The organism is Sphingopyxis flava (assembly GCF_900168005.1).
Classification (GTDB): domain Bacteria; phylum Pseudomonadota; class Alphaproteobacteria; order Sphingomonadales; family Sphingomonadaceae; genus Sphingopyxis; species Sphingopyxis flava.
Window position 1 is genome coordinate 1 of record NZ_FUYP01000003.1, and the last position, 56,567, is coordinate 56,567.

Below are 56,567 nucleotides of genomic sequence, written 5' to 3' on the forward strand. Positions count from 1 at the left end.
AATAAGATTTCCCCATGATCCACCTCCGAACCCGGTGAATCACAACTCAGACCTTTTGGGAATCCCCCGATTCCTATTTCTGGCACGATGCTCTAGAACCGGCCGTCTCTGGACCGCGCGCCGCACCCAGGCGCTATACGGTCATCGGCCATGCCCGCCCGCGCCAACGGCAAGTGAATGCGACGATTTGGGCATTGCTCGCGGGCATGCCGGTAACGATTATGCTTTTTGTGGCGGCGGCCTTCCTGCGCGAGCGCCTCTCCAGCGACACCTGCTGCTCAAACCTATATTGCAACCCCGGCCGGGACGCAGCCAGCGTCGGCGGCGCTGCACCCAGCTGAATTGGCAATCACCAACCAACGCTGGGGATGAGGGAGAAGCCACTAAATCGCTGCCTGATGCGGCAATGTGGCATGCGATTTCCCGCTTCGCTCTGATCAGCTATGATCTCGGAGTTGCCGTTACCGAACAAGGACAATTGACAGGCGTATGGACGATTTCACTATTGCCCGTGCAATTCATATCTTCTCGGTTCTGATGTGGATCGGCGGTGTCGCCTTCGTGACGCTGGTGGTCATCCCGTCTATTCGCGCGAACCATCCGTCAGCGGAACGACTGTCGGCGTTCGATCGGATCGAAGGCCGCTTCGCGCCGCAGGCCCGGATTTGGGTGCTGCTTGCCGGCACCAGCGGCTTGTGGATGGTGCATCGCGGGGCGATGTGGGATCGGTTCGCCGATTTCCATTACTGGTGGATGCATGCGATGGTCGGCCTCTGGATGATCTTCATGACCATTCTCTTCCTTGCCGAGCCATTGGTGATCCATCGCCGCATGAAGGCATCGCCCGATCCGGCGGGCGACTTCGCCAGGCTGGATTGGGGTCACCGGCTCCTGTTTCTCCTGGCGACGATAACCGTGCTTGGCGCGGCGGGAGGCAGCCGCGGCCTGTTCTGATTCTATCCCGAAGGATTGTCGACCCTCGCGGCGAAAAGCATCGGTCCATATATGGCGAGGAAGAGCAGGAAAGCGCCTCCCCAGCACAAGGCTGCAGCCTCGATGCCTATGGTATAGTCGACTAGGCCGACTGGCGCAGCAACGCGCAGCAGCGCACCAACAGTGATCAGGATGCAGGCCAGCACAGTCCCGCCGTCCGCCTTCAAGCTGCGTCCGGTATGTCCCAGAGTCGCGCGCGACATTACCGCCAGTATCATCGTCGCCATGGCGCCCGCCGTGAGCGCGTGGACTGCGGCCGAGCGGGAGAGGGGGGCGCCAAGTCCGGCCGCGGCGATCAGGAGCAACCCGACCGGGACCCAAAGATAGCCGATATGGAGGATGATCACGAGCGGATCGCGCACCGTCCGCCAGCCTCGCCATCGCGCCAGGCGGACCAGTTGCAATAGGGCCGCACCCGCAAGGACCCATGCGACCGCGGCGGCCTCGGGGGCAATGGTCCAGCCAAGAAGCGCGAGCGCGGTCACGCCAATCACCGCAAGGTCGAAGCGCGTCGGCTGTCCGGGCAGGCCTTCCTTCATGCCCTGCTTGGTCATCCAGTTGCGCGTGAAGGAGGGAATGATGCGACCGCCTATCAGCGAAATCATCAGCACGACGAGCGCGATTGCCGCGCGCCAGCCAATGTCGCGATCGCGGATGAGGCCGGAGCCTGCCGCATGGTCGAGCCCATTCGCGATACCGAACAGCAGTACCAGGCCGACCACCGGCAAGTTGCGGTTCTTCGTCGCGACGACCTCACGGCCGGCGACTGCTGCGAGTAGGAGATAGAAGCCCAGGTCGATGACTGCAGCAAGCATGGTGCCAATATATGAGGAGTAGAGAACCGCAAACCGCCCCGCCAGCCAGAGTCCCGTCAGTGCGGCGAGCGGCGTCCCGGCAATCGGGAGCCGCCCCGTCCAGTTGGGAATGGCGGTCAGAAGGAAGCCCGCCACGACGGCACCGACAAAGCCGAACAGCATTTCGTGGCGGTGCCATGCAAGCGGATCGAGCGTCGCGGGAAGCGTGACTACTCCGGCAAGCGTGCACAGCCACAAAGTCAGCGCGACCACCGCCCAGAGCGGGCCCAGGAAGAAGAACGGACGGAATGCGCCGCGCAAGAAGGGAGGCGAGGCCGCCATACGCGCGCGCCGCAGCGCGAGCATCCGTTCGCCTCTTGTCGTCTTTGCCTCGTTCATCCCGATCTCATTCCTGTGTTTGCCGGGCCAATCCCGCGATCACAGGATCAGGTAGAGGGTTATGGCAATACAAACGACGACGATCAAAAGCCAGATCCAGGGCCAAGCTTCGCCCTCGCCCTCCTTCGCCGATGCGGTGTCGATCGGCGCGGGCGTGGTCGACTTGGTATCGTAGACGGTCTCGGTGCGGCTCTTGAGGGCCGGGTTGAGCGGTGCGTCCGATTGCGCCTCGCGAGAATCATTCATCTTTGGCTCCTGCCTCCTGGGGGATCGAATGGGCGCGACATCCAACCGCGCTCAGCCGCCAATGGACCATCGCGGCGAGGCAGGTGCTTCCCGGGTCCGAGCTGTCTCGGAGGCTCGAGACCAGGGTCGCCCAGTCCTCCTCGTTCGCAAAGCGCGAGAAATCGGCGACGGCCATGCGCGCATATCCGGCGATTCCGAGACCGACGCTCTTCGCGGCGCAGGCGGTGTCCTGGGCGAGCTGCGGGTCAGCATGCGCGAGCCAGCGCTCCAGTGCTCCTGCGGATCCACGCGCTGCCGCGAGAATGTCGCCGAGCATCACCATCAACCGTTCGCTCCGATTATCACGCCTTCCACGCACCCGCGCCCGGCGAGGGCCGCGACGTAGCGCGCCGACGCCATCGTCCAGCTCCTCGCCTCGAGCATCTCGCCAATCTTCCCGCGCACCACCTCATAGGGAAGGGTGCGGCCGGTGATCCTTCGCTGCAGCCGCAGGACATGCCATCCGAAGCGGGACCGGACCGGTTCGCGGCCCGTCGAGCCATCCGCGAGCTGCTCCAGTGCCGACTGTATCTCCGCCACGAGCTCGCCGCGGCGGACTTGGCCGAGCGCCCCGTCCTGCTGAGCGGAGGCGCAAGCGGAATGCGCGCGCGCGGCCGCCGCGAAGGCTGCAGGATCGTCGCCCACTGCCTCAGCAATGTCCCTTGCCCGCCGCTCGGCTGTGCTCCATCCATCGGCCTGGCCCGTTTCCGGTTCGATCAGGATGTGCGCCGCCTCGAACAGGTCCGGCGTACGAAACCGCCCGCGGTTCGCGTCATAATAGCGGCGGCATTCGGCGTCGTCCGGCCGCTCCGGTTCGATCTGAGTCTCAAGCACAGCGCGAACGAGCGCATCGTCTTCAGGCTCACGGCGTCCCGCATCGTCCTCCTCCGGCTCCGCCTCCAGTCCGAGGCGCCGAGCTTCCTGAAGCAGCAGCTCGCGCACAGCGAGCGCCCGCGCCGCTTCCATCCAGGCGGTTTCCATGTCCGGCGCCGGATGGTGCTGGATTTCGCGGGCGATCGCTTCGGGCGCGATCTCGATGCCGTTGACGCGAACCTCGCTGAAGCTCGGCGGCGGCGGCAGCAGGGGCTCAGGCCCACCGCAGCCGCCGCTGGCGCAGGCGGACGGCATCTCAGGGCGCGGCCGATCGAGATCGAGAACGTCGGGCTTGCGGCTCATGTCGTTTGCCCTTCCTGCGTGTGCTGGCGCATCACCGTGTCGCCGCCGTAGCTCGGCGCCCCGCCGGCAGGGCCATGCGTCGGCGAGAGGAAGCGTTTGCGCAGCGGCATGCGCGAGCGGACGATCTGATAGCCGGGGCGCAACAGGAACCAGATGGGCGCGCTCCAGATATGGACCAGACGCGTAAACGGCGTGATCAGGAACAGCGTGAGCCCGAGAATGATGTGGAGCTTGTAGACGAGCGCCACATCGGCGATTTCCTCCGGTGCACCGGGATTGAGCGTCAGGATGCCGTTGGCCCAATTCATGAAGCGCAGCATTTCGCGGCCGTCCATGTGCTGCATCGTCCAGAACGTCGTCAGGATGCCGAGCGTCAATTGAACCCAGATCAATACGAGGACCAGGATGTCCCCCCAGGAAGAACTGCGCCGGATGCGCGGATCGACCAGACGGCGATGCAGGAGCAGAGTGCAGCCGATGTAGGCGGTGACGCCCGCGAGCCCGCCGACCACGAGCGCAGCGGTCTGCTTGAACGCATGGCCGATCCCCAATCGGTCGATGACCGTGACCGGTGTGAGAAGCCCCACGAAATGGCCGAAGAGCAGGATGAGGATGCCCATGTGGAAGAGGTTGGAGCCCAGCACCATCTGTTTGCGGCGCAGGAACTGGCTCGACTGCGAGCGCCAACTGAACTGGTTTGCATCGAAGCGCAGGATGCTGCCGACCACCAGCACGGTGACGGCGAGGTAGGGATACCAGCCGAAAGCGAGTTGGTTGATGAACCCATTCATTGTCCCGTCTCCCTTTCGACCGGGCGGTTCGAGGCGCGGATCCTGGCGACCACGCCGGTAGGGCCGCCCATTTCATGCGCTGCGGATGCGAGGAAGGTGACCGGCGCTTCTTCCCATTCTTCGTCGATCTTCGCCGGGTTTTCCTCGGGCGTACGCTCCTGAAGTTCGGCGAGCGCCGCTGCGTCGGGACTTGCTCCCGCCAGGGCGAGGAGCGCATGGAAAATGCCAGCATAGGGCGCTTGGCGTTCATCGAGTCGCTCGGCGAGCGCCGCAAAGACATGCGCCGGCTGTCCCAGCATCTCCCGCGCTTCCGACGGCGACAGGCACGATGCGAATTCGAGGAAGACCGGAACGAAGTCGGGCAGCTCGCTGGTGTCGAGCAGGAAGCCGCTCTGCGCATATTGCTGGCCAAGGTCGATCATCGCTTGGCCGCGCTCGCGGCTGTCGCCGTGAACGTGCTCGAAGAGGTGGAGCGAGAGCTTGCGCGAGCGGTCGAACAATTCGCTGTAGGCGGCCTGAAGATCGAGCAGATCCTCGCGATCGAGGCCTAGAAGCAGGGGTTCGAGCTTTTCGAGTACGCGTTCCGGCAGCGCCTGTTCTTCGCGCAGAACGCGGCGCACTTCGCTCGCGTTCTCCTGGAGCTCGGCCGAGGGGTAGCCGAGCAGCGCCGCCAGGGCTTTGAGCGTCATCCTCATGTCGGTGCATCCATATAGCGCTTTTTCGGCGTTCGCTTGGCGCCGCCGAACAGATTGAGCGTAGTCGATCCATTGGTCCCTTCGCGGAATCCGAAACCGGACGAGCCGCGCAGCGCATAGGCGTCCTCCTCGAGCTCGCGGTGCGTCGTCGGGATCACGTATCGGTCCTCATAGGCTGCAAGCGCCATGATCTTGTACATTTCCTCTATTTTTTCGCGCGTGAGGCCGACGCGCTCGGGAATCGACTCGTCGATGCGTCCTTCGATCGACTTGGCGCGCATGTAGGAGCGCATGGCCAGCATGCGTTCGAGCGCTGCCGCAATCGGCTCCTCGGCGCCGGCGGTCAGCAGGTTGGCAAGGTAGCGCAGCGGAATGCGCAGCGACCTGACATCGGGCATTCCGTCCTTTGCCGACATCTTGCCCGCCTCGGCCGCCGACTGGATGGGCGACAAAGGCGGCACGTACCAGACCATCGGCAGCGTGCGGAATTCGGGGTGGAGCGGGAAGGCGACCTTCCACTCGACCGCCATTTTGTAGACAGGTGATCGCGTCGCCGCCTCGAGCCATTGTTCGGGCACACCTTCGCGCCGTGCCGCTTCCTGCACGGCAACATCGTCGGGATCGAGGAACAGGCCGAGCTGTGCGCCGTAGAGGTCCTTCGGATCTTCGACCGAGGCCGCAGCTTCGATCCGGTCGGCGTCATAGAGAAGGACGCCGAGATAGCGGATGCGGCCAACGCAGGTCTCGGAGCAGACGGTGGGCTGCCCTGTCTCGATCCGCGGATAACAGAAGATGCACTTCTCGGATTTGCCGGTCGACCAATTGTAATAGATTTTCTTGTAGGGGCAGCCCGAGACGCACATCCGCCAGCCGCGGCACTTTTCCTGGTCGATCAGCACGATGCCATCCTCGGCGCGCTTGTAGATCGCGCCTGATGGGCACGAGGCGAGACAGGAGGGGTTGAGGCAGTGCTCGCACAACCTCGGTAAGTACATCATGAAGGTTTTCTCGAACTGGCCGTAAATCTCCTTCTCGACGCCCTCGAAATTACAGTCGTGGCTACGTTTGGCGAACTCCCCGCCTAGCATGTCCTCCCAATTGCCGCTCCACTCGATCTTGTCGAGGGCCTCGCCGGTGAGCAGGGAGCGCGGCCGGGCAGTGGGCTGCGCCTGGAGCTCGGGTGCGGCCTGCAGCCATTCATATTCGAAGGTATAGGGTTCGTAGAAATCATCGATCTCCGGCAAGTGCGGATTGGCGAAGATCTTCGAGAGGATGCGCCATTTGGCGCCTTGCCGGGGCTGGATCTTGCCGTTCTTCTTGCGGATCCAGCCGCCCTTCCAACGCTCCTGGTTCTCCCAGTCCTTGGGATAGCCTATGCCCGGCTTGGTCTCGACATTGTTGAACCAGACATATTCGACGCCTTCGCGGTTGGTCCAAACATTCTTGCAGGTGATCGAGCAGGTATGACAGCCAATGCATTTGTCGAGGTTGAGCACCATGGCGATTTGTGCGCGGACTCTCATTCTGCTGCCTCCACTTTCGTGCCGGTTCCCCAATCAGCGGTGCCGCCAGCGACATTGGCGTCATCATCGGCGCGCTTGTCGAACCAGTTCACTTCGCTCATCTTCCTGAGGATCACAAACTCGTCGCGGTTGGCGCCGACGGTTCCATAATAGTTGAAGCCATAGGCCAGCTGGGCATAGCCGCCGATCATGTGCGTCGGCTTCATGTTGATCCGCGTCACCGAATTGTGGACGCCGCCGCGCTGTCCGGTGATTTCGGAGCCGACCGTGTTCACCAGCTTTTCCTGGGCGTGGTACATGATCGCCGAACCCGGCATGATCCGCTGTGATACGATCGCCCGGGCGGTCAGCGCACCGTTGATGTTGAACACCTCTATCCAGTCATTGTCCTCGATACCGGCGGCGCGCGCATCCTCCTCGCTGATCCAGACCGTCGGACCGCCGCGGTTGAGGCTGAGGAGGATCAGATTCTCGGTGTAGGTCGAGTGGATGCCCCATTTCTGGTGCGGCGTAAGGATGTTAAGCAGGATTTCCTTGTTGCCGTTGGGCAGCCTGCCGACCACGTCATGGACCGTCTTGGTGTCGATCGGTGGCCGCCAAGTGACGAAGCCCTCGCCGAACGCGCGCATCCAGTGATGGTCCTGGTAGAGCGACTGGCGGCCGGTCAGCGTGCGCCACGGGATCAATTCATGGACATTGGTGTAGCCGGCATTGTAGCAGACCTTCTCGCTTTCGAGGCCCGACCAGATCGGCGAGGAGATGATCTTGCGCGGCTGTGCGGCAACGTCGCGGAAGCGGATCTTCTCCTCTTCCTTGCCCTCGGCGAGATGTCGATGGTCACGGCCGGTGATTGCGCCGAGCGATTCCCAGGCCTTTAGCGCAACTTCACCGTTTGTCTCAGGTGCGAGCATGAGGATCGTCTCGCAGGCGTCGATGTCCGTATCGATCTTGGGCCGGCCTTTGGTGGGCCCCTCGAGCACGCGACCGTTGAGGTCGCCGAGGAGCCCCACCTCGTGCGTCACATCCCACAAGATACCCTTGGCGCCATTGCCAAGGTTTTCCAGCGCCGGCCCCATCGAGGTGAAGCGCGCGAAGGTCTCCGGATAGTTGCGCTCGACCAACTGAACCGCGGGCATGGTCCTGCCGGGGATCGGATCGCACTCGCCCTTCAGCCAGTCCTTAGGCTCATAGGGCTGGGCCAGCTCTCCGGGCGTGTCGTGCTGGATGGGGCTGAGCACGACGTCGTGCTCGATGCCTAGCACCTCGGGTGCGACGTCGGAGAATTTTTTCGCGATCGAGCGGAAGATGTTCCAGTCGCTCCTGCTCTCCCAAGCCGGGTCTACCGCCGCGGTCAGCGGGTGTATGAAGGGGTGCATGTCCGAGGTGTTGAGGTCGTGCTTTTCGTACCAGGTCGCGGTCGGCAGCACGACGTCGGCGTAGATGCTGGTGGTCGACATGCGAAAGTCGATGTTGACCATGAGGTCGAGCTTGCCCACCGGCGCCTCGTCGCGCCAGACCACATCCTGCGGTCGGTCGATCCGCTCGGCGTCGGTGTCGGTGCCGACCACGCCGTGCAGCGATCCGATCAGGTGCTTGAGGAAATATTCGTGACCCTTGCCGCTCGCGCCCAGCACGTTCGAGCGCCAGAAGAACATGTTGCGCGGCCAGTTCATTGGGTTATCGGGATCGAGGCTCGAAGGCTTGATCTCACCGGATTTCCAGCCATCGGCGACTACGCTCGCTGGGTCGGCCTTGGTCTCGTGGAGATGGCGGCCGAGCTCGATAGGATTGAGCTGGAGCTGCGGTGCGGAGGGCAGCCAGCCCATCCGCTCCGCCTTGGCGTTGAAGTCGAGCAGGCTACCGGACCAGTCGCCTTCGGGCGCGAGCGGCGAGAGGATCTCCGACATCCTCAGCGTCTCGTAGCGCCATTGATCTGTGTGCGCGTAGAAGAAGCTCGTGCCGTTCATCTGGCGGGGCGGGCGTGTCCAGTCGAGCCCGAAGGCAAGCGGGAGCCAACCCGTCTGCGGCCGCAACTTCTCCTGGCCGACATAATGCGACCAGCCGCCGCCCGACTGGCCGATGCAGCCGCACATCACGAGCAGCGCGATGATGCCGCGGTAGCTCATATCCATGTGATACCAGTGATTGAGCCCGGCCCCGAGGATCACCATCGACCGGCCTTTGGTGATCTCGGCGTTGGTGGCGAATTCGCGCGCCACCTGGATGATTGCCTGGCGCGGAACGCCGGTTACCTTCTCTGCCCAGGCAGGGGTGAACGGCACGTCGTCGTCGAAGCTCTGGGCGACATTCTCGCCGCCAAAGCCCCGGTCGACGCCATAGTTGGCGCAGAACAGATCGAACACCGTTGCGACGGCGACGCTGCTTCCGTCTGCGAGCGCTACGCGCTTGACCGGTATATTACGCAGCAGCACCTCGTCATGGCTCGTCGCCACGAAGTCATGGGGAGCGGTCGAGCCGAAATAGGGGAAGGCGACCGCCTCGATCCTATCGTGCGCATCGGCAAGGGTCGTTCGAAGCCGGGTTTGCCTGCCGTTGCGGTCCTTTTCCTCGAGGTTCCACTTGCCCTGCTCGCCCCAGCGGAAGCCGGCGGTACCGAGCGGCGCCACAAGTTCGCCGCTCGCATCGTCGAAGGCGACCGGCTTCCAGTCGCTATTGTTGGTCTCGCCGAGCGCGCCTTCGATGTCGGCAGCCCTTAGCATGCGGTCCGGTACGAGTTTCCCGTCGCGTTCGGCGAGCCGGACAAGAAAGGGGAAATCCGAGTAGCGGCGGGTATAGTCCGCAAAATATTCGGCCTGGCGCTCAATGTGGAATTCCTTGAGCACGACATGACCGAGCGCAAGCGCAAGTGCGGCATCGGTTCCCTGCTTGGGGTGGAGCCACATATCCGAGAATTTCGCCGCCTCGTTGAAGTCGGGCGCAATGACGACGCTCTTGGCGCCGCGGTAGCGCACCTCGGAATAGAAATGCGCATCGGGCGCACGGGTCATGGGGATGTTGGAGCCCCAGACCAGCAGAAAGCCGGCGTTGTACCAATCGGCGCTTTCCGGCACGTCGGTCTGCTCACCCCAGGTCTGCGGGGAGGAGGGCGGCAGGTCGCAATACCAGTCGTAGAAGGAGAGGAGCGTACCGCCGAGCAGCGAGAGGTAGCGGCTGCCGGCAGCATAGGAAATCATCGACATCGCCGGGATCGGCGAGAAACCGGCGATCCGGTCGGGACCATATTCCTTGATCGTATAGGCATTGGCCGCAGCGATAAGTTCGGTGACCTCGTCCCACCCGACGCGCACGAAACCGCCGCGCCCGCGCTTCGATACCCAGTCCCGGCGCTTATCTGCGTCCTGCACGATCGACCTCCACGCCGCGACGGGTGTCATCGTCTTGCGCGCCTCGCGCCAGTGCTTGATCATCCGTGCGCGCACGAGAGGATATTTGATCCGCGTGCCCGAATAGAGATACCAGCTGTAGCTCGCGCCGCGCGGACAGCCGCGCGGCTCGTGGTTGGGAAGGTCCGGGCGAGTGCGCGGATAGTCGGTCTGCTGGGTCTCCCACGTGACGATACCGCCCTTGACGTAGATCTTCCACGAGCAGGAACCGGTACAGTTCACGCCGTGGGTCGAGCGCACGATCTTGTCCGCCGCCCAGCGCTTGCGATAGGCGTCCTCCCACTCGCGCGTCTCGTTCGTGGTGATGCCGTGCCCATCCGAGAACTTGTCCCGCGCCCGGCGGAAATAGGTCAGGCGGTCCAGAAAATGGCTCATGGAAGGGCTCCCCTGTTCATGTCGCGCTTGCCGGCATCTGGCTTGAGGACGCCCTGGCGAGGTTGAGGTTCCGGAAGATGCCGCGTGGACCACTGTAAGCCACCCATGTCAGCGCGACGCAGCTCAGGTAGAAAATCAGGAATCCCCAGAGCGCCATATTGGCGGCGCCGGTCAGCTCGATGGACGAACCATAGGCTTTGGGGATGTAGAAGGCACCATAGGCGGCGATCGCCGAGATGAAGCCGACGACGGCGGCCGACTCCCGTTCGGCGCGTAGGCGGCGCTCCGGCTCGGCAAGGCCGGGTTCGGCCGCGTCGATGGCGTGGCGCATGATGCCCGGCACCATCTGGAAGGTGGAGGCGTTGCCAATGCCGCTCACGAAGAAGAGGAGCAGCACCATTGCGAAGAACCCCGCGAAACTGCGTGCATCCAGGAACCAGATCATGCCAAGGATCGCGGCCGCCTGTACGACGAAGACCCAGAAGCTCACGCGGGCACCGCCCATGCGGTCGGCCAGCCATCCGCTGCCCGCCCGCGACAAGGCGCCGATCAGCGGCCCGAGGAACGCGTAGCGCAGCGCATCGACCTCTGGAAAGACGAGCTTGGCGAGGAGTGGAAAACCCGCCGACATGCCGATGAAAGTTCCGAATGTGCCCGTGTAGAGCCAGCACATCCTCCAGGTGTCGATGCGACCGAAGATCGTCGCCTGATCGGCAAAGGACGATTTGGCGCTAAGGATATCGTTCATGCCGAACCAGGCGGCGAAGGCGCCGACGACGATGAGCGGTACCCAGACGAAGCCCGCATTCTGCATCCACACGCTTGTGCCGTCACCTGCGAGCTGAGATTGTCCGCCGAGCGCGCCGAACAGGCTCATCGTGACCACGACCGGCACGAGGAACTGCATGACGCTGACGCCGAGATTGCCGAGGCCCGAGTTGATCGCGAGCGCGCTGCCCTTCTCGGATTTGGGGAAGAAGAAGCTGATGTTGGCAACCGAAGACGCGAAATTGCCCCCGCCGAAGCCGCAGAGCAGCGCCAGCGCCAGAAAGATCAGATAGGGGGTGTTCGGGTTCTGTACGGCGTAGCCGATGCCGAAGGCCGGAATCAGCAGCGAGGCGGTCGAGATCGTCGTCCAGAGTCGGCCGCCGAAAATGGGCACGAGGAAGGCGTAGAAGATGCGCAGCGTGGCGCCCGACAAGCCGGGAACGGCCGCCAACCAAAAGAGTTGGTCCGTCGTGAATCTGAAACCGATGCCGGGCAGTCGTGCGACGACCACGCTCCACACCATCCACACGGCAAATGAGAGAAGCAGGCAATAGGTAGAAATCCAGAGATTGCGCCGGGCGATGCCGCGGCCCTGGCTTTGCCAGAACGCCTCATCCTCGGGTCGCCAGTCGCGCAGCGGTCCGGCGCGGCGCGGCGGTGGCACAAAGCCGGGTTCACCCAAGCCCTGCATCTCGGGTAGCTCCGGCGTGGTTGCTGCTTTGCCGGCACGCGTCGCTTCGCGTTCCATCTGCTGGATCGCGAGATGCATCCATACCAATGCCGTCCCCACGAGCAGGAACAGGAGCGCAAAACAACTCGTCCAGACGCCGGTCAGGTCATTAAGCACCCCGAAGGCGAGCGGCAGCACGAAACCGCCCAGTCCGCCGATCATGCCGACGAGTCCTCCGACCGCGCCGACATGGTGAGGGTAGTAGACCGGGATGTGCTTGAATACCGCAGCCTTGCCGAGGCTCATGAAGAAACCGAGCACGAAGATCGTCATGAGGAACGGAAGGAGTCCCATCGAGGTTCGAAAGGTGATGGGACCGTGAATGCTTTCGACGATGTAGGTTGTCGGCGGGTAGGACAGGAGGAAGGTGCAGAACACCGAGACGCCGAGGGTCACGTACATGACCGCGCGGGCGCCGTAGCGGTCGGACAGCTTGCCGCCATAGATGCGAAACAGGCTGGCCGGCACCGAATAGAAGGCGGCGAGCATGCCCGCGGTTTTTATATCCAGGCCATAGACCCCGATGAGGTAGCGAGGCAGCCACAGCGCTAGCGCCACAAACGCGCCGAAGACGAAGAAATAGTAGAGCGCAAATCGCCAGACCTGCACGTTGCGAAGAACCTCCAGCTGGCTTGCCATGCCGGCGGCCTTGCGCCCTTCGCGGCGGCGCGCAGCGCTTTCCGGATCCTCGGGGGTCAGAAAGAGGAAAAGCACCGCCATCACGACAAGGCCGGCAGCCCAAATTTGCGCGACCCCCTGCCAACCCATCGCCACCATCACGAAAGGGGCGAGAAACTTGGTTATGGCCGCGCCGACATTTCCGGCACCAAAGATGCCGAGCGCCGTCCCTTGTCGTTCGGGAGGAAAGAATTTGGACACGTAGGTGACGCCCACAGAAAAGGCGCCGCCAGCGATGCCGACTCCCAGTGCTGCGATCAGCAGCTCGACGTAGGTATCGGCATAGGAGGTGAGGACCGTCGCGATCGCGGCAAGGACCATCACCCCTGCGAACACGCGTCGTCCGCCAATCTGATCCGCCCAGACGCCCAGAAATACGCGCGTAAGCGATCCGGTCAGGATCGGTGTGCCTATTAGAAGCCCGAACTCTGTCTCGGATAGACGGAGTTCCTCTTTGACGCCGAGCCCGATGATCGAGAAAATCGTCCAGACCGCAAAGCATACGGTAAAGGCCGCCGTGCTGGCCCATAGCGCACGAGTTCCGCCCTCCGGGGCCTTTACCGCGTCCTCCGACATTGGCGAGGCGTCCCTCCTCCGCTGCCAAACCCTAAGCATGTCAATACGCGATGAACGCATTGGTTGCCAAGACGATGACAGATTTCAGCATAATAAGCAGCTAGAAAAGAAGTTGCCGGGTCCGTTTCGCATTGGCGCGCACCACCGAAATGCTGGCATCTGATCCCGCGAACTCGCAAGAGTCGGGCGGGCCGTGGAGGCTGGGCCCGCAACTGATTCTCGTAGCGCTCGAAGGCCGATGCGAGCGTTTCGATCCCGCGATCGAGCCGGGCCAGGCAGGTGGTGAGTGGCAGTGCCTGTTCGCGCAAGACTTCGATTTCGATCGCTTGGGCGGCCGAGAACAGGTCCATGTCGATGGCGGTGAGACCCGCTTCGAGCCGGTGCGATCGCACGCGGGAGGCGTAACCTATGTCTCCGGTACGGAGGGGCACCCATGTCTCGCCCCGCTCGCATGAAGGAAGCCGCCTGGGAATAGGCTGCCGCTGAAAGGCGTGACAGCTTCGCGACGGGCAGAGGAACAAGTGCGACCATCGCTCGTTGCTTGAGAAGGGGCGGTGCCGCCTCCTGTGTCGCCGCCCCCATCTCAAAAGGAGAAGGAGCCATGACCGACACTCTCGAGACAACCGAAACGCACCGCCTCATCGCCTCCGACAAGGTGGAAGGGACCGCGGTTTACAATCCCGAGGGCGATCGACTCGGGACGATTGCGAATGTGATGATCGACAAAATCTCGGGGAAAAGCGAATATGCCGTCATGGAGTTTGGCGGCCTGTTTGGCCTCGGAAGCGATCATTATCCCCTTCCGTGGGACATGCTGACCTACGATACCGACAAGGGCGGATACGTCGTCAATCTAACCAAGGAGCAATTGACGGAAGCGCCGCGTTACGCGCGCGAGGAGTCGCCCGAATATACCGACGATTATGGCCGGACAATTTACGGATATTACGGCCTTAGCTATCCGATGTTTTGACGATGGAAAGCCGCGAGGAACAAGGGGTAGATATCGTCCACCAGCCGCGCGACGTTCGCGGCGCAGAGATCATTCTTCGTACGCACCGCCGCCGGCTGGTCTTCCTCGGCGGGCTCATCGCATCGGCGCTATTTGGACTGATCGCAGCATGGCTCGCCATTAGCAGTGCCCTCTGACAGGCAAAACGAAAAAAGGCGGCCCTCCTGAAGGAAAGCCGCCTTTTTTCTTTTTAAGCCATGCCCCGAAGGGCTGCGACTTACTTCGTTTCTTCCGCCGGAGCAGCAGCAGCGGCATCAGCCGGAGCAGCAGCGGCATCAGCCGGAGCAGCAGCGGCGTCAGCGCCGGTGGCAGCAGCCTCGGCGCCAGCAGCGGCAGCGTCAGCGCCAGCAGCGGCAGCATCGGCACCAGCTTCAGCGGCCGCGTCAGCAGCCGGAGCTTCGGTGGTGGTGGCTTCTTCAGCAGCCTTCTCACCGCAAGCGGCGAGGGCGAACATGCTGGCAGCAACGGCGATAGCAGCAAACTTCTTCATGATGTGTGGGCTCCCTAAAATGCCTTTCCGCGCTGGGGAAACTTTCCCGTCCCGCGAGCCGCGGGATTTAGCTCTTCCACGTGGATCGTCAACAAAAATAATTGAGATGGTGCCGTGCGGCGGAAACCGGGTGTTTCCGCTCGTGCCTCGCTCTTTATGGCAGCTCGTTATGGCAGCTCGCTGTCACTGCTGTTCGCGAGCAGCGACAGAGTCGCGGCCCACACAACCACATTTTGACGCAATTGTACGGGGTCGATCTTGTCGAGCGTGTCGTCAGGCGTGTGGTGGAGATCGAAATAGCGGCTGCCGTCCTGCTGCAGATCGATCGCCGGAACCCCGGCCTGGATGAGTGCACCCACATCAGCACCGCCCTGTGCTTTGCCGCGCCCGGTCACGACTCCGAACGGGGCGAGGGCCAAGCCAATGCGCTTCTGAAGATCGGCGGCGCTTTGGGGAAGATTGAAGTCAACCCGCCAGACGCGATCGGCCCCGAAGTCGGACTCGAGCGCAACCGCGTGCTTCTCCTTGCCGTGCGCATCGAAATAGGCCTGGCCGCCGAACACGCCAACCTCTTCGGCTCCTGCCCACAAGAGGCGAATGGTGCGGCGCGGCTGTCCAGCGGTCATGACATGCTTCGCCGCGGCGGCAATAATACCGCAACCCGCCGCATCATCTATCGCGCCTGTTGCAAGGTCCCAGCTGTCGAGATGGCAGGCGATGATCACTGGGCTTGCCGCCGACTCGCGACCCGGGACCTCGGCGATTACATTGCCCGAGGTTCGCTCGCCGATCGTCTTGGGAGTGAGTATCAGCTTGAGTTTGATGGGCCCTGCCGCCCGGTTGCGTTGGCGCACAAGCTGGTCGGCGTCGGGATTCGAGATCGCCCCGGCTGGGATCGGCGCGACGCCCTCGGCGAAGTTGGTAACGCCCGCATGGGGGTTGCGATGATTGTCCGTACCAATCGAGCGGATGACGATAGCGATCGCGCCCTTCTGGGCCGCCACGGTGGGGCCCATGAAGCGGCCGCGCCCGTAAAGGCCATAGCCGCTGCCGTCCTGTGTGGGCTCCATCTGATGGTCGATGAAAACAATCTTGCCCTTAACGGCGCTGTCCGGTGCCGCGGTGAGCGCGTCGAAGCTCGCGAAATAGGCGACCTCGCCCTCGATCCCCTCGGGACCCGTCGAACCGCTATTGCCAAGGGCCGTAATCGCAAGCCGCTGCGGCAGAAAGGGGCTGGTCAGCCACGCCTTTTCTTCGCCGCGCTCCCAGACGGGCATTTGATAGGGCTCGTCGCGCACATTGGCGAAGCCCATATTCCGAAGCGTGGCCACCGCCCATTTGCGCGCTGCAGCCTCGCGGTCGCTACCCGCAGGGCGCGGCCCGATTTCGGTCGTGAGCCCCTCGGTAATCGCCCAGGCAGGGTCGTCGCCCTGCTGGGCAAGATCGACAGCGCTCGTCGGTTGAAGCGCGAAGGCGCTGGTAGCTGCGAGACTCGCAACGGCGAAGACCGCGAGGCGGTCGAAAGCGGGGTGCTGTGTCATGGACGCTTTCCTAGCCAGCAGGCCTTGCGCGCGGCAAGCGTCGATTGCCAAGCGGGCGCCCATTCGCTAACCGGCCCCCGATTCCCTCTTCATTCCCGACCGCCGCGAGCCCGCGCGGTCCGCCAGCTTTCGGAGCATTTTCATGGCCGCCCAATATAGTTTCGTCATGAAGGGTCTGAGCAAGACCTATCCCGGCGCGCAGAAGCCGACCTTGAACAATATCAATCTGCAATTCTATCCCGACGCCAAGATCGGCATCGTTGGCCCGAACGGTACCGGCAAGTCGACATTGATGAAGGTCATGGCCGGCATCGACAAGGATTTCACCGGCGAAGCCTGGCCGGGCGAGGGGATTAGCGTTGGCTATCTGGCGCAGGAGCCGCAGCTAGACCCTGCAAAGACGGTAAAGGAGAATGTCATGGACGGCGTTCGCTCCGTCGCTGACATGCTCGACCGCTTCAACGAGATCAGCGCGCTGATGGCCGACCCGCCGGAGGACGCCGATTTCGATGCGCTGATGACCGAAATGGGGGAGCTTCAGGAGAAGATCGACGCGGTCGACGGTTGGACGCTCGACAACCAGCTTGAAATTGCGATGGAAGCGCTGCGTTGCCCCCCGGGCGACTGGAGCGTGGAGAATTTGTCGGGAGGCGAGCGCCGCCGCATCGCGCTCACCCGCCTTCTGCTAGAGAAGCCGTCGATCCTGCTGCTCGATGAACCGACCAACCACCTCGACGCTGAAAGCGTCGCGTGGCTCGAAAAGCATCTCGTCGATTATCCGGGCAATGTCATCCTGGTCACCCACGACCGCTATTTTCTCGACAATGTCGTAAACTGGATCCTCGAGCTCGATCGCGGCCGCTATTTTGTCTACGAGGGCAATTATTCGACCTATCTTGAGAAGAAGGGCAAGCGTCTCGAGCAGGAAGCGCGCGAGGATGCCGGGCGTCAGAAGGCGATCAAGGACGAGCTTGAATGGATCCGGCAGTCGCCAAAGGCCCGCCAAGCCAAGTCGAAGGCGCGTATCAAATCCTTCGACCAGCTTGTCGAGGCGCAGGAAAACCGCGCTCCCGGCAAGGCGCAGATTGTCATTCAGGTCCCCGAGCGCCTGGGCGGCAAGGTCATCGAAGTCAACAATATCTCCAAGGCCTATGGTGACAAGCTCTTGTTCGAGAATCTTTCCTTCACCTTGCCGCCGGGCGGTATCGTCGGCGTTATCGGGCCGAACGGTGCGGGCAAGTCGACATTGTTCAAGCTCATCACGGGGCAGGAGGAGCCCGACAGCGGCACGATCAGCATCGGTGACACCGTCCGCCTCGGCTATGTCGACCAGAGCCGCGATGCCCTCGACCCCAACAAGAATGTCTGGGAGGAAATTTCGGGCGGTCACGACATGATGACGATCGGCAAACATGAGATGCAGACCCGCGCCTATGTCGGGGCCTTCAACTTCAAAGGCACCGACCAGCAGAAGAAGGTCGGCCAGCTGTCGGGGGGCGAACGCAACCGTGTCCATATGGCCAAGATGCTGAAGGCGGGAGGCAACGTCCTCTTGCTCGACGAGCCGACCAACGACCTCGATACCGAAACGCTTGCCGCGCTTGAGGAGGCGCTCGAGAATTTTGCAGGCTGTGCGGTGGTCATCAGCCACGACCGCTTCTTCCTCGACCGCCTCGCGACGCACATCCTCGCCTTTGAGGGCGACAGCCACGTCGAGTGGTTCGAGGGCAATTTCGAATCCTATGAAGAGGACAAGATCCGCCGTCTCGGCGAGGGAGCGACCCGCCCGCACGCGACGACCTACAAGAAGCTGTCGCGCTGACCCTTATGGCGGAGGAGGTGGCTCCGATTTCGTCGAACGCGATCCGCATGGACGCGGATGCGCTCAACGACTTCATGAAATCGGCCTTCCCGCACGCCGAACCGGGTTCGCGCGGCTATGTCGTCTCGGCCGCCCCGGGCCATGTGCGGGCGCGGATGGACCCGAACGAGAGGGCGCTGCGTCCCGGCGGCCTCATCTCGGGTCCGGTTCAGATGGGCTTTGCCGACATGGCGGCTTACGCGCTCGTTCTTTCGCATATCGGGCCGGTCGCCATGGCGGTGACGAGCGCGCTCAACTATCAGTTCCTGCGGCCGTGCCGCCCGGGGCCGCTTTTCGCCGATGCGCATATGCTGCGTCTCGGTAAGCGGCTCGCGGTCATGGATATCCGCATCTTTACCGACGATGCCGAAAGGCCCGTCGGCCAGGCCAATGTCACATACGCGATCCCGTGACCAGTGGCGGTTATCGCACCCGCTTCACGCGCATTGGCCCGCCGTCGGGACGTTCGGTGATGAAATTGGGAATGTCGGCAATCATGTCGGACAAGCGGGCATAGCCATAGTTACGTACGTCGAAGCTTGAGCGGTTGCCCGCAATCTGCCCGACCTCGCTCAGCGGCGCAAAGCCTTGCCCGTCGCGCTTTGCCGCCTTCCATGCATTGCCAAGCAGTTCGACCACGTCGGGATCGATGTCCTTCTTCAGGGCCGCCTTCGTCGCCGCGCCCGCGGGCTGGCGCTCCGCGTCAATCAGCACATCGACGTCGATGAAGCGCGTGCATGCGCCTTGAAAACCTTCGGGCGTCTTGGCGCTTCCAAAGCCGTAGACCGGAATGCCGTCCTGTCGGACTCGCATCGCCAGCGGCATGAAGTCGCTGTCGCTCGACATGATGCCAAGTCCGTCGAGGCGCCCGCGATAGAGGAGGTCCATCGCATCGATCGTGAGCTTCATGTCGGTGGCGTTCTTGCCCTTGGTAAGATCAAATTGCTGCTGCGGCTCGATACCGAAGCGATGAAGCTGGTCGACCCATCCTTTCAGCCCCGGTTTGCGCCAATTGCCATAGGCGCGGCGGATATTGACCGTGCCGAGCTCAGCGAGCGCGGTCAGCACGGGATCGAGCCCGGCCGGGCGTGCATTGTCGGCGTCGATCAGCAGCGCAACATTGCCCTCAACCATGTGCCCTCGTCTCCGCTTGCGGGGGCTTTGTCACCAGGCTGACGACCAGAATGGCGAGCGCTGCTGCGATGAAGCCGGGAAGCAGTTCGTAGAGGCTACTATCCCAGCCGAATTGAATCCAGATCATCACTACGGCCGCCCCGGTGATCATCCCCGCGAGCGCGCCGGCGAGCGTCATTCGCCGCCACGTCAGCGCGAACAGGATCAGCGGACCGAAGGCGGCTCCGAAGCCCGCCCAGGCGTGGCTGACGAGCTTGAGGACACTCCCCTCGGGGTCCTGAGCGAGCAGCATCGCAATGGCCGCCACGCCCACGACCGACAGGCGGCCGACCGTGACGATCTCTCCCTCGCTCGCCGCGCGGTGAATGAAGAGGCGGTAGAAGTCCTCGGTCAGTGACGAGCCGGTGACGAGAAGCTGCGCCGAAATCGTGCTCATGACCGCGGCGAGGATGGCGGAGAGCAGGAAGCCGAAGATGAGCGGGTGAAACAATGTTTCGCCGAGCAGGATGAAAATCGTCTCGGGGTCGGCGACCGCGATGCCGTTGCTCTCGGCAAAGGCGCGGCCGACAAGCCCGACCGCGATCGCGCCGAGGAGCGAAATTCCCATCCAGCTCATCCCGATGCGCCGCGCGGTGGGTATATCCTTCACCGACCGGATCGCCATGAAGCGCACGATGATGTGCGGCTGGCCGAAATAGCCAAGCCCCCAGGCGGCGGCCGAGACAATGGCGAGTGCCGTGGTGCCGCCCAAAAGGCTCGTCATGCCGGGGTCGATCGCGTCAAGTGTCGCGCGAACACTGCTTGTCTCGGGCAATCCGAGAACCGCTGCGGCTGGCACCACGATCAGCGCGACCATCATGATGCAGCCTTGCACAAAATCGGTAAGGCTGACGGCGAGGAAACCGCCAAGGACAACATAGGCAACAACGACCGTCGCCGTGATCCAAAGCCCGGCCTGATAATCGAAGCCGAAAGCGGTCTGAAACAACTTCCCCCCCGCCACGAGGCCCGAGGCGCTGTAGATGGCGAAGAAGATGACGATGACGAGGCTGGCGACGAGGCGCAGCCGGTGGCTCTGGTCCTCAAAACGATTACCAAGATATTCGGGGATCGTCAGCGCGTTGCCGTAGCTTTCGGTTTGCGCACGCAGCCGCGGCGCGACGACCAGCCAGTTGGCCCAGGCGCCTATGAACAGCCCGATCGCGATCCAGCTTTCAACGAGCCCCGAGGCATAGAGGGCGCCCGGAAGCCCAAGCATCAGCCAGCCGGACATGTCCGATGCACCCGCGGCCAACGCGGTCACGGCAGGACCGAGGCTGCGTCCGCTCAGAAGATATTCGCTGCTGTCAGAAGTCGACTTGCGCCAGGCGTAGACGCCGATGGCCAGCATCAGGGCGAAATAAGCGCCAATGGCAAAAAGGGTCGCGTTGTTCATGGCCGCCGGGTGTAGCGGCTTTCAGCGCAAGGGGAAGATCGAATGGATGATCAGGCGGGCGCGAACTCGCCTGTCGCCTCGTCGAGGAGGTGAAGAACCCCTTCGTTAATCGCAAAAAAGGCGCCGCGCAGCGTCAGCCTCCCGCGCTTTTCGCGTTCCTGAATGCAAGGGAAGGTACGCAAATTCGCGAGGCTGACCTTGACGCCCGCCAGTTCCATTGCGCGCCCGGCCTCGCGATTGGCGTAGTCGGGAAACCGGGCACGCACTTCTGCGCTGGCCTCGTCGAGCACGGCGATCCAGTCGGCGATAAAGCCACCGCGGCCGGGCTCGGCGCCCTCCATCGTGCGGTGGAGCGCCGCGTGGCATCCGCCGCACATGCCGTGGCCCATCACGACAATTTCCTCGACGTTGAGAAACTGCACGGCGAATTCGAGCGCGGCCGAAACACCATGACGACCGGGGCTCGTCTCGAACGGAGGAACCAGCGCGGCGACATTGCGCACGACGAAGATTTCGCCGGGATTGGTATCGAATATGTCCGCGGGCTCGGAGCGGCTGTCGGAACAGGCGATGATCATCACCTTGGGTGACTGGCCTTCCGCAAGCTCCTCCCAGCGCTCGCGCTGCTGCTTCCAGCCGTTGGCACGGAAACGGGCATAGCCGGCGAGCAGATCATCGAAGTGAGTCATGGCGGCGATCTACGCCGATCGTCTCTCTTGCACAATAAGCATGGTTGAGAAGCAGCGCGCGCTTGCCTATGTGGGCGAGATGAACGCTCCCGCACTCAAGCCGTCCGAACGCGTCCGCAAGCCTGACTGGATCCGCGTCAAGGCGCCGACCAGCCCTGGCTACGCCGAAACGCGCAAGCTGATGCGCGATCTCAGCCTCAACACGGTATGCGAGGAGGCGGCCTGCCCGAACATCGGTGAATGCTGGACCAAAAAGCATGCAACGGTGATGATCCTCGGCGACACCTGCACGCGCGCCTGTGCCTTCTGCAACGTCAAGACGGGGATGCCCCGCCCGGTCGACCCGCTCGAGCCCGAGCATGTGGCGCTTGCGGCAGCGAAGATGGGTCTGACGCATATCGTCATTACCTCGGTCGACCGCGATGACCTGCCCGATGGCGGCGCAAGTCAGTTCGTCAAGGTCATTCAGGCGCTGCGCCGCGAGACCCCCTCGACCACAATCGAGATTTTGACCCCCGATTTTCGCAACAAGCCCGAAAGCGCGGTGGCAGCGATCGTCGATGCGCGCCCAGACGTCTACAACCATAATCTTGAAACGGTCCCGCGGCTTTATCCCACGATCCGCCCGGGCGCGCGCTACTACGCGTCGCTGCGCCTGCTTGAGCAGGTCAAGCGCCGCGATCCCTCGATCTTCACCAAGTCGGGGATCATGCTCGGCCTTGGAGAGGAGCGGATGGAAGTTCATCAGGTGATGGATGACATGCGCAGCGCCGACATCGACTTCATGACGATGGGTCAATATCTTCAACCGACGCCGAAGCATGCCAAGGTGATCGATTTCGTCACTCCGCAGGCATTCGACGCCTATGCGCAGATCGCCCGCGCGAAGGGCTTCCTGCAAGTCGCCTCATCGCCCCTGACCCGTTCGAGCTACCACGCAGGTGACGATTTCGAGCGGATGCGCGCGGCACGCGAAGCGCAGCTCGCCCGCGCGGCCGCGGGCTGACCGACGAAGCCGTGCCCCGGCACCACGAGACCCGCGAGCTGCCCTACAGCGCCGAGCAGATGTTCGCCCTGGTAACCGATATCGCGCGCTATCCCGAATTTCTGCCGTGGGTCGTGGCCCTGCGGGTGCGAAGTGACAATGAGATCGAAGCGGTCGCCGACATGATTGTGGGCTTCAAGGGATTGCGTGAAAGTTTTTCGTGCCGGGTCGAAAAGCGCCGCCCTAGCCATGTCGCGGTTCATTATATCGACGGGCCGATGCGCCACCTCGACAATGAATGGCATTTCACGCCGCTGGATGGAGGCGGCTGCCGCGTCGATTTCATGGTCGATTTCTCGTTCCGCAACCGGTTGTTCGAAACTCTCGCGGGGCAGATGTTCGACAAGGCGCTACGGCGGATGATCGCGGCGTTCGAGGAGCGCGCGGCCGCGCTTTACGGGGTCGCGGCCTGATATTCGCGCGGACAGGTCGCCAGCTGGAGGGTCAATCGAGGAGCGCCACCGCGCGGATCCATCCCGCGCTTGCACGCTCGATCTTCACGGGAAAGCAGCTCAGCGTCCAGCCCGTCGGGGGTAGGGCCGCAAGATTGGTCAGTTTTTCGATCTGATAATAGGGCTTGATCCGGCCGGCCTTGTGTCCCTCCCAGATAATCGAGGGATCGCGTGTTTCCTTCCACCGCTTTGCCGTATGACTGAACGGGGCGTCCCAGCTCCAGGCGTCCGTGCCGACCACTTTGACGCCGCGCTCGGTCAGATAAAGCGTCGCCTCGGCGCCCATGCCGCAGCCCTGGTCGGTGAAATTGTCGGAGCCGTAGACCGCGCCCGACTGGACGAGGACGATGTCGAGCGGCTCGAGCCTGTGTCCGATGCGCGCGAGCTCGGTCTCGACCTCAGTTCCGCTCACGACATGGCCTGGCGGACGGTCGGAGAAGTCGAGCTTCACACCCGGGCGGAAGAAGAGGTCGAGCGGGGCTTCATCGATGCTGGGCGCTGCGCTCGCGCCGCTGTCGGTGGTCGAATGAAAATGCCACGGCGCGTCCATATGCGTGCCGTTGTGCGTCGAGAGAGTAAGGCTCTCAACCGCCCAGCCTTCGCCGTCGGGAAGGTCCTCGCGGGTCAGGCCGGGAAAGAACATCGCGATCTGTTCCCACGTATTTTCGTGGGTGATATATGTGATTTGTGGCCGCATCACGGGCGGATCGGACACCACATTGTTGGTAATCGGGATGGAGAGATCGATAAAGCGGGTCATGGCCGGCGATGCTGCCTTTGCGTCGTCGCTTGTGCAAGCATGAAGAGCGGTTATGACGAGCGCCGCAAATCAGCCCATGGGTCAGGGTTTGCTCAGAGCAAAAGGAAATTGGGGGAAAGGCACGAATGAGCAATGCCGCGACCTATCAGCCGACCGCGAAGGATATCCGCATGGTCATCGCCGCTTCGTCGGCGGGGACGATCTTCGAATGGTATGACTTCTTCATCTACGGCACGCTCGCGGCGATCATCGGCAAGGCGTTTTTTCCCAGCGACAACGCGACGCTGGAGGTGTTGCTCGTCTGGGCCGGATTTGCGGTCGGGTTCGGCTTCCGGCCGCTCGGAGCAGTCCTTTTCGGCTTTCTCGGCGACCGCTTGGGGCGCAAATACACCTTTCTTGTCACGGTCACGCTGATGGGCATTGCGACCGCGGGCGTCGGCATGATACCTTCTGCGGTGACGATCGGCATTGCAGCGCCAATCATCGTTATTGGGCTTCGTATTCTGCAGGGGCTCGCGCTCGGCGGCGAATATGGCGGTGCGGCCATATATGTCGCTGAGCATTCGCCGCCGGAAAAGCGCGGCTATTTTACGAGCTTCATCCAAGCGAGCGTCGTCGGCGGTTTCGTCCTCAGCCTGATCGTTGTTCTGTCCTGCAAGGCGGCGATGTCCGATGATCTATGGAACGCCTGGGGATGGCGCGTGCCCTTCCTATTGTCGCTCTTGCTGCTCGCCATTTCCTTGTGGATGCGATTGAAGCTGTCCGAAAGTCCGGTCTTCCAAGCGATGAAGGCGGAAGGTGAGATTGCGCGCAATCCGCTCAAGGAAAGCTTCACCTATCCGGGCAATGGCCGCCGCATCTTTGTCGCGATGATCGGGATTGCGGCGGGGTTGACGGTGATTTGGTACACGGCGATGTTTTCCGGCCTCTCATTCCTCAAGGGGCCGATGAAGGTGGACGACACGGCTGCGGAAATCATCGTCGGCGCGGCGGCAGCGCTCGGCATGGCCTTCTTCGTGATCGCCGGGCGTCTTTCGGATCGCGTCGGGCGCAAGAAGCCGATAGTCTGGGGCTATGCCGCCACGCTCGCTTTGCTGTTTCCGCTTTTCTGGTGGATGGGTAGCGTGGCCAATCCCGGCCTCGAGGCCGCAGCCGCGCGTGCACCTGTCGTCGTCACGGGGTCGAAATGCAGCTTTGATCCCTTCGCCAAACAGCAGGCTACCGCTTGCGGCAAGACACTTGGCGAGCTCACCAGATTGGGCGTGCCGTACAAGGTGGCATCGAGCGGTGGCGGCGTTGATAGCGTCGAGATTCATATCGGCGGCCGCAGCGTCGCAAGCGAGGATCCTGCGCTGCTCCAGCCCGCCCTTGAGGCGATGGGGTACAGTTTTGAAAAGCAGATCCCCCGTCCATTGGGCGTTGCGGTCATTCTTCTTGCGCTGCTGGGGCTGAGCGCGCTTTCCGGCTTCACCTATGGCCCGGTCGCCGCGCTGCTATCGGAAATGTTCCCGCCGCATGTCCGCTATTCGTCGCTGTCGATTCCTTATCATCTTGGTACCGGCTATTTTGGCGGCTTTCTTCCGCTTATCGCGAGCTACATCGTTGCGAAGACAGGCAATGCCTATGCGGGCCTCTGGTATACTTGGACGGTGGTGCTCGCTGCATTCCTCGTCACCGTCTTCATGCTCAAGGAACCGGTCGAGGGACAGTGGGACAAGAGGCCCGCCGCCTGACGCGCGGGCATTGGCCTTGCTATCGTTCGCGGCTAGGGCAGGGAGAAATGATCGATATCGCATCCCCCTTACGGCTTCGCCTCGATTCCGCAGCGCTGCTTCACAACTGGCGCTGGCTTGCAAAGGCGGGCGGCGCCGAAGCGGGCGCCGCGATCAAGGCTGATGGTTACGGGCTGGGTGCGCGCGAGGTGATGCGTCGTCTCGCGGCCGCGGGCTGCCGCTTCTTCTTTGTCGCAAACTGGGTGGAGGCCGCGGCGCTCATGCCGCTGCCCGCAGGCGTCTCGCTCTCGGTGCTCCACGGCGTAGGCGATGGAGACATGATCGCGGCACTTACCTTGCCCGTACGCCCCGTGCTGGTCAGCATCGAACAGATCGCACGCTGGCGCGCGATCGGGAGCGGGCGAGCGTGCGACGTGATGATCGACACGGGCATGAACAGGCTCGGCCTGCGGGTCGAGGAGGCTCGGGGCGGCGCGCTCGATGGGCTCGCGGTTGAAACCCTGCTCAGTCACCTTGCATCGGCGGACGAGGAAAGCCCGCAAACCGAGCGCCAGCTGGAAGCATTTGCAGCGATCCGCGACGCGATCCCGGCGCGTCGGTACAGCCTGGCAAACAGTGCCGGCATCTGCCTCGGCTCTGACTATGGTTTTGACCTGACCCGCCCGGGACTTGCGCTCTACGGCGGGGTTCCACGCGCCGAGGCTGCGGGACAAATACGCCAGGTCGTGTCTCCCGAGGCGCGGGTGCTCCAGATGCGAACGGTGCCCGCGGGCGAAACCGTTGGCTATGGCGCGACGTGGGCCGCGCCGCGCGACTGCCCTGTTGCGGTCGCGAACATGGGATATGCCGATGGTTATCTGCGCTGCCACGCCGAGGCGGGAGGCGCACGATGGCAGGGCCAGGCGCTGCCGCTGATTGGCCGCGTGTCGATGGACCTCGTCGCATTCGATGCGAGCGCCGCGCCGGGGCTCGCTGAAGGCGACTGGCTGACGATCGACTATGAATTACCCACGACCGCGGCGCGGAGCGGCCTGTCGCAATATGAACTGCTGACAGGTCTCGGCTCCCGCTTCGAGCGCTATTGGGTCTAAAAGTTTGCGCTCGCGCCGAGCCGCGCATAGCGACCCAGTAGGCCGCTGAAATAAGTCGTGGAGCCGCCGGTCGCAGGATAGGGATAGGGCGGTTGCCGATCGAAGACATTGTCGAGGGCAAGCCGCAGCGCGAAGCGATCACCTACACGCAGGCTGGCGCCGAGGTTGACGAGGGCGATTGCCGGGACCCGGTCGAGTCCGTCGGGATAGAAGCTTGGCGCCGCCTGCGGATTGATCCGCGCCTTGCCGATATAGCTGAGCTGCGCGAACATCCCCAGATCGACGGCGCGGTAGTCGACCGTCACCAGTGCCTGGTGCTTGGCGTAGCCGATCATCCCGTCGAGCCGCACCCGCTGCGACGCGGCGTCGGCGCGGGTGCTCAGCTCATCGATATATTGATAGGAGACGTTGAACCCTACCGAGTGCGCACGGCTGCCGACGGGAATGCGATAATCCAGCGCGGCGAGATAGCCCTTGTAGCGCTGCTGTGCGAGGTTCAGAAATTGCACCTCGACAAAGCTGAGCTGCCCGTCGGGACCGCGCGTGAAGCGCGCGCAATCGGCCGCGTTCGCAAAGTCCGATGAGTCATAGCAGCTCGCGACGATGCTGCTCGCACCGCCACTGCTGATCGCGCCTTCAAGCTCGATGTCGACATAATCGACGCTCGCTCGCAGCCGCGGGGCGAAACGCGGCTCGAGGACGACACCAAGCGTCCAGCTGTTCGCCTTTTCGTTAGCAAGGGCAGGGTTGCCCGCGATCGCCTGCGCAAAGGTACGACTGTTCGAAAGCGACTGAAAATTGGCAGGAAGACCGTCGGCGGCGCAATTCGCCTGGCGCGCCGCGGGATGGGGTCCGTTGCCGCGGTTTACGGCGTCGCACGGGTCGGTTGCAAAGCCAAAGAAGCTGCTCGACGGGTTGAACAGTTCGGTGATGGCGGGCGCGCGGATCGCGCGGGTGAAATTGCCGCGCACGACCAGATCGGAAATGATTCCGAGCCGTCCGCCAAGCGTCCACGTCCAGTCGCCGCCGGCAAGGCTGTGGTGGACGTAACGCGCGGCGCCCTTGACCTCGAACAGGTCGATCGCGGCGCCACTCGCCGGCGCGACGATAGGCGCCAGAAATTCGGCCGAGATTTCGTGGGTATCATATTTGCCGTAAACGGGCAGAACTGGCGTGGCGCGGCCATAGCCAATGCGATCGTTCGAGGGATCGCCATCACCATTGGCATCGGTCAGCGGATCGGGATCCTCGGCCCCGTAAAAGAAGGTGCCAGGGTCAAAATCTTGCGACTCAGATCGATGTTCATAGCCCAGGGCGACGGCGAAATCGCCGCCGGGCAGCGCCAAGAGCGGCCCGGTCAACGAAGCGGTGAATTGCCTCTGCTTGTTGAGCGATACCGGCGTCGCAATCGCGCTGATATAATCGAGCGCAGCCTGCGAGCTTTGGCCCGTACCAAAGAGATTGAGCGGCGCGCAGCTGCTGCTCAAAGTTGCGATCGGGGCGCTGACAGCGCCTGGACGGCAGATAATGTTTCCGCTGCTGTCGCGCACCGCATCGACCGCGTTCAGAAAATTCTGCTGCACCAGTTCGCGCGAGCGACTCTTGGTCCTCGAGCGACCGACGTTGGCTGCCGCTTCCCAGTTCCAGCGCCCGGCCGCGAACTCAAAGGTCCCGGCGAGGCCCGCAACGAGGCGCACCAGCTCGACTTCGCCCGTCGACTCGCCGGTGGTAAGGTCGCTGTTGGCGCGGGAGAGGTAGAAGTAATCTTGCGCAAAGCCGCCCAGATTCTGGTCGGACAGAGGGTTCTGGTCGATCGCAGCGACGATGGCCGCGCGCGCGTCGGTGGAGAGATAGGGGTTGTCGATGCTGACAAGGATATTCCCGTCAGGCGATCCCGCCGGTCCGGCGAGGCCGGTGTTGAACACCGGTTGCGTGCGCAGATTGCGTCCTTTGCTGTTTGCGTACCAGGCTTCGCCGAAAAGCTGCACGCTATCAGTGAGGTCGTAGCGAGCGAGCGCAACGGCGCTGGCTCGCCGCGTCGATGCAAGCAGGTTGGTCGACGGAGCGGCGCTGAAGCCGTTGCCGCCCTCGAAATCCACCCCAAATGTCCCGGGGGCTCCGGCGTATCGGCCGAAATCGATCGGATTCAACGCGCCATTCTCGTCGAATCGGAGCTGCAGGCCGCTTGCGCCGGTGACCCCGAAGTGGAAGCCGGGAAAACCGAAGGTAGCGATCTGTTGCTCGGCGCTCAGCGGAATGCCGTCCCCGACGAGCGGAATGCCGCCCTCTGAGACGGCAGGAAGGCGGCGGTCGCGATAAAGCTCCTGGAGGAAGGGGGAAGTGGGATCGCTGGCGTTCCCGAAGAAGCCGCCCTGCGCAAAGAGGGCGCGGTCGGCTCCGGTCAGTCCCTCGGCGCGGCTATAGTCGGCCGCGATGGTAATATTCCCGCGGCCGTCCCCGAAAGTGCTGCCCGCGAGCGCACGCACCCGCTGACTCGCGGCGTCGCCGCGACTTGAGATCCCGGCCTGGCTATCGATCTCGAAGCCTTCATAATCACGCGCAAGGACGATATTGACGGTCCCCGCGATCGCGTCGGCGCCGTAAATGGGCGCGCCGCCGACTGCGATCGTCTCGATGCGCTCGACGAGCTTGGTGGGGATGAGGTTGAGGTCGACCTGGCTGCCGGCACCCGTCGGTCCGAAGATCGACGCTGTGTTCGACGACACGAAGCGGCGCCCGTCGACGAGTGTCAGCGTGCGCTGCGAGCCAAGACCGAGGAAATTGACGAAGCTCTGCCCTTGCGCGAGGGGCGATTGTTCGCCGATCGGCGTTGCCCCGGGGGTGCCGAAGGAAGGTTGTTCCTTGAGCGCCTGACCGATCGAATCGAAACCGCGCATCTCGATCGCTTCGGAGGAGACCAGGAGTAAAGGTTCAACGGTCTCGAAGCGCGCACGCGCGATGCGCGATCCGGTGACGATGATCGCCTCGGCGCAGTCGGGAGTGCCGGCGGAACAAGCCGGGGCCTCTTGCGCTTGCGCTGTGCCCATACTCAGCGTGGCGACGGCAGCGTTCAGAAGAAGGCGCGTCTTGGTCATAGGGAAACTCCGTGCCGCGCGGGGGAGGGGGCGGCGTCCGCCGTTCGCTAACGGAAAATGGTCAACAACCGGTGAACCATAGCGGGACGGGGTTGCGCGCTATGTTGCGACGCATCATTATTTGATGCTAATGCGGCCGCAGGCAATCAAGGAGCGGGCGCGAGCATGGCGAAGGCAAAGACGGCAGCTGACGGCGATGTCGTCACGATCAAGAAATACGCCAATCGGCGGCTCTATGATACCGAACGCAGTTGCTACATCACGCTCGACGACCTCGGCGCGATGGTGCGCGATGGCCGGGATTTTCGGGTAGTCGACGCAAAAAGCGGCGAGGATATCACCCATAATGTCCTCACGCAGATCATCATGGATACCGAGACGCGGGGTGAAACCCTGCTTCCGGTGAATTTTCTGCGCCAGCTGATCGGCATGTACGGCGACAAGATGCAGTCGATGGTTCCGCAATATCTCGAAGCATCGATGGCGACCTTTCGCAAGAATCAGCAGGATGTCCGCGCAGCGCTCGAAGGGGCGCTTGGGTCGAACCCGCTCGCTGAATTGACCCGGCGCAATCTGGAAATGTTCCAGCAGGCCACCAGCGCCTTCATGCCGGGCGCGGGAGGGGGCAGGGCGAAGGACGCAGAAATCGAAGCGCTCAAGGCTGAAATCGCCGAGCTTCGGGCCGAACTCGCCAAGAAGAAATAATCCGGGGTAGCATTCGCCCCGCCAAGACAGAAAAACAGGACCCATGATCAAGCATGCGCTCAGCGTAACCCGTCAGGCCGACTTCGCGGCCTGGTATCAGGATGTCATTGCAGAAGCTGACCTCGCCGAGGAGTCGGGCGTGCGCGGCTGCATGGTCATCAAGCCGTGGGGTTATGGCATCTGGGAGCGGATTCAGACAGTGATGGACGCCGCGATCAAGGATGCCGGGGTCCAGAACGCCTATTTTCCGCTCTTCATTCCCTTGAGTTTCTTTGAGAAGGAAGCGGATCATGTCGATGGTTTCGCAAAGGAAATGGCAGTCGTCACCCATCACCGGCTGATCGCGGACGGCAAGGGCAAGCTCGCTCCCGACCCGGAGGCGAAGCTTGAGGAGCCTCTCATTGTCCGCCCGACCTCGGAAACGGTGATCGGCTCAGCGATGAGCCGCTGGGTGCAGAGCTGGCGAGACCTGCCGCTGAAAGTCAACCAGTGGGCCAATGTCGTGCGCTGGGAAATGCGCACCCGCATGTTCCTTCGCACGAGCGAATTCCTCTGGCAGGAGGGCCATACCGCTCACGCCGACCGCGGCGACGCGATGGCCGAGACGCTGCGCGCGCTCGAAATGTACCGCGCCTTTGCCGAAGAAGTGCTCGCCATGCCGGTTATCGCAGGCGAAAAACCCGAAAATGAGCGCTTCCCCGGCGCCGTTGCGACCTATTCGATCGAAGCGATGATGCAGGACGGCAAGGCGCTGCAGGCCGGCACCTCGCACTATCTCGGTACCGGCTTTGCCGAAGCGGCGAACATTCGCTACCAGGACAAGGAAGGGGGGCACAGCCTCTGTCATACGACGAGCTGGGGCACCTCGACCCGCATGATCGGCGGCGTCATCATGACGCATGGCGACGACGACGGGCTGCGCTGTCCGCCGCGTATCGCACCGCACCAGATCATCATCGTTCCAATGCTGCGCGACAATGATGAAGATGCTGCCATCCTCGACTATTGCCGAGACCTTGAGGAAAAGCTGAAGGCGCTCGACGCCTTTCGCGAGCCCGTCCGCGTGCTGCTCGATAGCGGCGCAAACAAGGCCCAGACCAAGCGATGGGGTTGGGTCAAGAAGGGCGCGCCTATCATCGTCGAAGTCGGCCCGCGCGACGTTGCGGGGGGCAATGTTGCCGCGGTCCGGCGCGACCAGCTCTACAAGGATGATGGAAAGCTCAACACGGCCTTTGTGGCAAAGGACGCATTCGTCGCCGGTGCGGTAGCGATGCTCGAGGACATTCAGCGCAGCCTCTACGCCGAGGCGAATGAACGTCTGCATGCAAATATTCGGCGCGACGTGACAGACCTTGCGGCGCACTTCGGCGGCGACGACAAGTTCGTTGGCTGGGTCGAGGTGCAATGGTCTCGTCCGACCGGTGCGGCCCTCGACCGGATCGTTGAGCAGCTCAAAGCGTTGAAGCTGACGATGCGCAATACTCCTCTCGATGCGGCACCGGCCGACGGCGCCTGCTTCTTCACCGGCGAGCCCGCAGTCGAACGCGTCCTCATCGGACGGACCTATTAATTGGCCAAGGGACCGAAACGAGGGAAACCCGCCGGACTTCCGACGCGCGAACAAATTTGCCGTTTCATCGAGAGCAGCCCGGGCGCCGTTGGGAAGCGTGAGATCGCGAAACATTTCGCCCTCCACGGCGCGGACAAGATCGCGCTGAAGGCGCTGCTCAAGGACATGACCGACGAGGGGCTCGTCGACATGGCGCCGGGCCGCGCCTTTCACAAACATGGCGGTTTGCCCAAGGTGACGGTGCTGCGGGTTGTGGCGCTCGACGGCGATACCCTGTGGGCGGTGCCCGAGCGCTGGGAAAGCGCGGCGCCGCCTCCACGTCTTCGGGTCATCGAGAAGGGCCGACGCAGCGCGCTGGGTGTCGGTGACCGCATTCTCGCGCGCACCGAGGAGCGCGGAAACGGACATGTCGCGCACCCGATGAAGCGTCTGCAGGCAGCGAGTGAGACGGTCATCGGCGTCCTCGTCGCCGACACCGGTCCAGCCGGCAAGCCGGTCATCTGGCTGCGTCCGACGGACAAGCGCGCACGGTATGATTTTGCCGTGTCCGACACGGGCGACGCCGGGGTTGGCGACCTCGTTCGCGCCGAACTGTCGGGCCGCGGGGCCGCTACCAAGGCAAGGGTGATCGAACGGATCGGCGATCCCTTTCTTCCGCGCTCGCTCAGCATGATTGCGATCGCAAAGCACGAGATTCCGCACGTCTTTGGCGACGAAGCGCTTGCGGAAGCCGAACGCGCTGCGCGGCTGCCGCTCGCGCCCGACGGGCGCGAAGATCTGCGCGATCTGCCGATCGTCGCGATCGATCCCGCCGACGCGCGCGACCATGACGATGCCGTCTGGGCAGCGCCTGACGAAGATCCGGGCAACAAGGATGGTTGGCGGGTCATCGTCGCGATCGCCGACGTGAGCTATTATGTGCGCCCCGATGGCGCGCTCGACCGTGAAGCGCGGCGGCGCGGCAACAGCGTCTATTTCCCTGACCGCGTCGTACCGATGCTGCCTGAAAGCCTGTCTGCGGGCGTCTGCTCGCTCAAGGCAGGCGAGGACCGCGCGGCGATGGCGTGCCTTCTCACCGTCGACCGCCACGGCAAGGTGACGTCATGGAGATTTTCGCGCGCGCTTGTGCGGCTGCGGGCGAACATCGCCTATGAGCGTGCACAGGCGGCCTTTGATACCGGCGTGCCCGACGAGGGATGGGACGCGGACGTCCTGCCGTCACTGAAGAACCTCTGGGGGGGCTGGGCGCGGCTCGCGAAAGCGCGTGCGGCCCGAGCGCCGCTCGAACTCGACCTTCCCGAGCGGCAGGTGATTCTCGACGAAAAGGGCGGAATTGCCGAAATCCGCGTGCGCGAGCGGCTCGACGCGCACCGCCTGATCGAGGATTATATGATTGCGGCGAATGTCGCGGCGGCCAAAGCGCTCGAGGCAAAGAAGTCGCCCGTCATGTACCGCATCCACGAGCCTCCGAGTCGCGAGAAGCTCGTCAGCCTCAAGGATTATCTCGAAACCTTCGACCAGAATTTTGCGCTCGGGCAGGTCATCACCCCTGCAGTGTTCAACCGCCTTCTGGACGGCTTTTCGGGCGACGAGCGGCTTCCCGAAATCATGGAGGCGATCCTGCGCAGTCAGACGCAGGCCTATTATGGCCCCGCCAATGCGGGCCATTTCGGGCTTGCGCTCGGGTCCTACGCGCACTTCACCTCGCCGATCCGCCGCTATGCCGATCTCATCGTCCACCGCGCACTCGTTGACAGCTACCGCCTCGAAGTGCCTGGAAAGACCAAAAATCTTCCCGAGCTGACCGGACTGGGCGAGGCCGACCGCAAGGGGTTGTCGCGTATCGGCGAAACGATCAGTGCGCTCGAACGCCGCGCCATGGAGGCCGAGCGCGAGACGATCGACCGTTATGTCGCAGCTTATCTGGCTGGGAAGGTAGGGGAAATCGTACAGGCCCGGATCACCGGGGTGCAGCCGTTCGGCTTTTTCGCGACTGTGGACGGCCTCGGCGGCGACGGGCTGGTGCCTGTGTCGACGCTCGGCAGCGAGCGCTTCTTTTACGATGAGGCCGCGCGGACGCTCGACAGCGAGCATGGCCGCGTGAGCTATGGCATCGGTCAGCGGCTCGACCTGCGGCTGATGGAAGCGAACCCGATCAGCGGCGCGCTGCGCTTCGAAATGCCCGATGCGCCCGAAGGCGGCTTTGGGAACCGCCCCCTGCGGCGTGACGGCTTCAGGAAGAACGTCCGGAAAGACAAGGCCGGCAAACATATGGTGGGCAAGCGCGGACGGCCGTCGAATATCCGCCATCAGGGAAAGCGCCGCTAAAATTCCGTCATTGCGAGCCAGGCGAAACAATCCAGGCCGTTTACCTGACTCTCATTTTCGCGCGGATCTGCTGCGCGCAATGTCGCGCATCAGGGGCGATTGGCCAGCCGTGCGAGCAACGCCGCGCTCGCTGCATCGGCCGGGAAGAAGGCCTCGATTGCCAGCTCCGACAGCGTGATGTCGACAGGGGTTCCGAAGATCGTCACCGTCGAGACGAAGCGGATGCGCCCCGCGATCGTGTCGAGGATCAGTGGCACCGCGATGCCGCTCACGGCTTTGCCGTCATTATCGTTGGCCTGCACCGCATAGCCCGCCAGTTCCTCGCGCAGCGCCATGAGGCCGGTGTCGGCGCTCGCCTCGATCTGGAGGTCGAGGCGGTGCAGGATATGGGCGCGCCATTCGGCGTGATTGACGATCTGCGGCGCAAGACCATCGGGGTGGAGCGCGATGCGAAGCACATTGACGGGCGGCGCAAGCAGGGCAGCGTCCACCTGTTCGACAAGGATGGCGATCGCCTCGTTTGCGGCGACCATGTTCCAGTGCCGGTCGACAGCGAGCGCGGGATAGGGCTCGTGCCCCTTCAACACATGCTCGACGATTGCTTTCATCCCCGCCATCTCCGGGCTGTCGAGCGGCCGCTCGGGATAGTCGGGGGCGTAGCCCGCGGCGAGGAGCAGGCCATTGCGCGCGCGGTGCGGGATTTCGAGCCGGTCGGCGATCCGCTGCAGCATCGCTGTGCTCGGTCGCGACCGACCGGTTTCGATGAAGCTCAGGTGCCGCGCCGACATGTCGGTTTCGAGCGCCAGATCCATCTGGCTCATCCGGCGGCGCGTGCGCCATTCGCGAAGCTGTTTGCCGAGCGGTGCGACCTGCATCCCATCTCTCCTCCTTCGCTTCCCGTTAGCCCGGACGCGTTCCCGTTTCCATTACCCCGCACGTAATCGACTCAGGGCGCGGCAAGGGGCAGTCGGACCGGGTTCGAAAGGAGATGTCCCATGCTGAGTCCCAACATCAAGACCATCCTGATCCTCGATGCGGTCACCTGTGCCGCCATGTTCCTGCTTTGCGTGTTCGCCGCGGCCACGGTCGCTCCGCTGCTGGGCCTTCCCGCCGGTGTGGTGACCGCGGCGGGCTGGATCTGCCTCGCCGCTGCGCTGCCGATGGTGGGCGTGGCGGCGCAGCGGGTGCCAAGCCGAGGGCTTACCAATTTGATCGCCGTCGGCAATCTTTGCTGGGCCGTCGCGAGCTTCGCGGTGCTTGCCATCTTCGCGCAGCAGATGAGTTGGCTCGGTATCGCGGCGACAGTGGTTCAGGCACTGGTCGTGCTCGAGTTCGCGCTGATCGAGGCGAAGGGCGCGGCCACGTTGCCGCGTGCGACCGCCGCTGGCTGACCACGATCCTGTTCTTGGCGGGGCAGCCTTCGTGCTGCCCTGCTTTTTGCGCAACATCGTTACGCCGAAAGGTTGCAATACTTCGCTCGAGGAGCCAAGGTTTCGGATATGCCAAATCGATAATAAGGGGTTCGCATGATCCGCTCGTTCCTGCTCGTCACTCTGTCCGCCTGCGCCCTCTCCAGCGCCTCGATCACCGGCGCGGCCGAGACCGCCGCTCCCAAATCGGCGCCTGTCACCAGCGACATTCCCGACAAATTCGTCATTCCCGAGTTGAACGCCGACTATGAGAAGCGTGTTGAGATGATCCCGATGCGTGACGGCACCCGGCTCTACACCGTCATTGTCGTGCCCAAAGGCGCAAAGAACGCTCCGATCGTGCTGACGCGGACCCCCTACAACGCAAGGAGCCGTGCAAACCGCAAGGACAGCCCCAGCATGCTGTCGACGCTGCCGCTCTCTGACGAGATTTTCGTGAAGGACGGCTATATCCGCGTCTATCAGGACATCCGCGGCAAATATGGGTCAGAAGGCGATTATATCGTCAACCGCCCCCCCGTGGGCCCGCTCAACCCGACCAAGGTCGATCATACGACCGACGCGTGGGACACGATCGACTGGCTGGTGAACAAGAAAAACCTGCCTCAATCGAATGGCCGTGTAGGGATGATCGGCTCATCCTACGAGGGCTTCACCGTCGTTATGGCGCTTCTCAATCCGCACCCGGCGCTCAAGGTAGCGGCGCCCGAAAGCCCGATGATCGACGGCTGGATGGGCGATGACTGGTTCCACCACGGGGCCTTCCGGCTTGCCAATATTGCGTGGATCGGCGGCCAGACCGGATACAAGGGCGAGGGCAAGGTGCCCTCGACCGGGGGGTATGACGATTACGACAATTTCCGTACCGGTTCTGCGAACGATTGGGCGAAGAAGGTTGGTTATGACCAGCTACCCTTCTGGCAAAAGATGCTGAAGCACGTCGCCTATGACGAGTTCTGGCAGCAGCAGGCGCTCGACAAGCTGGTTGCGGCCAACCCCTCTAACGTCCCGACGCTGTGGGAGCAGGGGCTGTGGGACCAGGAAGATATGTATGGCGCGATCATGAGCTGGGAAGCGCTGAAGGCAAAGGGGAAGATGGGCAACAACTTCCTCGTCATGGGTCCGTGGCGCCACAGCCAGATCAACCGCGAGGGGCGCTCGCTTGGCCCGTTCCAGTGGGACGGCGACACGGCGGCGCAGTTCCGCGAGGAGATGGTGCTGCCCTTCTTCAACCAGTATCTGAAGGATGGTCCGCCCGCGAAGCTTCCCGCCGCCGCCATCTACAACACCGGCGAGAATCACTGGGATCGTTTCACGACCTGGCCGCTCGCCTGTGAGAGCGGATGCCAGACGCCGCTCACCCCGATCTATGTGGGGCCGGAGGGCCGTCTGGGCTTTGGCAAGCCGGCGCCCGGCAAGACCAGCTATATTTCCGACCCCGCGAAGCCCGTGCCGCACCTCTCGCGCCCGGTGAATTTCGGCGACGGGCGCTGGGGAGACTGGCTGGTAAGCGACCAGCGCCACGTCGATGGTCGTCCCGACGTCCTGACCTTCCAGACCGATGTGCTCACCGAGCCGGTGCGCGTGTCGGGCGCGCCGATGGCGAATATCTTCGCGCAGATTACCGGATCAGACGTCGATTTCATCGTCAAGCTGATCGATGTCTATCCGGCCGAGGTGGCGACCGATCCGAAGATGGGCGGTTATCAGCTCGCGATCAGCCAGGACATTTTCCGCGGCCGCTATCGCGACAGTTTCTCCAATCCCACCGCAATTCCCTCGGGCGTCCCGCAGGCCTACAAGTTCCGCCTGCCGACGGTGAACCATGTGTTCCAGCCTGGGCACCGGATCATGGTGCAGATCCAGTCGAGCCAGTTCCCGCTTTACGACCGTAACCCGCAGACCTTCGTGCCCAACATCTTCCTCGCGAAACCCGAGGATTACAAGAAGCAGGAAGTGACAATTCTGCAGGGAGGAAGTACGGCGAGCAGCGTGCTGCTTCCGCTCGTGCCGGTGGATCAGTCGGCGGTCATGGCGCGGCAGTAAGGTGGCGTCCCTCCCTGCAAAGGGGAGGGATACATCAACTCAGCGCGTCGAGCCGCTCAATGTCGATACCCCCCGGCACCAGCATCACCGGACACGGTAGGGTGCCCGCGTCATGCCCGGTGAAGTGGGCGACGAGCGGCCCCGGCGCGCCGCTCGGCGCGGTCGCGAGGACGAGGGCGGCAACCTCGTCACTCGTCCCGATCACTTCGCGCACCACCTCGGCGGGCTTGCCCGATTTGACAAGGATTTTGGGCACCACATTCGCTTCCTGCGCGACCGCTTCGGCAGCGGCAGCAGCGAGCGCCTCGGCCTGTTCGCGTGCTTCGGCCTCGATTGTCGCCTGAACACCGCCAAAGGCGAGAAAATCCTGCGGCGGGACGATCGCGAGCACCATCACCCCGCCGCCCGTCCGCGCTGCACGCCGCGCCGCAAAGCGTAGCGCGAGCGTCGCTTCGGGACTGTCGTCGATCACCACCAGATAAGTCCGCATCAGCCCCGACCCCTGCTATTATTTTCGCTGGGAGACTGCGTCACATTCGTATGAAACGCAAGTTCGCCCCCGCTGGACCTTGACCCGGCTTATGCTTATGGCGAGGGAGAAGCCGTAACGGCAGGCCCCGGCCTCCCCAGACTGACAGGAACCCAAGAGACGATGCCGATCGAACTCAAAATGCCCGCTCTTTCGCCGACAATGGAGGAGGGCACGCTCGCCAAATGGCTGGTCAAGGAAGGCGATGAGGTCAAATCGGGCGACCTGCTCGCTGAGATCGAGACCGACAAGGCGACGATGGAGTTCGAAGCGGTCGACGAGGGAAGGATCGCGCAGATAGTGGTCCCGGAAGGCACCGACAATGTGAAGGTCGGCACCGTGATCGCGGTAATCGCAGGCGAAGGTGAGGATGCGAGCACGGCAAAAGCTGCGCCTGCTCCCGCCGCTGCTCCGGTGCCGGAGGCGAAGGCTGAGCCCGCTCCTGCACCTGCTCCCGCCGCGGCGGCGCCCGCACCGGCGACCTCGGGCGACCGGATCAAGGCGAGCCCGCTTGCCAAGCGCATCGCGGCCGAACGGGGCATCGATCTCAGTACCGTGACCGGCAGCGGTCCTGGTGGCCGTATTGTCAAGGCTGACCTCGAGGGCGCTTCCGCGGGCGTCGCCGCTGCGGCCGCCCAGCCCGCCCCCGCCGCAGCAGCAGCAGCGCCCGCCCTATCCCCGGCGCCTGCCCAGCCCTTCGAGACCGACATTCCGTACACGGCGGAAAAGCTCAGCAACATGCGCAAAACGATCGCACGCCGCCTGACCGAGGCGAAGCAGACGATCCCGCACATCTACCTGACCGTGGATATCCAGCTCGACAAGCTGCTGAAACTGCGCGGCGAACTCAACGCCGCGCTCGAGCCGCAGGGGGTAAAGCTCAGCGTCAACGATCTTCTGATCAAGGCGCTCGCCAAGGCGCTGATCCAGGTTCCCAAATGCAACGTCAGCTTTGCGGGCGACCAGCTCATCAGTTACAGCCGCGCCGACATTTCCGTGGCGGTAAGCGTTCCTGCGGGCCTGATCACCCCGATCATCGTCGGGGCTGATGAAAAATCAGTCAGCAAGATCTCGACCGAGATGAAGGAACTCGCCGCGCGCGCCAAGGAGGGCAAGCTTCAGCCGCACGAATATCAGGGCGGCACCGCGAGCATCAGCAATATGGGCATGTTCGGCATCACCCAGTTCGACGCGGTCATCAACCCGCCGCAGGCTATGATCATGGCGGTCGGCGCGGGCGAGAAGCGGCCGTGGATCGTCGACGACGCCGTGTCGATCGCCACGATCATGTCGGCAACCGGCAGCTTCGACCACCGCGCGATCGATGGCGCCGACGGCGCGCAGCTCATGCAGGCGTTCAAGCAGATCGTGGAGAATCCGCTGGGGCTGGTGGCCTGATCCGGAAAGGGTGGTGCGCTTCGTTCGGCAATTTCTGCATTTGCTGATCGGGCCGTTTGCGCTGGCTCTTCTTTGCCGCTTCGGCAAGCTGGATGTGGCCTGAAGCTTCTGGTTGAAGATGGTTTTTCGCATAGGCCGCCATGGGCGGCTCCGTGTTTTGGGAGCTGACAGGAAAGCTCCGCAGACGGGATGGCGATTAAGGAGATAATCGTGGCAGATACTTACGACCTCATCGTCCTCGGCTCGGGCCCCGGCGGCTATGTCGCGGCGATCCGTGCGGCACAATTGGGCCTGAAGACCGCGATCGTCGAGCGCGAGAATCTGGGCGGCATCTGCCTCAATTGGGGCTGCATCCCGACCAAGGCACTGCTGCGCTCGGCCGAGATCTATCATTATATGCAGCACGCCAAAGACTATGGTCTGTCCGCGGCGAATATCGGTGCCGATCTCGACGCCGTGGTGAAACGCAGCCGCGGGGTCGCGGCGCAGCTCAACAAGGGCGTCACCGGGCTGATGAAGAAAAACAAGATCACCGTCCATATGGGCGAAGGCAAGCTCACCGCGCCCGGCAAGCTCGAGGTGAAAGGCGAGAAGGGCAGCGAAACGCTGACCGCGAAACATATCATCGTCGCGACAGGCGCTCGCGCTCGCGATCTGCCCTTTGCTCCTGCCGACGGCAAGCGCATCTGGACCTATCGGCATGCGATGACTCCGCCCGAAATGCCGAAAAAGCTGCTCGTTATCGGATCGGGGGCGATCGGGATAGAATTTGCAAGCTTCTACAACGACATGGGCGCCGAAGTGACGGTCGTGGAGATGCTCGATCGCATCGTTCCCGTCGAAGACGCCGATGTATCGAGCTTCCTTGAAAAAGCACTTAAAAAACAAGGTATGACGATCCTTGCCGGAGCTGGTGTCGAGGAATTGAAGGCGACCGCGACCGGTGTTTCGGCGAAGATCAAGACGAAGGACGGAAAGGTCGAGGCGGGCGATTTCAGCCACGCGATCGTCGCCATCGGCATCATTCCCAATACCGAGGGCATCGGACTCGACACGCTCGGCGTGAAGACGACCAAGGGCCATATCGACACCGACCCCTATTGCCGCACCAATGTGAAAGGCCTGTGGGCGATCGGAGACGTCACCGCGCCTCCCTGGCTCGCGCACAAGGCGAGCCACGAAGGGGTAATCGCTGCCGAAGCGATCGCACAGGAGCTTGGCAACAAGGACGTCCACCCGCATCCGATGGACGTGCGCAACATCCCCGGCTGCACCTATTGCCACCCGCAAATCGCCAGCGTCGGTTTGACCGAAGCGAAGGCGAAGGAAGCGGGATATGAGGTGAAGGTCGGCAATTTCCCCTTCATCGGCAACGGCAAGGCGATCGCGCTGGGTGAGGTCGAGGGTTTTGTGAAGACCGTGTTCGATGCAAAGACCGGCGAACTGCTCGGCGCCCATATGGTCGGCGCCGAAGTCACGGAAATGATCCAGGGCTACACCGTCGGCAAGACGGCCGAGCTGGTCGAGGAAGATTTCATGCACACGGTCTATCCGCATCCGACAATCAGCGAGACGATGCACGAGGCGGTGCTTTCTGCTTACGGACGCGTCCTCCATATCTGAGCGCCCCGCCTTGGGCCGCTGGCTCGTCCCGACGCTGCTTCTAGGGGCCGCGCTGCTGCTTGGCTCGCTCGTTCAAGGGCCCGCGCTGACGGCGGCCGATGTCGCCCTTGCAACCCCCCTTCTCCTCAGGGCAGACGCCGCGCCTCCCGTGCTCATTGCCTTCACGCAGGGCATCAGCTGGCTTGGAGGCGGAATTCCCCGCTGGACGCTTGCCCTGTTGCTGGTTGCGTTCCTCTGGCGGAAGGCCGGGCGGGGGCCCGCGCTGCTGCTCGCAGCCACTGCGGTCGCGGCCAATCTGGCATCGAGCCTGCTCAAGATTATTTTTGACCGGCCGCGTCCCAACCTCGTTCCGCATCTCGATCATGTGGCGAGCTGGTCTTATCCGAGCGGACATGCCACCAGCGTCACGGCAATCGCGCTCCTCCTGGCGCTCCTCGCACCCCGGCCATGGCGCCGCGTGGCGGCATGGTGCGCGGCAGCGGCCATTTCGTCGACCGCGTTGTCGCGAGTCATGCTGGGAGTCCACTGGCCGAGTGATGTGCTGGGCGGAACGATGCTTGGTGCTGCCTTCGCTTTCGCCGCCGCCGGGATCGATCGGCGCGTCAGGCGCTGAGCAGGACGACGCCGGCGATCAGCAATATCGAGCCTGCAAGGCGCCAGCGTCCTACCGCTTCGCCGAGAAAGATCATTCCGAACAATGCGCCTGCCATCATCGACATCTCGCGCGTCGGCGCCACGACGTGCAGGGGCGCACCCATTTTGAGCGCCGTCAGCACGAGAATATAGGAAGCTGGCGAGAGCAGTCCCACCGCTATGGCCAGCCCCCAATGACCGCGCATCCGCGCCGCCGCGTTGCGGCGGTCGCGCAGGACGAGTGGCAGAAGGAAAAGGAAGCGCAGCATGTTCGAAAGCCAGTCCAGTACGACCGGCACCACGCCCAGCATCTTTACCGCCCAGCCGTCGACTAGGGTATAAGCCGCGATGAGCGCGCCCGTCCCCATGCCCCAACGCACTCCGCGATGGGCCTCGGGGGTATGAAACGCGGCGAAGCGCCCCTGCGTCGCGATCAGCGCGATCCCTGCGACAACGAGTATGAGGCCGGCCAGTCCGGGCGCGCTGATATCCTCGCCCATCAGCAGGAAAGCGCCGACCGATGCCAGCATCGGTCCGGTGCCGCGCGCGACCGGATAGACGACCGACAGATCGGCAAGCTGATAGCCGCGCTGAAGGCAAAGACTGTAAGCGAGGTGCACGAGCGCGGAGAGAAGAATAAAGCCGGCAGCCGCCCCGCTCCACGCCATCCCCTCGGTCAAGAGGATCCAGACGACCCAGGGTGCATAGACGAGCGTCGCAACCAGATTATAGGCAAAGACAAATGCTGTCCCGGCATGAGCCGCCCGCTTGGCGAGGAGGTTCCATGTGGCGTGGAACAAGGCGGCGAGGACGACCAGGCTGAGCGAAAGCAAAGACATCGCAGCTCGCGCCTACCGAGCGGCCCGGCGCTCGGGAACGTATCGCCTCCGGTACATCAACGGCCAGGCCGCGCGCCCTTTTCGGCGAATTCGGCGACCAGCGGCGCATAGTCTTCCATGGCGGGAAATTCCTCGAAACTGTGCACCGCGCCGGTCTTCGCCCAGGCGAGTGCTTCGCTGGTATAGCTTTCGATAAACGGCGCGAACCAGCTGAAGTCATCGAGCATCGAGGGGCGAATGTTGGTGAAGCCCAGGCTGGGTTCGACCTCGGTGAAAACCCAGCTCTTGCAGTGGTCGCAATGCCAATGGTGCAGACCCGGATCGTGAAGACCGCCAAGGACCGGCTCGCCTTCGGTCACGCGAAAGCCGCTGTCCGGGATCGCCATCGAAAGGGAGTAGGCGCTCGCGCTCATCTTCTGACAGCCAGTGCAGTGGCACGCCATGGTGAGGAGGGGCGGCGTGCTGATCTCGAACCGCAGCTTGCCGCACCGGCAACCGCCGACCCAGGGTAGCTTCCAGTCGCTCATCGTGACATTCCTTGTCTTGCCGGCGGTTTGCCTGGAGCGAGCTGCGTGCCCGCCTTGCGCCTCGATGAATTGCCACGGGCCCGCCGCCCTCGCAATGCCGCGTTCGATCTAAGCGGGCCCTGCTTTTTTCGCTGTCGCGAAAACTTTCTTTTTGCCATCAGGGGGCCGGGGTTTGAGTGGGGAGGGGGACTCATGCGCTTTCGCGGCACGATCGGCAATTTTCTGCGGGTAATCGCCTTTGCGGCGACCGCCTCTATCGCGGCGCAGGGCGGAGCGTCAGAGCAGGCAGGAGGTTCAAGATCCTCCGTGATCACCGCCGCCCGCATGCTGGACGTCGAAAGTGGAAAGACGATCGAGCATCCAGCGATCTTTGTCGGCGCTGACGGGCGCATCACCCAGATCGCCGACGCGCGCACCGTGCGCTGGGGACGGGACGCAGAGCATATCGACCTTGGCGAGCGGACCCTGCTTCCTGGGCTTATTGACATGCATGTCCACCTGACCGCTCTTGCGGAAGTCGGGGGCTATCAGGGGCTGCGCTACACGGACAGTTTCTGGACCGCCGTTGGAGTCGCCAATGCGAGGACGACGATCGAGGCGGGTTTCACCACTGTACGCAATGTCGGATCGGCCAATTTCGAGGATGTCGGCCTCAAGCAGGCGATCGAAGGGGGCTATATCATCGGGCCGCGCATCATTCCGGCAGGCTGGGCGCTCGGCGCAACCGGCGGGCATTGCGACAGCGGGGGACTGCCGCCCTCGATGGACCGTAAGGAGCCCTCGGTGATCGACAGCCCCGAGGAGGCTCGCCGCAAGGTGCGCTGGCTGCACAAATATGGGGCCCGCGCGATCAAGATCTGCGCGACCGGCGGGGTGTTTTCACTCGGCGACAGTGTCGGCGCGCAGCAACTGACGCTCGAGGAAATGAAGGCGGTTGCCGAAGAGGCGCATATGCTGGGGATCAAGGTCGCGGCGCATGCACATGGGGACGAGGGTATCCGCGCCGCGATCCTCGCGGGCATCGACACGATCGAGCATTGCAGCCTTGCAAGCGACGAGACGCTTAAACTGGCGGCCGAACGCAAAACCTGGTTCGCGATGGATATCTACAATGACGATTTTATCCTTGCGACGGGTACGGCGAACGGCACCGAGCAGGAAAGCCTCGACAAGGAAAAGGCAATCGGCCTTGCTCAGCGCCAGACTTTCCAGCGCGCGGTAAAGGCGGGCGTGCGGATGATTTTCGGTACCGACGCGGGGATTTATCCCCACGGCGACAATGCACGGCAATTTGCAAAGATGGTCGAGTGGGGAATGACGCCAATCCAGGCGATCCGCGCCGCGACGCTGAACGGAGCCGAAGCGTTGGGGATGGACGGCGATATCGGTGCGATCGCGGTCGGCCGCTTTGCTGACATCATCGCTATCGAAGGCGATCCGCTCACGGACGTAACGCGGCTCCAGCATGTCGCAGCGGTGGTGAAAGGCGGGGTCCTGATCAAGCGCGAATAGGGCCGTAAAAATGGGGTGGAAATCGGCAACAGCAGATTCTAGGCTTGTCCAAGGTCGCTCACGCTTGCGGAGAAAGCAGAATGTCGCGCCGCGAGCCGTTGCTTTTAACGCCTTTCCTTTTCGCAAAATGAGGAAATGACCGATGATATTGTTGCGAGCGACTCTATTGTCCATGACGGCCTCTTTATGCCTTTCCGCCTGCGGGGGTGCCGACACCGCGTCGGGTGACGCGCCAGGCGCCGCGATGACCGGAACGTCCGGCGAGACCGGCGCGGCCCAGGGCAGCATTCCCACACTGGCTGAGGGACCCGACGTGTGCTTTCGCGCCATCGCCAAACATTTGGGCGCAGATGCGAAGGTATCCGAGATTAGCTCGTTCTTCAGCGTCGGCAAGGAAATCGACCCCAGTGACGGCAAGCCAGCAGGCGAGATGACCAGCTGCTCAGTGCAATATCAAAGCCCTGATGATCCACGCAAACTGCTGAATACGCGCCTTGATCTCAACAGCGGCCAATTCTCACCCCCCAGTCCAGTGGAGATTACGGTGATGGGCGGCAATGCCGCGGAATTCCGGCTTGATGATTATCTGATCCCGCTCTCGCAAGTCGATGCCGCGGCGCTTTCCTCCGTCATGACGGCGCAAAAAGGGCGGCTGAGCAGCGTATACGGCAACTATGCCTGGTCGGGTGTCAGACTCTCGGCACCCGGTCCCTTCAACAACAGGCACACGCTGCGTCTCGACCTGACCGGACGTCTCGCAGCGAACGACATCAAGGAGAACGGCTATGCCTCGGTGTCGACCGATGGCAAGACGATCACCGCCGACCATCTGATGCCCTGACCGAAGGCGTCAGACGATCAGCCGATCGACCATCGCCTCGCGCATTTCGGGTGTGAAATTAAGCACTGCTTCGGCGTAGGCTGAAACATCGCCATGATCGCGGCGCACCGTTGCGAGCGCCGCGTCGAGATATGCAGGGTTGACCGACATCAGGGCCCGGATCGCATCCTCGCCGATGTCGGCGCCGTAGCGGTCGCGAATATGCGCTGCACCCTGGGCCACGCGCTCCTCGATCTTGCCCGCTGTATTGGTAAGCAGATAGTCGTGCATCAGATCGTCTTCATGCACGCCGAGAAGCCGGTGGACGATCGCGACCGCAAAGCCGGTACGGTCTTTGCCCGCGACGCAGTGAACGAGGCTCGGCGCGTCATATTCAGCAAGCGCCGAGAGGTAGAGGCGCAGCGTTGCCACGAGTGCGGGGCGATAGGGCATGCCGGCGTAGGTATCGATCATCCGCGCCCTCGCCGACGCGGCATCGATCGCACCGCCCGCCGCCTGCAGGTGCGGGGCAAGGCCCGCAGTGACCCCGCCGGCGAACAGCACGCGGCCCGCGAAATTCTCGCTGCGACGGCAAGGATGCAACTTGCGCTCATCGTCGCCCCGCAGGTCAATGATCGTTTCGATGCCGAGCTCGTCGATCGCCGCCAGGTCGTCGTCGGCGGCTTCCACTTGGTGCGCCGAGCGCCACAGGATGCCGTCGCGCAGTCGCCCTCCGCTTTCGACGGCGTAGCCGCCATAATCGCGGAAATTATGGACGCCCGACAGGGACAGGACGCGATCGGCGAGCATGGTCATTCTCCCGTGAATACCGGCGCCCGCTTTTCGACAAAGGCGTTGATGGCCTCGCGGTTGTCGGCGGTTTCGTGAACGATGGCCTGATAGGCGGCGCTGAGTTCGAGGATATCGCTCATCCGGCTGTGCTGCGCCTCGCGCAGCAGTCGCTTGGTGAGACGCAGCGCGCGCGGCGGGTTGCAGACGATACGGTCGGCGATGGCGAGCGCGCGCTCAAGGAGCTCGGCGTCGGGCACGACCTCGGAAACCAGGCCATAGTCCTTTGCGGTCTGCGCGTCGAAGCGGTCCCCTGTCAGGAACAATTCGGCGGCGCGCGGATAACCGAGCACGCGCTGAAGCAGCCACGCGCCGCCATCGCCAGGGACGATCCCGACCTTGATGAAGCTGCATGCGAATTTGGCGCTTTCGGCGGCAATCCGGATGTCACAGGTGCAGGCAAGATCGCAGCCCAGCCCCACGGCATGACCGTTGACCGCGGCGATCATCGGAATCTCGCAGTCCATCAGCGCGCGGATCACGGCCTGGACGCCGCGGCGATAGTTGGCGCGAGTCGAGTCGGGCTGGTCGAGAACGCCGATGCCTTTGCGCTCCTGCATCGATTTCAGATTGCCTCCGGCACTGAAGGCCTTGCCGCTACCGGTCAGGATGATCGCGCTGACACCGCGATCCTCGCCCAGAACGCGCAGTGTGTTGATAATATCGTCGCAATCGGCATGCGTTCCGATCGCGTTCATGCTTTCGGGCTTGCTCATTGTCAGGACTGCGACCTTGCCCCGCCGCTCGACGCTCAAAAATTCACCCATCGTGTAAGTCATCCTTTTCAGTTTCGAAAAGCTATTGCATGGCTGGCGGGACATGCAAGGCTTTGCACTCTATCCTTTCGACCCGCCAGGCGATAGCTCGGCATTGCGAACCGGTCTGCGGCGCTGGCTCGCCGAGCATCAGCCGCAAGACGACGTCGTTCGGCGCGCGAACTGCTGGGCAAGTTTCGACCCGGATTTCAGCCGCGCCCTCGGCGCTGCGGGATATATCGGCATGACCTTGCCCGCTCGCTATGGCGGCGGCGAGCGGCATCCGCTCGAGCGCTATGTGGTGATAGAGGAACTGCTCGCCGCCGGCGCACCCGTGGGCGCGCACTGGATCGCCGATCGCCAGACAGGCCCCCTGATTCTGCGCTATGGCAGCGAGGAGCAGCGGGAGCGCTATCTTCCGGGCATTGCCCGCGGCGAAACCTATGCGTGCATCGGGCTTTCCGAACCGGGCGCCGGTTCGGACCTTGCCAGCGTGCGTACAACCGCCCGCGAAACGGCCGAGGGCTGGCGCATCAATGGTCAGAAGATCTGGACCACGGGCGCGCACCTGTCGCACATCATGCTCGCCTTGGTGCGAACCGAAGAGGGGAGCGAGCGCAATGCCGGGCTCAGTCAGCTTCTGATCGACCTCGATACGCCCGGCATCACCATCCGTCCGATCATCGATATGGCCGGGCATCACGATTTCAACGAGATATTCTTCGACGACGTCCTCGTCCCGCATGCCGCGCTGGTCGGCGAACGCGGCCAGGGGTGGAAGCAGGTCACCGCCGAACTTGGGCTCGAGCGGTCAGGGCCTGAGCGTTACCTCTCGAGCCACGCGCTGTTTGCCGCGCTCATCGATGCCGCGGGGCCCGATCCCGCGCCCGCACTCGCGGTGCTGATCGGCGAACTGGCCGCAGAGATGTGGACGCTGCGCCAATTGTCGATGTCGACCGCGGCGAAGCTTGCAGCAGGTGAAGATCCGATGGTCGAGGCATCAGTGGTCAAGGAGTTGGGTAACGCATTCGAACAGGAGATGCCGCGCCGCGTGCAGGCGGTGGTCGAGTGCGGCTGGGACGACCCCGATGATCTGGCGCGGTTGCTGCGTGCGCTCCTCATCGCCTCGCCCAGTTTTTCGCTGCGTGGCGGGACGCGCGAGGTGATCCGCGGGATCATCGCGCGCGGGCTGGGTCTGCGGTGAGCGCCGCGCGCGAGATGCTCTGCGACACGGCGCGCGCCGTGTTCGCCGACGCCCAGGAGGGGGGCATCGCACCCATCGAGACCGCGGGTTTCGGCCTGCTGCTTGTTTCAGAGGCTGACGGCGGGTTCGGCGGCGATTGGGGAGACGCGAACGCGGTGCTGCGCATCGCTGGCGTCGCCGTTCCTGATCTGCCGGTTACTGATCTGATATTGTCGGGACTTGCCCCCGTTCCCGACGCGCTTCGCGCCGCCGCGACCGTCGGGCTGATGGCGGGTGCAGCGGGACAGGCGCTCGGATTGTCGATCGAGCATGTAAACACGCGCCAGCAGTTTGGACGACCGCTTGGCAAGTTTCAGGCCGTGCAGCAATCGCTTGCAGTCCTCGCGTGCGAGGTGGCAGCGCTCGATGCTGCTGCGGCTGCGATGGCCGCGCGGCTCGATGCAACCGGGCTCGACGCGGAGGCGGCCGACTTCGAGATCGCCGCTGCGAAACTGCGCGCCAATCGGGCTGTCGGCGTGGTCACCGCCATCGCACATCAGGTTCACGGCGCGATCGGGTTTACCCGGGAGTATGACCTTCACCGCGTGACGATCCCGCTGATGCGCTGGCGTTCGATGCACGGCAGCGACGCTTACTGGGCCGAGCGGCTAGGGCGTCAGGTCGCCGGTTTGGGCGGGCGCGGCCTCTGGGAAGCTCTGACCGCGCGCGCCGAATGACCGATCAGCGGACCGCGCCGCCCTCTCGCAATGCTGCGATCTTCGTGCTGTCGTAGCCAAGGCTTGCGAGCACTCTCTCGGCGTCGGCCCCGACTTCGGGCGCCGGGCGCGGTGTGTCATTGACAGTTGCCGAGTAGCGCGGTGCAGGGGCGGGCTGGATGGCACCGCCGACGGTGAGGAAGGTTTCCCGCTCGATATTGTGCGGGTGCTTCGGCGCTTCTTCAAGGGACAGGACTGGCGCAAAACAGACGTCGGTCATCTCCATGATCTCGCACCATTCATCGCGCGTCCTGGTCGCGAACAGCTCGGTCAGCCGTTCCTTGAGCGGCCCCCACTGCGACGCGTCCATTTGTGCGTCGAAGGCGGTGTCCCGGTCAAGTCCGGTCTTCTCGCGCAGTAGCGCGTAAAATTGCGGCTCGATCGAGCCTATCGAGATGAACTTGCCGTCGGCGCAGCGATACGTGTCATAGAAATGCGCGCCGCCGTCGAGCATGTTGACGCCGGCTTCGTCCTTGAGGCGGCCCATCGCCCTGAACCCCCAGCTCATTCCCGCGAGGAGGGCCGAGCCGTCGGTCATCGCGCAGTCGATCACCTGTCCTTCGCCGGTCTTCGCGGCATGCAGCAGCGCGCTTGCCATGCCGAAGGCGAGCATCATGCCGCCGCCGCCAAAGTCGCCGACATAGTTGACAGGTGGCACCGGCTTCTCACCCGCGCGGCCGATACCGTGAAGTACGCCCGAGAGCGAAATATAGTTGATGTCGTGCCCTGCCGCCTGGGCGTAGGGACCAAACTGCCCCCAGCCGGTCATGCGGCCGTATACGAGCTTCGGATTGTCTGCGAGCAGCACGTCCGGGCCGAGCCCCAGCCGTTCCATCACGCCGGGGCGATAGCCCTCGATGATGCCGTCTGCACTTTTGCAGAGGTCGCGTGCGGTCTGCACGGCATCGGGGTTCTTCATGTCGAGGGCAATTGAAGTTCGTCCGCGCGACAGGGGATCGCGGGGATCCATGAAGCCGCCGGGCCGGTCGATGCGGATCACCTCGGCGCCATGGTCGGCGAGCATCATGCCGCAGAAGGGACCGGGGCCGATCCCTGCAAATTCGATGATTCGAACGCCCTTGAGGGGTCCTGCCATATCACGCTCCTATATAGATGTGCTTACCTCATGTGGCGAGCAAGGGCTTGGCGGCAGTCTGGAGCGCTGAATCGCTCACAGTCGTGCCGCCTCGCATGTGACGATTACATTTTCTCGATTATGATGGCGGGGGCCATGCCGCCCGCGGCGCACATGGTGACGAGGCCGTAGCGGCCGCCTGAGCGTTCAAGCTCGTCGAGTGCGGTGCCGATGAGGATCGAGCCGGTGGCGCCGATCGGATGCCCGAGCGCCATGGCGCCGCCATTGATGTTCACCTTCTCGCGGTCGAGCTTGAGATCGCGGATGAACTTTTCGGCGACGACCGCGAAGGCCTCGTTGATTTCCCAGACGTCGATGTCGTCTGTCGTGAGGCCGGCCTTGGCGAGGACTTTCTTCGCGGCGGGGACGGGCGCGTTGAGCATGAGGGTCGGATCGTCGCCCATATTGGCATAAGCGACGATGCGCGCGCGGGGTTTGAGGCCATGTTTGTCGGCATAATCCTTGGAGGTGATGAGGACTGCGGCCGCGCCGTCCACTACGCCTGAAGAGTTGCCGGCGTGGTGGACACCGTCCCATTCAAGGTCAGGATATCGACGCTGGATCTGCCTGGCGAAGGTCACGCCATTGCCAAGATCGAAGTCCTTGAGCGCGGCGAAACTCGGCTTCAGGGCCGCGAGGCCTTCGGCGGTGGTTTCGGGGCGCGGAAATTCCTCATGGTCGAGCGCGACGCTGCCGTCGCTGTTGTAAACGGGGACCACCGACTTGTCGAAGCGGCCTTGCTTGATCGCGCGGTCGGCGCGCTGCTGGCTGACGAGCGCGAGCGCGTCGAGCGCCTCGCGGCTAATGCCTTCCAGCGCTGCGATCGCATCGCCGCACACGCCCTGATGCGACTGCGGGTGGAGTTCGTCGAGCGCGGCATGGCCCGAGCCCATGCCGAGCGGCTTGATGCCTGCATTGGCTTCCTCAGCACCAATCTGGGCGGTGTAGCTCATCATTTCGGTGCCGCCCGCGATGACGCAGTCTTCCATGCCCGACATCACCGATGCGGATGCGAAGTTCACGCTGCTGATGCCGCCGCCGCAGAAACGGTCGAGGGTCGTGCCGCTGGCCTTGATGTCATAGCCCGCTGCGAGCGCAGCCATGCGGCCAAGGTCGCCGCCCTGCTTGCCCTTTTGCGTCGAGGTCGACCAGACGATGTCGTCGACGGTCGCGGTGTCGAGATCGTTGCGCTCGCGGATCGCGGCAAGCACCGTCGCGGCAAGATGCTGCGGGTGAAGGTGCGAGAGCGCGCCCTTGCCGGGCTTGCCGATCCCGCGCGGAGTGCGCACAGCGTCGATGATATAGGCTTCGGACATATTGGGTTCCTTTTTCCGGGAGAGCTGGATCAGCGCGGCGCCATGCGGATCGCGCCATCGAGGCGTACGGCTTGACCGTTGAAATAGGTATTGCGCACCATTTCCATCGCGAGACTCGCATATTCCTCCGCCTTGCCGAGACGCTTCGGGAAGGGGACCGAGGCCTCGAGGCTTTCCTTGACCTTCGGGTTCATGTTGCCAAGCAGCGGTGTGCCGAACACCCCTGGCATGATCGAGTTCACGCGGATACCAAGATCCATGAGGTCGCGGGCCATCGGAAGAACGAGGCCGTTCACGCCCGCCTTTGCCGAACCGTAGATCACCTGGCCGATCTGTGCGTCCTGCGCCGCGACCGAAGCCGTGAAGATGATCGCGCCGCGTTCGCCATCCTCAAGCTCGGGCAAGGTCGCCATGCCCTCGGCGGCGATCGAACCGATGCGATAGCTGGCGGTCAGAATTCCCGCGACGCCAAATTCATAATCCTCAGTGGGAGTACGGCGGTATTTGCCCGTCTCCTTGTCGAAGGCGAGCGTCTTTCCGCGGCGCGATGTCATTGCGCAGTGTATCGCAACGCGCTCCTGTCCGTGCGCCGCGCGCGCCTTGGCGAAGCCATCGACGACCGACTGCTCGTCGGTGATGTCGACATGAACGAAGAGTCCTCCGATCGACTGAGCGACTTCTTCGCCGAGCGCGTCGTTGATGTCGAAGATGGCAACCTTGACGCCGGCAGCGGCGAGCGCTTCGGCGGTGGCACGGCCGAGGCCGGATGCGCCCCCGGTCACGACAGCGGAAACGGACGAATCGATTTTCATGGGGAGGTTCCTTCTCAGGCTGGAATTTGGTTGAATGGGATGCCTTTGTCTGGGCGGTGATCTTGCGGGAGGCCGAGGATTTTTTCGGCGATGGTGTTGAGGAGGGTTTCGTCGGATCCGCCTGCGATGCGTCCGGTTGGGGCGTTGATCCAGCTTGCGGCCCAGTCTTCCTTTTGGGAGGCGTGGGGGTTGAAGTGGAAGCCGTTGTTGCCTTTGAGGTCGATGGCGAGTTCGGAGAGTTTCTGGCGTGATCGCACGGCGACGAGCTTGTTGAGCGAGCCTTCGGGGCCGGGTGTCATGCCGGCCTGCATCATGGCCATGGCGCGTGCGGTGATCGACTGGAGGGCGCTGCGCATGGCGTAGTTGCGGGCGATCTGCTGGCGGATGCGTGCGTCCTCGATTGCGGGTCTGCCGTTGAGGTCGGTGTCTTTGGCGAGATCGACGAAGAGATCGAGGTGGGGTCCAAAGCCTGCGCTGTCGGTTGCGACATAGCGTTCGATCATCAGCGTTGCGATCGCGACCGCGAAGCCGCCGCCGACGGGGGACATGCGCTGATCGTCGCTGATCTTCACATCGTCGAAGAAGACCTCGTTGACGTGGCTGTCGCCGCCCACGAGCTTGATCGGGCGGACGGTGACGCCGGGGGCCTTCATGTCGACCCAGAAGTAGGTGAGCCCCTTGTGCTTGGGCACATTGGGATCGGTGCGCACGACGATGACGCCATAGTCGCTGTACTGGGCCCAGCTGGTCCACAGCTTCTGGCCGTTGATCTTCCAGCCATTGCCGTCGGGTTCGGCGCGGGTGCGCAGCCCGGCAAGGTCGGAGCCCCCCGATGGCTCGGAGAAGAGCTGGCACCATATCTCCTCGCCCTGGAGCGCCTTGAGCACGCGTTCCTTCACCCAGGCCTTGTCCTGGCCGAACTGCATGAGGACGGGGATCGGCATGCCGAGCGAGATGCCGAAATAGAAGCCTGGAAAGCCATGCTTCATCTCTTCGGTATCGAAGACGACCTTCTCGAGATGGCCAAGGCCCTGGCCGCCGAACTCTCCTGGCCAGTTGATCCCGGCATAGCCTGCATCGAACTTGGCCTTCTGGTAGCGGCGGGCCAGCGCGAGATCCTCCGCCTCGGACAGGCCCTCGCCCGCGGCCTTGCCATAAAGGGGGGCCATCGCTTCGAGCCAGGCGGCCGCCCTGGCGCGAAAGGCTTCCAGATCGCTCATGCCGCTTCTCCCCTCAGGCTCTCGACGAGAACGTCTTCCCAGAAGAATAAAGGACCCTGCTCGATCGCAAGGCTGCGCGCGCGGCGGGTGTGGAGGTGGAGGCCGAGCTCCCACGTCACCCCGATGCCGCCGTGGATCTGCACGCAGTCGCGCGCGGCGGTGTCATAGGCCTCGGTCGCCGAGATGCGCGCCGCGGCCGCTGCGGTGATGAAATCATCCTTGCCCTCGCGCGAGGCGGCATGAATGCAGTTGGCGCGCGCGAGCTCGACGAGCGCGTAAAGCTCGGCGATGCGGTGCTTGATCGACTGGAAGGCGCCGATCGGCTGGCCGAACGCCTTGCGGGTCACCGCATAGTCGCGTGCAATCTCCATCAAGGCTTCGGCGCCGCCCGTCTGCTCGTGCGCGGTGATCACCGCCTGGAGCGCCAGAATATGAAGCGCCGCCTCGCGCGCCGCCTCGCCAGCGAGAAGCCGCTCGGCCTGCGTCCCGGCAAAGACAAGATCGGCGTAAACCCGGCTGTTGTCGAAGCTTTCGATCGCGCTGCGCTCGGCCTCGGCGAGATCGGCAATCGCGAGCACCGGGCCGTCGGGTCCTTGCGCAAAGACCAGCGCAACCTCGGCGGCAAGACCGCCCGCAACACCGCTCACCCGGCCCTCGAGCCCGCCCGCCGCCAGCGTCAGCGCAGGCCGCGCGGGGAGGGCGTTCGCCCCCTCGGCAAAAGCCACCGCACCGATCGTCTCGCCGCTCGCAAGACCCGCAAGCCACGCCGCCTTCTGATCGTCCGACCCGTAAAGCGCTATCGCCTTGGCTACCCCGAAGCCCGCGGTCAGAAAAGGCGCCCCGCTCAGCGAGCGCCCCGCCTGATGCGCAATCAGACCAAGCTCGACCAGCCCCAGATCAAGACCCCCATAAGCCTCGGGAAGCGATAGCGCCGTCCAGCCCTGCTCCTTCGCCGTCGCCCAGAAACCCTCATCATAACGCCCAACGCTCTCCAGCAAGGACAGCATCGCCTCCTTGCTCACTCGCGCCTCCAAAACACGACGCGACTCCCTCGCTATCGCCTCCTGCCCCTCGTCGTACAATATCGACATGCGACTTCCGTTTCCTCTCCCCTGGTGGCCGCTCATCATCCGTACGTTAACGTAAACGTCAAGTGGTTTGACGCCAAGGATTGGGACTGGCGTCCGGCGGCGTGAGCGTCGGTCAGCCCTGCTGCGCCTTCCAGTCGCGCTTGATCTTCTTGGCGAGGCTCCATTTATGGACCTCGGTCGGGCCGTCATAAATGCGAAAGGCGCGGACCTCGCGAAACACCTGCTCGACGATCGTCTTGTCGGTCACCCCGGTGCCGCCCATAACCTGGACACAGCGATCGGCGATACGCATCAAAGCCTCCGAGACCGCGACCTTTGCCATCGAACTTTCGGCGGTGCCGAGCGACCCGGTATCAAGCACGCTTGCGCACCAGTCGATCATCAACTCGGCCTGCTTGATGTCGATCAGATTCTCCGCGAGCATGAAGCCCACACCCTCATGATCAACGAGCGGCTTGCCGAAGGCATGGCGGCGATTGGCATAATCGGTCGCAATCTCGTTGGCCCGGATGCACGCACCGAGCCAGCGCATGCAATGCGACAGGCGGGCAGGGGAGAGGCGGACCTGTGCATAGCGGAAGCCTTCGCCGGCCTCGCCGAGCATCTGGTCGGCGGGGACGCGCAGATTATCGATGGTCAGCGTCGCGTGGCCGCCCGGCATCGAGCTGTCGATCGTATTGGGTATATGATCGATGCGGATTGCAGGATCAGGCAGGTCGACAAGGAACATGCAGGCGCCTTCCTCGGCCTTCGCCATGATGATTCCGACGCGCGCCCCTTGTGCCCCGGTGATAAAGGTCTTGCGCCCGCTGATGATCCAGTGATTGCCGTCGGGGCGGCATATGGTCTGCATCATCGAGGGATCGGATCCTGCGCCGCCCTCGTCAGCGGGTTCTGTCATGAAGAAGGCCGAGCGCACACGGCCCTCAACCATTGGCTTGAGAAAGCGCTCCTTGAGCTCGGGGCTGCCCTCCTTGCCGAGCAGATACATATTGCCCTCGTCGGGCGCCATGGTGTTGCAGGCAAGCGGTCCGAGCGGAGAGAGACCGCTCTTGATCAGCACCACCGCGGTCTCGCGCTGATTGAGGTGGCTGCCGTCGTCGAGGATGTGCGGCGTCAGCACGCCTGCAGCGCGCGCCTTTTCGCGCATTTCCATCACGAGCTCATCGGTCGGCGCGCCATGATGATCGCGGCGCTCATCCATTTCATATGGGGTCACCGTTTCGCGGACGAATGCCTCGACGCGCGACGCAATCGCCAGCGCGCGGTCCGATATGCCCGTGTTCGTTGCCGACATTTCCGATTCCCTTTGCGATCTAATCATTTGCTAAGAGCCGACGTTGACGTAAGCGTCAACTTAATTCAAGGGTGCAGCCAGCAATGCCGTACGGGCAAGTTTCGGGAAGGGGAAGGATAGCGCATGGCTTTCAAGACGCGGATTACGGAAATGCTTGGGATCGAACATCCGATCGTCCAAGGCGGCATGCAGAGCGTCGGCTATGCCGAGCTTGCAAGCGCAGTTTCGAGCGCGGGCGGCCTCGGCATTCTGACCGCTCTCACTCAGCCGAGCCCTGAGGCGCTGCGCGACGAGATCGAAAAATGTCGGTCGATGACCGACAAGCCCTTCGGCGTGAACATGACGGTCTTTCCGACGATCAACGCGCCTGACTACAAGGCCTACGCCCAGGCGATAATCGATGGCGGGGTGAAGATAGTCGAAACCGCAGGCACTCAGGCGGTACGTGAGATCTGGGAGATGCTGAAGCCGCATGGCGTCACGATCCTCCACAAATGCACCGCGGTTCGCCACGCCTTGTCGGCCGAAAAGGCGGGCTGCGATATCATCTCGATCGACGGCTTCGAATGCGCAGGGCACCCGGGCGAGGATGATATCCCCGGGCTGATCCTCATTCCGGCCGCTGCGGACAAGGTGAAGATCCCGATG

The 56,567-nt window shown here is 63.4% G+C and carries 51 protein-coding genes (1 of these 51 running past the window's edge); 23 read left to right on the forward strand and 28 right to left on the reverse strand.

Annotation, left to right across the window (positions count from 1 at the left end; translation table 11 throughout):
- The first annotated feature begins 489 nt into the window (after positions 1–489).
- Complete coding sequence (locus B5X69_RS02810) at positions 490–954, forward strand: hypothetical protein (RefSeq protein WP_079637199.1); 465 nt, start codon at positions 490–492, stop codon at positions 952–954.
- A 2-nt stretch (positions 955–956) separates the two neighbouring features.
- Here the strand turns inward: B5X69_RS02810 and B5X69_RS02815 are convergent, their stop codons facing one another.
- The 9 genes from B5X69_RS02815 to B5X69_RS02855 are packed head-to-tail and all read right to left on the reverse strand — an operon-like array spanning position 957 to position 13,187.
- Positions 957–2,186: an NnrS family protein gene (locus B5X69_RS02815; protein ID WP_217699093.1), complete on the reverse strand. Its 1,230-nt coding sequence runs from the start codon at positions 2,184–2,186 to the stop codon at positions 957–959.
- 39 nt (positions 2,187–2,225) lie between these two features.
- Positions 2,226–2,432, reverse strand: a complete 207-nt coding sequence (locus tag B5X69_RS02820; protein WP_079637200.1) for a hypothetical protein — start codon at positions 2,430–2,432, stop codon at positions 2,226–2,228.
- Positions 2,425–2,754: a hypothetical protein gene (locus B5X69_RS02825; protein WP_079637201.1), complete on the reverse strand. Its 330-nt coding sequence runs from the start codon at positions 2,752–2,754 to the stop codon at positions 2,425–2,427. The genes B5X69_RS02820 and B5X69_RS02825 overlap by 8 nt, the downstream gene beginning before the upstream one ends.
- On the reverse strand, positions 2,754–3,647 hold the full coding sequence (locus tag B5X69_RS02830) for a peptidylprolyl isomerase (protein WP_079637202.1): 894 nt from the start codon (positions 3,645–3,647) through the stop codon (positions 2,754–2,756). Before B5X69_RS02830 ends, B5X69_RS02825 begins: the two co-directional genes overlap by 1 nt.
- Positions 3,644–4,438, reverse strand: coding sequence for a respiratory nitrate reductase subunit gamma (gene narI, locus B5X69_RS02835; RefSeq protein ID WP_079637203.1), 795 nt, complete (start codon positions 4,436–4,438; stop codon positions 3,644–3,646). The genes B5X69_RS02830 and narI overlap by 4 nt, the downstream gene beginning before the upstream one ends.
- Positions 4,435–5,133: a nitrate reductase molybdenum cofactor assembly chaperone gene (gene narJ / locus B5X69_RS02840; RefSeq protein ID WP_079637204.1), complete on the reverse strand. Its 699-nt coding sequence runs from the start codon at positions 5,131–5,133 to the stop codon at positions 4,435–4,437. The genes narI and narJ overlap by 4 nt, the downstream gene beginning before the upstream one ends.
- On the reverse strand, positions 5,130–6,656 hold the full coding sequence (narH, locus tag B5X69_RS02845) for a nitrate reductase subunit beta (RefSeq protein WP_079637205.1): 1,527 nt from the start codon (positions 6,654–6,656) through the stop codon (positions 5,130–5,132). Before narH ends, narJ begins: the two co-directional genes overlap by 4 nt.
- Complete coding sequence (locus B5X69_RS02850; protein ID WP_079637206.1) at positions 6,653–10,435, reverse strand: nitrate reductase subunit alpha; 3,783 nt, start codon at positions 10,433–10,435, stop codon at positions 6,653–6,655. The genes narH and B5X69_RS02850 overlap by 4 nt, the downstream gene beginning before the upstream one ends.
- A 16-nt stretch (positions 10,436–10,451) precedes the next feature.
- On the reverse strand, positions 10,452–13,187 hold the full coding sequence (locus tag B5X69_RS02855) for a nitrate/nitrite transporter (protein ID WP_079637207.1): 2,736 nt from the start codon (positions 13,185–13,187) through the stop codon (positions 10,452–10,454).
- Between the two features lie 149 nt (positions 13,188–13,336).
- On the opposite strand from B5X69_RS02855, the gene B5X69_RS02860 reads away from it, so the two are divergent.
- From B5X69_RS02860 to B5X69_RS21290, 3 genes are all read left to right on the forward strand, one after another.
- Positions 13,337–13,642, forward strand: coding sequence for a hypothetical protein (locus B5X69_RS02860; RefSeq protein ID WP_139375647.1), 306 nt, complete (start codon positions 13,337–13,339; stop codon positions 13,640–13,642).
- 146 nt (positions 13,643–13,788) lie between these two features.
- Positions 13,789–14,160 carry a PRC-barrel domain-containing protein gene (locus B5X69_RS02865; protein ID WP_079637209.1) on the forward strand — a complete coding sequence of 124 codons (372 nt, stop codon included), beginning with the start codon at positions 13,789–13,791 and terminating at the stop codon, positions 14,158–14,160.
- A 2-nt stretch (positions 14,161–14,162) separates the two neighbouring features.
- Positions 14,163–14,336: a hypothetical protein gene (locus tag B5X69_RS21290; protein ID WP_176141494.1), complete on the forward strand. Its 174-nt coding sequence runs from the start codon at positions 14,163–14,165 to the stop codon at positions 14,334–14,336.
- On the opposite strand, the gene B5X69_RS02870 is transcribed toward B5X69_RS21290, so the two are convergent.
- Positions 14,320–14,631 (reverse strand): hypothetical protein, encoded by a 312-nt coding sequence (locus B5X69_RS02870; RefSeq protein WP_176141495.1) that lies wholly within the window; start codon positions 14,629–14,631, stop codon positions 14,320–14,322. The two genes, B5X69_RS21290 and B5X69_RS02870, sit on opposite strands and share 17 nt — an antisense overlap.
- Positions 14,632–14,856: 225 nt before the next feature.
- Complete coding sequence (locus B5X69_RS02875; RefSeq protein ID WP_079637211.1) at positions 14,857–16,230, reverse strand: M28 family peptidase; 1,374 nt, start codon at positions 16,228–16,230, stop codon at positions 14,857–14,859.
- A 142-nt stretch (positions 16,231–16,372) separates the two neighbouring features.
- Here B5X69_RS02875 and ettA point away from each other — a divergent pair, with 142 nt between their 5' ends.
- On the forward strand, positions 16,373–18,052 hold the full coding sequence (ettA, locus tag B5X69_RS02880; protein ID WP_079637212.1) for an energy-dependent translational throttle protein EttA: 1,680 nt from the start codon (positions 16,373–16,375) through the stop codon (positions 18,050–18,052).
- Between the two features lie 17 nt (positions 18,053–18,069).
- A complete protein-coding gene (locus B5X69_RS02885) occupies positions 18,070–18,504 on the forward strand; it encodes a PaaI family thioesterase (protein ID WP_245798554.1) in 435 nt (144 codons plus the stop codon).
- A 10-nt stretch (positions 18,505–18,514) separates the two neighbouring features.
- On the opposite strand, the gene B5X69_RS02890 is transcribed toward B5X69_RS02885, so the two are convergent.
- The 3 genes from B5X69_RS02890 to B5X69_RS02900 are packed head-to-tail and all read right to left on the reverse strand — an operon-like array spanning position 18,515 to position 21,349.
- Positions 18,515–19,225, reverse strand: a complete 711-nt coding sequence (locus B5X69_RS02890; RefSeq protein ID WP_079637214.1) for an NYN domain-containing protein — start codon at positions 19,223–19,225, stop codon at positions 18,515–18,517.
- On the reverse strand, positions 19,218–20,660 hold the full coding sequence (gene putP, locus B5X69_RS02895; RefSeq protein ID WP_079637215.1) for a sodium/proline symporter PutP: 1,443 nt from the start codon (positions 20,658–20,660) through the stop codon (positions 19,218–19,220). Before putP ends, B5X69_RS02890 begins: the two co-directional genes overlap by 8 nt.
- Before the next feature lie 50 nt (positions 20,661–20,710).
- On the reverse strand, positions 20,711–21,349 hold the full coding sequence (locus B5X69_RS02900) for a carbonic anhydrase (RefSeq protein ID WP_079637216.1): 639 nt from the start codon (positions 21,347–21,349) through the stop codon (positions 20,711–20,713).
- Positions 21,350–21,428: 79 nt separating this feature from the next.
- Here B5X69_RS02900 and lipA point away from each other — a divergent pair, with 79 nt between their 5' ends.
- Together lipA and B5X69_RS02910 are read left to right on the forward strand one after the other, a co-directional pair.
- Positions 21,429–22,355 carry a lipoyl synthase gene (gene lipA, locus B5X69_RS02905; protein ID WP_245798565.1) on the forward strand — a complete coding sequence of 309 codons (927 nt, stop codon included), beginning with the start codon at positions 21,429–21,431 and terminating at the stop codon, positions 22,353–22,355.
- Positions 22,356–22,366: 11 nt separating this feature from the next.
- Complete coding sequence (locus B5X69_RS02910; protein ID WP_079637217.1) at positions 22,367–22,807, forward strand: type II toxin-antitoxin system RatA family toxin; 441 nt, start codon at positions 22,367–22,369, stop codon at positions 22,805–22,807.
- A gap of 31 nt (positions 22,808–22,838) precedes the next feature.
- On the opposite strand, the gene B5X69_RS02915 is transcribed toward B5X69_RS02910, so the two are convergent.
- Positions 22,839–23,606: a cyclase family protein gene (locus tag B5X69_RS02915; RefSeq protein ID WP_079637218.1), complete on the reverse strand. Its 768-nt coding sequence runs from the start codon at positions 23,604–23,606 to the stop codon at positions 22,839–22,841.
- A gap of 125 nt (positions 23,607–23,731) precedes the next feature.
- Here B5X69_RS02915 and B5X69_RS02920 point away from each other — a divergent pair, with 125 nt between their 5' ends.
- Together B5X69_RS02920 and alr are read left to right on the forward strand one after the other, a co-directional pair.
- Positions 23,732–25,339, forward strand: coding sequence for an MFS transporter (locus B5X69_RS02920; protein WP_079637219.1), 1,608 nt, complete (start codon positions 23,732–23,734; stop codon positions 25,337–25,339).
- Between the two features lie 47 nt (positions 25,340–25,386).
- Positions 25,387–26,430, forward strand: coding sequence for an alanine racemase (gene alr / locus B5X69_RS02925; protein WP_079637220.1), 1,044 nt, complete (start codon positions 25,387–25,389; stop codon positions 26,428–26,430).
- Here alr and B5X69_RS02930 read toward each other — a convergent pair.
- Positions 26,427–29,525 (reverse strand): TonB-dependent receptor domain-containing protein, encoded by a 3,099-nt coding sequence (locus B5X69_RS02930; RefSeq protein ID WP_079637221.1) that lies wholly within the window; start codon positions 29,523–29,525, stop codon positions 26,427–26,429. The two genes, alr and B5X69_RS02930, sit on opposite strands and share 4 nt — an antisense overlap.
- 165 nt (positions 29,526–29,690) lie before the next feature.
- Between B5X69_RS02930 and phaR the strand changes: the two genes are divergently transcribed.
- Genes phaR through B5X69_RS02945 form a run of 3 tightly spaced genes read left to right on the forward strand, consistent with a single transcriptional unit; the run spans position 29,691 to position 34,128 of the window.
- Positions 29,691–30,230 (forward strand): polyhydroxyalkanoate synthesis repressor PhaR, encoded by a 540-nt coding sequence (gene phaR / locus B5X69_RS02935; protein ID WP_079637222.1) that lies wholly within the window; start codon positions 29,691–29,693, stop codon positions 30,228–30,230.
- A gap of 43 nt (positions 30,231–30,273) precedes the next feature.
- A complete protein-coding gene (gene proS, locus B5X69_RS02940) occupies positions 30,274–31,800 on the forward strand; it encodes a proline--tRNA ligase (protein WP_079637223.1) in 1,527 nt (508 codons plus the stop codon).
- Positions 31,801–34,128 (forward strand): ribonuclease R family protein, encoded by a 2,328-nt coding sequence (locus tag B5X69_RS02945; RefSeq protein ID WP_079637224.1) that lies wholly within the window; start codon positions 31,801–31,803, stop codon positions 34,126–34,128.
- Between the two features lie 89 nt (positions 34,129–34,217).
- Here B5X69_RS02945 and B5X69_RS02950 read toward each other — a convergent pair whose 3' ends face one another.
- Positions 34,218–35,003 (reverse strand): helix-turn-helix domain-containing protein, encoded by a 786-nt coding sequence (locus B5X69_RS02950; RefSeq protein WP_079637225.1) that lies wholly within the window; start codon positions 35,001–35,003, stop codon positions 34,218–34,220.
- Positions 35,004–35,123: 120 nt separating this feature from the next.
- On the opposite strand from B5X69_RS02950, the gene B5X69_RS02955 reads away from it, so the two are divergent.
- A complete protein-coding gene (locus B5X69_RS02955; RefSeq protein ID WP_079637226.1) occupies positions 35,124–35,519 on the forward strand; it encodes a hypothetical protein in 396 nt (131 codons plus the stop codon).
- 135 nt (positions 35,520–35,654) lie between these two features.
- Positions 35,655–37,604, forward strand: coding sequence for a CocE/NonD family hydrolase (locus B5X69_RS02960; protein WP_079637227.1), 1,950 nt, complete (start codon positions 35,655–35,657; stop codon positions 37,602–37,604).
- Between the two features lie 34 nt (positions 37,605–37,638).
- Here B5X69_RS02960 and B5X69_RS02965 read toward each other — a convergent pair whose 3' ends face one another.
- Positions 37,639–38,094, reverse strand: a complete 456-nt coding sequence (locus B5X69_RS02965; RefSeq protein WP_053554481.1) for a universal stress protein — start codon at positions 38,092–38,094, stop codon at positions 37,639–37,641.
- A gap of 162 nt (positions 38,095–38,256) precedes the next feature.
- On the opposite strand from B5X69_RS02965, the gene B5X69_RS02970 reads away from it, so the two are divergent.
- The 3 genes from B5X69_RS02970 to B5X69_RS02980 all read left to right on the forward strand — a co-directional run bounded on the left by B5X69_RS02970 (position 38,257) and on the right by B5X69_RS02980 (position 41,767).
- Complete coding sequence (locus B5X69_RS02970; protein WP_079637228.1) at positions 38,257–39,531, forward strand: pyruvate dehydrogenase complex dihydrolipoamide acetyltransferase; 1,275 nt, start codon at positions 38,257–38,259, stop codon at positions 39,529–39,531.
- 210 nt (positions 39,532–39,741) lie between these two features.
- Positions 39,742–41,154: a dihydrolipoyl dehydrogenase gene (gene lpdA / locus B5X69_RS02975; RefSeq protein ID WP_079637408.1), complete on the forward strand. Its 1,413-nt coding sequence runs from the start codon at positions 39,742–39,744 to the stop codon at positions 41,152–41,154.
- A 10-nt stretch (positions 41,155–41,164) separates the two neighbouring features.
- Complete coding sequence (locus B5X69_RS02980; protein WP_176141496.1) at positions 41,165–41,767, forward strand: phosphatase PAP2 family protein; 603 nt, start codon at positions 41,165–41,167, stop codon at positions 41,765–41,767.
- On the opposite strand, the gene B5X69_RS02985 is transcribed toward B5X69_RS02980, so the two are convergent.
- Together B5X69_RS02985 and B5X69_RS02990 are read right to left on the reverse strand one after the other, a co-directional pair.
- Positions 41,757–42,626 (reverse strand): DMT family transporter, encoded by an 870-nt coding sequence (locus B5X69_RS02985; RefSeq protein ID WP_079637230.1) that lies wholly within the window; start codon positions 42,624–42,626, stop codon positions 41,757–41,759. The genes B5X69_RS02980 and B5X69_RS02985 overlap by 11 nt on opposite strands.
- A 56-nt stretch (positions 42,627–42,682) precedes the next feature.
- Complete coding sequence (locus tag B5X69_RS02990; RefSeq protein WP_079637231.1) at positions 42,683–43,153, reverse strand: GFA family protein; 471 nt, start codon at positions 43,151–43,153, stop codon at positions 42,683–42,685.
- A 192-nt stretch (positions 43,154–43,345) separates the two neighbouring features.
- Here B5X69_RS02990 and B5X69_RS02995 point away from each other — a divergent pair, with 192 nt between their 5' ends.
- Complete coding sequence (locus tag B5X69_RS02995; RefSeq protein WP_079637232.1) at positions 43,346–44,665, forward strand: Xaa-Pro dipeptidase; 1,320 nt, start codon at positions 43,346–43,348, stop codon at positions 44,663–44,665.
- A 244-nt stretch (positions 44,666–44,909) separates the two neighbouring features.
- Positions 44,910–45,506: a hypothetical protein gene (locus B5X69_RS03000; protein ID WP_139375648.1), complete on the forward strand. Its 597-nt coding sequence runs from the start codon at positions 44,910–44,912 to the stop codon at positions 45,504–45,506.
- Positions 45,507–45,515: 9 nt separating this feature from the next.
- Here B5X69_RS03000 and B5X69_RS03005 read toward each other — a convergent pair whose 3' ends face one another.
- Entirely contained in the window at positions 45,516–46,295 is a 780-nt protein-coding gene (locus B5X69_RS03005) for a tyrosine-protein phosphatase (protein WP_176141497.1), read from the reverse strand.
- 2 nt (positions 46,296–46,297) lie between these two features.
- Positions 46,298–47,101 carry a crotonase/enoyl-CoA hydratase family protein gene (locus B5X69_RS03010; RefSeq protein ID WP_079637235.1) on the reverse strand — a complete coding sequence of 268 codons (804 nt, stop codon included), beginning with the start codon at positions 47,099–47,101 and terminating at the stop codon, positions 46,298–46,300.
- Positions 47,102–47,153: 52 nt separating this feature from the next.
- Between B5X69_RS03010 and B5X69_RS03015 the strand changes: the two genes are divergently transcribed.
- Both B5X69_RS03015 and B5X69_RS03020 read left to right on the forward strand, forming a co-directional pair.
- A complete protein-coding gene (locus B5X69_RS03015) occupies positions 47,154–48,293 on the forward strand; it encodes an acyl-CoA dehydrogenase family protein (protein WP_079637236.1) in 1,140 nt (379 codons plus the stop codon).
- The gene (locus tag B5X69_RS03020; RefSeq protein WP_079637237.1) at positions 48,290–49,009 is read left to right on the forward strand and encodes an acyl-CoA dehydrogenase family protein; all 720 of its coding nucleotides are present in this window, start codon (positions 48,290–48,292) and stop codon (positions 49,007–49,009) included. Before B5X69_RS03015 ends, B5X69_RS03020 begins: the two co-directional genes overlap by 4 nt.
- Positions 49,010–49,013: 4 nt before the next feature.
- Here the strand turns inward: B5X69_RS03020 and B5X69_RS03025 are convergent, their stop codons facing one another.
- The 6 genes from B5X69_RS03025 to B5X69_RS03050 form a co-directional block, all read right to left on the reverse strand.
- Positions 49,014–50,144, reverse strand: a complete 1,131-nt coding sequence (locus tag B5X69_RS03025; RefSeq protein WP_079637238.1) for a CaiB/BaiF CoA transferase family protein — start codon at positions 50,142–50,144, stop codon at positions 49,014–49,016.
- A 104-nt stretch (positions 50,145–50,248) separates the two neighbouring features.
- Positions 50,249–51,499, reverse strand: a complete 1,251-nt coding sequence (locus B5X69_RS03030) for an acetyl-CoA C-acetyltransferase (RefSeq protein WP_079637239.1) — start codon at positions 51,497–51,499, stop codon at positions 50,249–50,251.
- A 29-nt stretch (positions 51,500–51,528) separates the two neighbouring features.
- Positions 51,529–52,311: an SDR family NAD(P)-dependent oxidoreductase gene (locus B5X69_RS03035; RefSeq protein WP_079637240.1), complete on the reverse strand. Its 783-nt coding sequence runs from the start codon at positions 52,309–52,311 to the stop codon at positions 51,529–51,531.
- A 14-nt stretch (positions 52,312–52,325) separates the two neighbouring features.
- Positions 52,326–53,531 carry an acyl-CoA dehydrogenase family protein gene (locus B5X69_RS03040; protein ID WP_079637241.1) on the reverse strand — a complete coding sequence of 402 codons (1,206 nt, stop codon included), beginning with the start codon at positions 53,529–53,531 and terminating at the stop codon, positions 52,326–52,328.
- The gene (locus B5X69_RS03045) at positions 53,528–54,661 is read right to left on the reverse strand and encodes an acyl-CoA dehydrogenase family protein (RefSeq protein WP_342745776.1); all 1,134 of its coding nucleotides are present in this window, start codon (positions 54,659–54,661) and stop codon (positions 53,528–53,530) included. The genes B5X69_RS03040 and B5X69_RS03045 overlap by 4 nt, the downstream gene beginning before the upstream one ends.
- Before the next feature lie 73 nt (positions 54,662–54,734).
- On the reverse strand, positions 54,735–55,919 hold the full coding sequence (locus B5X69_RS03050) for an acyl-CoA dehydrogenase family protein (protein WP_079637243.1): 1,185 nt from the start codon (positions 55,917–55,919) through the stop codon (positions 54,735–54,737).
- A 123-nt stretch (positions 55,920–56,042) separates the two neighbouring features.
- On the opposite strand from B5X69_RS03050, the gene B5X69_RS03055 reads away from it, so the two are divergent.
- Positions 56,043–56,567, forward strand: partial view of an NAD(P)H-dependent flavin oxidoreductase gene (locus tag B5X69_RS03055; RefSeq protein ID WP_079637244.1) — the 5' portion only. Its footprint extends 456 nt past the window's final position; only the first 525 of its 981 coding nucleotides appear in the window; the start codon lies at positions 56,043–56,045; the stop codon falls past the right edge of the window.

Bases quoted from the DNA above. Each gene is read 5' to 3' on its own strand.
- B5X69_RS02810 (WP_079637199.1), top strand. From the start codon at position 490: ATGGACGATTTCACTATTGCCCGTGCAATTCATATCTTCTCGGTTCTG.
- B5X69_RS02815 (WP_217699093.1), bottom strand. From the start codon at position 2,186: ATGAACGAGGCAAAGACGACAAGAGGCGAACGGATGCTCGCGCTGCGG.
- B5X69_RS02820 (WP_079637200.1), bottom strand. From the start codon at position 2,432: ATGAATGATTCTCGCGAGGCGCAATCGGACGCACCGCTCAACCCGGCC.
- B5X69_RS02825 (WP_079637201.1), bottom strand. From the start codon at position 2,754: ATGGTGATGCTCGGCGACATTCTCGCGGCAGCGCGTGGATCCGCAGGA.
- B5X69_RS02830 (WP_079637202.1), bottom strand. From the start codon at position 3,647: ATGAGCCGCAAGCCCGACGTTCTCGATCTCGATCGGCCGCGCCCTGAG.
- narI (WP_079637203.1), bottom strand. From the start codon at position 4,438: ATGAATGGGTTCATCAACCAACTCGCTTTCGGCTGGTATCCCTACCTC.
- narJ (WP_079637204.1), bottom strand. From the start codon at position 5,133: ATGAGGATGACGCTCAAAGCCCTGGCGGCGCTGCTCGGCTACCCCTCG.
- narH (WP_079637205.1), bottom strand. From the start codon at position 6,656: ATGAGAGTCCGCGCACAAATCGCCATGGTGCTCAACCTCGACAAATGC.
- B5X69_RS02850 (WP_079637206.1), bottom strand. From the start codon at position 10,435: ATGAGCCATTTTCTGGACCGCCTGACCTATTTCCGCCGGGCGCGGGAC.
- B5X69_RS02855 (WP_079637207.1), bottom strand. From the start codon at position 13,187: ATGTCGGAGGACGCGGTAAAGGCCCCGGAGGGCGGAACTCGTGCGCTA.
- B5X69_RS02860 (WP_139375647.1), top strand. From the start codon at position 13,337: ATGCTGGCATCTGATCCCGCGAACTCGCAAGAGTCGGGCGGGCCGTGG.
- B5X69_RS02865 (WP_079637209.1), top strand. From the start codon at position 13,789: ATGACCGACACTCTCGAGACAACCGAAACGCACCGCCTCATCGCCTCC.
- B5X69_RS21290 (WP_176141494.1), top strand. From the start codon at position 14,163: ATGGAAAGCCGCGAGGAACAAGGGGTAGATATCGTCCACCAGCCGCGC.
- B5X69_RS02875 (WP_079637211.1), bottom strand. From the start codon at position 16,230: ATGACACAGCACCCCGCTTTCGACCGCCTCGCGGTCTTCGCCGTTGCG.
- ettA (WP_079637212.1), top strand. From the start codon at position 16,373: ATGGCCGCCCAATATAGTTTCGTCATGAAGGGTCTGAGCAAGACCTAT.
- B5X69_RS02890 (WP_079637214.1), bottom strand. From the start codon at position 19,225: ATGGTTGAGGGCAATGTTGCGCTGCTGATCGACGCCGACAATGCACGC.
- putP (WP_079637215.1), bottom strand. From the start codon at position 20,660: ATGAACAACGCGACCCTTTTTGCCATTGGCGCTTATTTCGCCCTGATG.
- B5X69_RS02900 (WP_079637216.1), bottom strand. From the start codon at position 21,349: ATGACTCACTTCGATGATCTGCTCGCCGGCTATGCCCGTTTCCGTGCC.
- lipA (WP_245798565.1), top strand. From the start codon at position 21,429: ATGAACGCTCCCGCACTCAAGCCGTCCGAACGCGTCCGCAAGCCTGAC.
- B5X69_RS02915 (WP_079637218.1), bottom strand. From the start codon at position 23,606: ATGACCCGCTTTATCGATCTCTCCATCCCGATTACCAACAATGTGGTG.
- B5X69_RS02920 (WP_079637219.1), top strand. From the start codon at position 23,732: ATGAGCAATGCCGCGACCTATCAGCCGACCGCGAAGGATATCCGCATG.
- alr (WP_079637220.1), top strand. From the start codon at position 25,387: ATGATCGATATCGCATCCCCCTTACGGCTTCGCCTCGATTCCGCAGCG.
- B5X69_RS02930 (WP_079637221.1), bottom strand. From the start codon at position 29,525: ATGACCAAGACGCGCCTTCTTCTGAACGCTGCCGTCGCCACGCTGAGT.
- phaR (WP_079637222.1), top strand. From the start codon at position 29,691: ATGGCGAAGGCAAAGACGGCAGCTGACGGCGATGTCGTCACGATCAAG.
- proS (WP_079637223.1), top strand. From the start codon at position 30,274: ATGATCAAGCATGCGCTCAGCGTAACCCGTCAGGCCGACTTCGCGGCC.
- B5X69_RS02950 (WP_079637225.1), bottom strand. From the start codon at position 35,003: ATGCAGGTCGCACCGCTCGGCAAACAGCTTCGCGAATGGCGCACGCGC.
- B5X69_RS02955 (WP_079637226.1), top strand. From the start codon at position 35,124: ATGCTGAGTCCCAACATCAAGACCATCCTGATCCTCGATGCGGTCACC.
- B5X69_RS02960 (WP_079637227.1), top strand. From the start codon at position 35,655: ATGATCCGCTCGTTCCTGCTCGTCACTCTGTCCGCCTGCGCCCTCTCC.
- B5X69_RS02965 (WP_053554481.1), bottom strand. From the start codon at position 38,094: ATGCGGACTTATCTGGTGGTGATCGACGACAGTCCCGAAGCGACGCTC.
- B5X69_RS02970 (WP_079637228.1), top strand. From the start codon at position 38,257: ATGCCGATCGAACTCAAAATGCCCGCTCTTTCGCCGACAATGGAGGAG.
- B5X69_RS02985 (WP_079637230.1), bottom strand. From the start codon at position 42,626: ATGTCTTTGCTTTCGCTCAGCCTGGTCGTCCTCGCCGCCTTGTTCCAC.
- B5X69_RS02990 (WP_079637231.1), bottom strand. From the start codon at position 43,153: ATGAGCGACTGGAAGCTACCCTGGGTCGGCGGTTGCCGGTGCGGCAAG.
- B5X69_RS02995 (WP_079637232.1), top strand. From the start codon at position 43,346: ATGCGCTTTCGCGGCACGATCGGCAATTTTCTGCGGGTAATCGCCTTT.
- B5X69_RS03000 (WP_139375648.1), top strand. From the start codon at position 44,910: ATGACCGGAACGTCCGGCGAGACCGGCGCGGCCCAGGGCAGCATTCCC.
- B5X69_RS03005 (WP_176141497.1), bottom strand. From the start codon at position 46,295: ATGCTCGCCGATCGCGTCCTGTCCCTGTCGGGCGTCCATAATTTCCGC.
- B5X69_RS03010 (WP_079637235.1), bottom strand. From the start codon at position 47,101: ATGGGTGAATTTTTGAGCGTCGAGCGGCGGGGCAAGGTCGCAGTCCTG.
- B5X69_RS03015 (WP_079637236.1), top strand. From the start codon at position 47,154: ATGCAAGGCTTTGCACTCTATCCTTTCGACCCGCCAGGCGATAGCTCG.
- B5X69_RS03025 (WP_079637238.1), bottom strand. From the start codon at position 50,144: ATGGCAGGACCCCTCAAGGGCGTTCGAATCATCGAATTTGCAGGGATC.
- B5X69_RS03030 (WP_079637239.1), bottom strand. From the start codon at position 51,499: ATGTCCGAAGCCTATATCATCGACGCTGTGCGCACTCCGCGCGGGATC.
- B5X69_RS03035 (WP_079637240.1), bottom strand. From the start codon at position 52,311: ATGAAAATCGATTCGTCCGTTTCCGCTGTCGTGACCGGGGGCGCATCC.
- B5X69_RS03040 (WP_079637241.1), bottom strand. From the start codon at position 53,531: ATGAGCGATCTGGAAGCCTTTCGCGCCAGGGCGGCCGCCTGGCTCGAA.
- B5X69_RS03045 (WP_342745776.1), bottom strand. From the start codon at position 54,661: ATGATGAGCGGCCACCAGGGGAGAGGAAACGGAAGTCGCATGTCGATA.
- B5X69_RS03050 (WP_079637243.1), bottom strand. From the start codon at position 55,919: ATGTCGGCAACGAACACGGGCATATCGGACCGCGCGCTGGCGATTGCG.